At 64.1% G+C, this 57,671-nt stretch carries 51 protein-coding genes and 1 tRNA gene (2 of these 52 cut by a window edge); 14 read left to right on the plus strand and 38 right to left on the minus strand.

All coding sequences use genetic code 11. The annotated features are described in order from the left end of the window. Positions 1 to 33, plus strand: the final stretch of a protein-coding gene (locus BGP02_RS15370; RefSeq protein WP_254440954.1) for an aspartyl/asparaginyl beta-hydroxylase domain-containing protein. 816 nt of this gene lie to the left of the window's left edge; only the last 33 of its 849 coding nucleotides appear in the window; the start codon falls outside the window, past its left edge; the stop codon is at positions 31 to 33. Between the two features lie 60 nt (positions 34 to 93). Here BGP02_RS15370 and BGP02_RS15375 read toward each other — a convergent pair whose 3' ends face one another. The 8 genes from BGP02_RS15375 to cysS form a co-directional block, all read right to left on the minus strand. Continuing rightward, a complete protein-coding gene (locus BGP02_RS15375) occupies positions 94 to 1,326 on the minus strand; it encodes an MFS transporter (protein WP_150563017.1) in 1,233 nt (410 codons plus the stop codon). Between the two features lie 133 nt (positions 1,327 to 1,459). Further along, positions 1,460 to 1,801 (minus strand): FKBP-type peptidyl-prolyl cis-trans isomerase, encoded by a 342-nt coding sequence (locus BGP02_RS15380; protein ID WP_017234707.1) that lies wholly within the window; start codon positions 1,799 to 1,801, stop codon positions 1,460 to 1,462. 121 nt (positions 1,802 to 1,922) lie between these two features. Beyond that, positions 1,923 to 2,016: transfer RNA gene (locus BGP02_RS15385), tRNA-Ser, on the minus strand. A gap of 223 nt (positions 2,017 to 2,239) precedes the next feature. Next, entirely contained in the window at positions 2,240 to 3,490 is a 1,251-nt protein-coding gene (locus tag BGP02_RS15390) for an aspartate kinase (RefSeq protein ID WP_130025635.1), read from the minus strand. A gap of 197 nt (positions 3,491 to 3,687) precedes the next feature. Further along, positions 3,688 to 5,202: a tRNA lysidine(34) synthetase TilS gene (gene tilS / locus BGP02_RS15395; protein WP_286798811.1), complete on the minus strand. Its 1,515-nt coding sequence runs from the start codon at positions 5,200 to 5,202 to the stop codon at positions 3,688 to 3,690. A 49-nt stretch (positions 5,203 to 5,251) separates the two neighbouring features. Next, positions 5,252 to 6,220 carry an acetyl-CoA carboxylase carboxyltransferase subunit alpha gene (locus BGP02_RS15400; RefSeq protein WP_017234704.1) on the minus strand — a complete coding sequence of 323 codons (969 nt, stop codon included), beginning with the start codon at positions 6,218 to 6,220 and terminating at the stop codon, positions 5,252 to 5,254. A 155-nt stretch (positions 6,221 to 6,375) separates the two neighbouring features. Next, on the minus strand, positions 6,376 to 7,263 hold the full coding sequence (locus BGP02_RS15405; protein ID WP_286798839.1) for a DNA-3-methyladenine glycosylase family protein: 888 nt from the start codon (positions 7,261 to 7,263) through the stop codon (positions 6,376 to 6,378). 354 nt (positions 7,264 to 7,617) lie between these two features. Further along, positions 7,618 to 9,021, minus strand: coding sequence for a cysteine--tRNA ligase (gene cysS / locus BGP02_RS15410; RefSeq protein WP_017234702.1), 1,404 nt, complete (start codon positions 9,019 to 9,021; stop codon positions 7,618 to 7,620). A 270-nt stretch (positions 9,022 to 9,291) separates the two neighbouring features. Here cysS and BGP02_RS15415 point away from each other — a divergent pair, with 270 nt between their 5' ends. From BGP02_RS15415 to BGP02_RS15430, 4 genes are all read left to right on the plus strand, one after another. Next, a complete protein-coding gene (locus BGP02_RS15415; protein ID WP_261938756.1) occupies positions 9,292 to 9,996 on the plus strand; it encodes a tetratricopeptide repeat protein in 705 nt (234 codons plus the stop codon). A 71-nt stretch (positions 9,997 to 10,067) separates the two neighbouring features. Beyond that, on the plus strand, positions 10,068 to 10,646 hold the full coding sequence (locus BGP02_RS15420; protein ID WP_026132098.1) for a peptidylprolyl isomerase: 579 nt from the start codon (positions 10,068 to 10,070) through the stop codon (positions 10,644 to 10,646). A 44-nt stretch (positions 10,647 to 10,690) separates the two neighbouring features. Continuing rightward, the gene (locus BGP02_RS15425; RefSeq protein ID WP_017234700.1) at positions 10,691 to 11,185 is read left to right on the plus strand and encodes a peptidylprolyl isomerase; all 495 of its coding nucleotides are present in this window, start codon (positions 10,691 to 10,693) and stop codon (positions 11,183 to 11,185) included. 64 nt (positions 11,186 to 11,249) lie between these two features. Continuing rightward, positions 11,250 to 12,068: a UDP-2,3-diacylglucosamine diphosphatase gene (locus tag BGP02_RS15430; protein ID WP_017234699.1), complete on the plus strand. Its 819-nt coding sequence runs from the start codon at positions 11,250 to 11,252 to the stop codon at positions 12,066 to 12,068. An 83-nt stretch (positions 12,069 to 12,151) separates the two neighbouring features. Here the strand turns inward: BGP02_RS15430 and cysE are convergent, their stop codons facing one another. Continuing rightward, positions 12,152 to 12,931 (minus strand): serine O-acetyltransferase, encoded by a 780-nt coding sequence (gene cysE / locus BGP02_RS15435; RefSeq protein WP_017234698.1) that lies wholly within the window; start codon positions 12,929 to 12,931, stop codon positions 12,152 to 12,154. 147 nt (positions 12,932 to 13,078) lie between these two features. Beyond that, positions 13,079 to 13,897, minus strand: a complete 819-nt coding sequence (locus BGP02_RS15440; RefSeq protein ID WP_268567601.1) for an RNA methyltransferase — start codon at positions 13,895 to 13,897, stop codon at positions 13,079 to 13,081. A 432-nt stretch (positions 13,898 to 14,329) separates the two neighbouring features. Between BGP02_RS15440 and BGP02_RS15445 the strand changes: the two genes are divergently transcribed. Further along, positions 14,330 to 15,196, plus strand: coding sequence for an inositol monophosphatase family protein (locus tag BGP02_RS15445; protein WP_017234696.1), 867 nt, complete (start codon positions 14,330 to 14,332; stop codon positions 15,194 to 15,196). 131 nt (positions 15,197 to 15,327) lie between these two features. Here BGP02_RS15445 and gltX read toward each other — a convergent pair whose 3' ends face one another. Next, a complete protein-coding gene (gene gltX / locus BGP02_RS15450) occupies positions 15,328 to 16,722 on the minus strand; it encodes a glutamate--tRNA ligase (protein ID WP_286798840.1) in 1,395 nt (464 codons plus the stop codon). A gap of 220 nt (positions 16,723 to 16,942) precedes the next feature. Here gltX and BGP02_RS15455 point away from each other — a divergent pair, with 220 nt between their 5' ends. Together BGP02_RS15455 and BGP02_RS15460 are read left to right on the plus strand one after the other, a co-directional pair. Beyond that, positions 16,943 to 17,719, plus strand: a complete 777-nt coding sequence (locus BGP02_RS15455; protein ID WP_286798813.1) for a helix-turn-helix domain-containing protein — start codon at positions 16,943 to 16,945, stop codon at positions 17,717 to 17,719. A gap of 228 nt (positions 17,720 to 17,947) precedes the next feature. After that, a complete protein-coding gene (locus tag BGP02_RS15460; protein WP_261938758.1) occupies positions 17,948 to 19,612 on the plus strand; it encodes a phosphoethanolamine transferase in 1,665 nt (554 codons plus the stop codon). Positions 19,613 to 19,678: 66 nt separating this feature from the next. Here the strand turns inward: BGP02_RS15460 and BGP02_RS15465 are convergent, their stop codons facing one another. From BGP02_RS15465 to BGP02_RS15590, 26 genes are all read right to left on the minus strand, one after another. After that, a complete protein-coding gene (locus BGP02_RS15465) occupies positions 19,679 to 21,112 on the minus strand; it encodes an NAD-dependent succinate-semialdehyde dehydrogenase (protein WP_026132096.1) in 1,434 nt (477 codons plus the stop codon). 236 nt (positions 21,113 to 21,348) lie between these two features. Then, complete coding sequence (gene hisC, locus BGP02_RS15470; protein ID WP_286798815.1) at positions 21,349 to 22,419, minus strand: histidinol-phosphate transaminase; 1,071 nt, start codon at positions 22,417 to 22,419, stop codon at positions 21,349 to 21,351. Positions 22,420 to 22,433: 14 nt separating this feature from the next. Next, complete coding sequence (locus tag BGP02_RS15475; RefSeq protein WP_130025622.1) at positions 22,434 to 23,621, minus strand: O-succinylhomoserine sulfhydrylase; 1,188 nt, start codon at positions 23,619 to 23,621, stop codon at positions 22,434 to 22,436. Positions 23,622 to 23,846: 225 nt separating this feature from the next. Beyond that, the gene (gene purF / locus BGP02_RS15480; protein ID WP_017234689.1) at positions 23,847 to 25,367 is read right to left on the minus strand and encodes an amidophosphoribosyltransferase; all 1,521 of its coding nucleotides are present in this window, start codon (positions 25,365 to 25,367) and stop codon (positions 23,847 to 23,849) included. Positions 25,368 to 25,422: 55 nt separating this feature from the next. Next, positions 25,423 to 26,304, minus strand: a complete 882-nt coding sequence (locus BGP02_RS15485) for a CvpA family protein (RefSeq protein ID WP_261938759.1) — start codon at positions 26,302 to 26,304, stop codon at positions 25,423 to 25,425. Between the two features lies 1 nt (position 26,305). Continuing rightward, on the minus strand, positions 26,306 to 27,331 hold the full coding sequence (locus tag BGP02_RS15490) for an SPOR domain-containing protein (RefSeq protein WP_017234687.1): 1,026 nt from the start codon (positions 27,329 to 27,331) through the stop codon (positions 26,306 to 26,308). Positions 27,332 to 27,376: 45 nt separating this feature from the next. Then, entirely contained in the window at positions 27,377 to 28,675 is a 1,299-nt protein-coding gene (folC, locus tag BGP02_RS15495; protein WP_026132093.1) for a bifunctional tetrahydrofolate synthase/dihydrofolate synthase, read from the minus strand. A gap of 189 nt (positions 28,676 to 28,864) precedes the next feature. Next, positions 28,865 to 29,740, minus strand: coding sequence for an acetyl-CoA carboxylase, carboxyltransferase subunit beta (gene accD, locus BGP02_RS15500; protein ID WP_017234685.1), 876 nt, complete (start codon positions 29,738 to 29,740; stop codon positions 28,865 to 28,867). 129 nt (positions 29,741 to 29,869) lie between these two features. After that, the gene (gene trpA, locus BGP02_RS15505) at positions 29,870 to 30,694 is read right to left on the minus strand and encodes a tryptophan synthase subunit alpha (RefSeq protein ID WP_017234684.1); all 825 of its coding nucleotides are present in this window, start codon (positions 30,692 to 30,694) and stop codon (positions 29,870 to 29,872) included. After that, positions 30,648 to 31,520, minus strand: coding sequence for a DNA-methyltransferase (locus BGP02_RS15510; protein ID WP_051060234.1), 873 nt, complete (start codon positions 31,518 to 31,520; stop codon positions 30,648 to 30,650). Before BGP02_RS15510 ends, trpA begins: the two co-directional genes overlap by 47 nt. A gap of 171 nt (positions 31,521 to 31,691) precedes the next feature. Then, positions 31,692 to 32,894 carry a tryptophan synthase subunit beta gene (gene trpB, locus BGP02_RS15515; RefSeq protein WP_017234682.1) on the minus strand — a complete coding sequence of 401 codons (1,203 nt, stop codon included), beginning with the start codon at positions 32,892 to 32,894 and terminating at the stop codon, positions 31,692 to 31,694. Positions 32,895 to 32,951: 57 nt separating this feature from the next. Continuing rightward, positions 32,952 to 33,608, minus strand: coding sequence for a phosphoribosylanthranilate isomerase (locus BGP02_RS15520; RefSeq protein WP_039830481.1), 657 nt, complete (start codon positions 33,606 to 33,608; stop codon positions 32,952 to 32,954). Then, on the minus strand, positions 33,605 to 34,405 hold the full coding sequence (truA, locus tag BGP02_RS15525) for a tRNA pseudouridine(38-40) synthase TruA (RefSeq protein ID WP_017234680.1): 801 nt from the start codon (positions 34,403 to 34,405) through the stop codon (positions 33,605 to 33,607). Before truA ends, BGP02_RS15520 begins: the two co-directional genes overlap by 4 nt. Before the next feature lie 97 nt (positions 34,406 to 34,502). Continuing rightward, entirely contained in the window at positions 34,503 to 37,547 is a 3,045-nt protein-coding gene (locus tag BGP02_RS15530) for a motility hub landmark protein FimV (RefSeq protein WP_268567596.1), read from the minus strand. 125 nt (positions 37,548 to 37,672) lie between these two features. Further along, complete coding sequence (gene asd / locus BGP02_RS15535; RefSeq protein ID WP_083902239.1) at positions 37,673 to 38,803, minus strand: aspartate-semialdehyde dehydrogenase; 1,131 nt, start codon at positions 38,801 to 38,803, stop codon at positions 37,673 to 37,675. A gap of 60 nt (positions 38,804 to 38,863) precedes the next feature. Continuing rightward, positions 38,864 to 39,931: a 3-isopropylmalate dehydrogenase gene (gene leuB / locus BGP02_RS15540; protein WP_017233063.1), complete on the minus strand. Its 1,068-nt coding sequence runs from the start codon at positions 39,929 to 39,931 to the stop codon at positions 38,864 to 38,866. A 24-nt stretch (positions 39,932 to 39,955) separates the two neighbouring features. Then, entirely contained in the window at positions 39,956 to 40,606 is a 651-nt protein-coding gene (leuD, locus tag BGP02_RS15545) for a 3-isopropylmalate dehydratase small subunit (RefSeq protein ID WP_026131785.1), read from the minus strand. Positions 40,607 to 40,727: 121 nt separating this feature from the next. Further along, positions 40,728 to 40,856 carry an entericidin A/B family lipoprotein gene (locus tag BGP02_RS15550; RefSeq protein ID WP_017233060.1) on the minus strand — a complete coding sequence of 43 codons (129 nt, stop codon included), beginning with the start codon at positions 40,854 to 40,856 and terminating at the stop codon, positions 40,728 to 40,730. 55 nt (positions 40,857 to 40,911) lie between these two features. After that, positions 40,912 to 42,321, minus strand: coding sequence for a 3-isopropylmalate dehydratase large subunit (gene leuC, locus BGP02_RS15555; RefSeq protein ID WP_150563034.1), 1,410 nt, complete (start codon positions 42,319 to 42,321; stop codon positions 40,912 to 40,914). A 281-nt stretch (positions 42,322 to 42,602) separates the two neighbouring features. Next, positions 42,603 to 43,904, minus strand: a complete 1,302-nt coding sequence (gene gltA, locus BGP02_RS15560) for a citrate synthase (RefSeq protein WP_026131784.1) — start codon at positions 43,902 to 43,904, stop codon at positions 42,603 to 42,605. A gap of 29 nt (positions 43,905 to 43,933) precedes the next feature. Then, the gene (locus tag BGP02_RS15565; RefSeq protein ID WP_150563035.1) at positions 43,934 to 44,206 is read right to left on the minus strand and encodes an FAD assembly factor SdhE; all 273 of its coding nucleotides are present in this window, start codon (positions 44,204 to 44,206) and stop codon (positions 43,934 to 43,936) included. A gap of 10 nt (positions 44,207 to 44,216) precedes the next feature. Continuing rightward, positions 44,217 to 44,921 (minus strand): succinate dehydrogenase iron-sulfur subunit, encoded by a 705-nt coding sequence (locus BGP02_RS15570; RefSeq protein WP_026131782.1) that lies wholly within the window; start codon positions 44,919 to 44,921, stop codon positions 44,217 to 44,219. A gap of 12 nt (positions 44,922 to 44,933) precedes the next feature. Beyond that, positions 44,934 to 46,709 (minus strand): succinate dehydrogenase flavoprotein subunit, encoded by a 1,776-nt coding sequence (gene sdhA, locus BGP02_RS15575; RefSeq protein ID WP_017233055.1) that lies wholly within the window; start codon positions 46,707 to 46,709, stop codon positions 44,934 to 44,936. Positions 46,710 to 46,712: 3 nt separating this feature from the next. Continuing rightward, positions 46,713 to 47,078 carry a succinate dehydrogenase, hydrophobic membrane anchor protein gene (gene sdhD / locus BGP02_RS15580; RefSeq protein ID WP_017233054.1) on the minus strand — a complete coding sequence of 122 codons (366 nt, stop codon included), beginning with the start codon at positions 47,076 to 47,078 and terminating at the stop codon, positions 46,713 to 46,715. Position 47,079: 1 nt separating this feature from the next. Beyond that, entirely contained in the window at positions 47,080 to 47,493 is a 414-nt protein-coding gene (gene sdhC / locus BGP02_RS15585; RefSeq protein WP_026131781.1) for a succinate dehydrogenase, cytochrome b556 subunit, read from the minus strand. Positions 47,494 to 47,683: 190 nt separating this feature from the next. Next, positions 47,684 to 48,526, minus strand: a complete 843-nt coding sequence (locus BGP02_RS15590) for a UTRA domain-containing protein (RefSeq protein WP_017233052.1) — start codon at positions 48,524 to 48,526, stop codon at positions 47,684 to 47,686. Between the two features lie 340 nt (positions 48,527 to 48,866). On the opposite strand from BGP02_RS15590, the gene BGP02_RS15595 reads away from it, so the two are divergent. The 6 genes from BGP02_RS15595 (at position 48,867) to BGP02_RS15620 (ending at position 57,407) form a co-directional block, all read left to right on the plus strand. Beyond that, positions 48,867 to 49,850 carry a malate dehydrogenase gene (locus tag BGP02_RS15595; protein ID WP_026131780.1) on the plus strand — a complete coding sequence of 328 codons (984 nt, stop codon included), beginning with the start codon at positions 48,867 to 48,869 and terminating at the stop codon, positions 49,848 to 49,850. A gap of 572 nt (positions 49,851 to 50,422) precedes the next feature. Beyond that, positions 50,423 to 50,920, plus strand: a complete 498-nt coding sequence (locus BGP02_RS15600) for a hypothetical protein (protein ID WP_017233049.1) — start codon at positions 50,423 to 50,425, stop codon at positions 50,918 to 50,920. Positions 50,921 to 51,130: 210 nt separating this feature from the next. Further along, positions 51,131 to 53,839 (plus strand): aconitate hydratase AcnA, encoded by a 2,709-nt coding sequence (acnA, locus tag BGP02_RS15605; RefSeq protein ID WP_261938763.1) that lies wholly within the window; start codon positions 51,131 to 51,133, stop codon positions 53,837 to 53,839. Between the two features lie 206 nt (positions 53,840 to 54,045). After that, complete coding sequence (locus tag BGP02_RS15610) at positions 54,046 to 55,533, plus strand: DNA-3-methyladenine glycosylase 2 family protein (protein WP_286798841.1); 1,488 nt, start codon at positions 54,046 to 54,048, stop codon at positions 55,531 to 55,533. Then, positions 55,530 to 56,093, plus strand: coding sequence for a methylated-DNA--[protein]-cysteine S-methyltransferase (locus BGP02_RS15615; protein ID WP_017233046.1), 564 nt, complete (start codon positions 55,530 to 55,532; stop codon positions 56,091 to 56,093). Before BGP02_RS15610 ends, BGP02_RS15615 begins: the two co-directional genes overlap by 4 nt. Positions 56,094 to 56,228: 135 nt before the next feature. After that, on the plus strand, positions 56,229 to 57,407 hold the full coding sequence (locus tag BGP02_RS15620) for a DUF2863 family protein (protein WP_017233045.1): 1,179 nt from the start codon (positions 56,229 to 56,231) through the stop codon (positions 57,405 to 57,407). Positions 57,408 to 57,508: 101 nt separating this feature from the next. Here the strand turns inward: BGP02_RS15620 and trmB are convergent, their stop codons facing one another. Beyond that, positions 57,509 to 57,671, minus strand: the 3' end of a protein-coding gene (gene trmB, locus BGP02_RS15625) for a tRNA (guanine(46)-N(7))-methyltransferase TrmB (RefSeq protein ID WP_286798816.1). Its footprint extends 557 nt past the window's final position; only the last 163 of its 720 coding nucleotides appear in the window; its start codon lies beyond the right edge, outside the window — the gene reads right to left on this strand; the stop codon is at positions 57,509 to 57,511.

Raw genomic sequence — 57,671 nt, forward strand, 5'->3', positions numbered from 1 at the left:
AAGGCCGTGGCCGACGACCACGCACACGGCTGACGCGACGCATAAAAAAACGCCAGCGACGTTTTCGCTGGCGTTTCAGTGGGGTAGCCGGACCTACGAAGGCCGGCCGGGCTGCGCGAGCGCGTCCTGCGCGGGCGGTGGGACGAAGTTCGCCGCAAGCACCGCGACCAGCGCCGCCGCCATCATCGCGCCGATGCCGAGCGCGGCATCGCCGAAGTGGAGGTACGCCACCTTCATCGTCTCGATCACGGCCACGGCCACAACGATGGTGATCATGCTGAGCATGCCGGCCACCGTCGCACGATTGGGACTCTCGACAGCGAACAACGACTGCCGATACACCACCCCGTAACACAGGCCCATGCCGAACGCATGCAACGACGTGCCAACGAGAAGGGCCGGATAGCCCGGCGCTAGAATCGCCGTACCGATGAGCGACACCGCCGCGCCAATCAGCATCGCCGCCACGCCCGTCGCCAGCAATCGGCCATTCGACCAACGCCCGACCTGACGCGCGAGCAACACATTGCCGAGAATCAGCGCCGCGAAGACCGGCACTTGCAGCAACGCGTATTGCATCTGCGACAAACCGGCGCGCTCGATCAGGAACACCGGGCCGAGGGCGATCCATGTCAGCAGCGGCGTGATGGCAAGCCCCGTGAGCACGGCACCGCGCCAGAACCGCGCGCTCGAGAGCGGCAGCTTGTAGCCCGTCCAGAGCTGCTTCGCGTTCAGCGCCGTGCGGTCATGGCGCGACAGTTCCGGCATGGTGCGATACAGCCCCACGAACGAAAACACCGCCACGATGGCGATGAGCCAGAAGATGCTGCGCCATGGCCAGTACGACACCACGGCCGCACCCGCGAGCGGACCGAACAACGGCGAGAGCAGCGAAACGTTCGCCATGAGCGCCATGACACGCACCGCCGTCTTCTCGTCGAACGCTTCGTGCACGGTCGGATAGCCCACCGTCAGCACGAAGCAGCACCCCATGCCCTGGAGGAAGCGCAGCGCAATGAACTGCGGCATCGTCTGCACGTAGTGCGTGGCCAGACAGGCGACGATGAACATCACGAGACCGCCGAGCAGCACGCGACGGCGTCCGAAGCGATCGGCGAGCGGTCCGAGCAGCCATTGCAGGCTGGCGTTGCCGAGCATGGCCGCAGTGAGCGCCAGCGTGGTCATGTCCGCCGACGCCCCGAATTCGCGCGTGACCATCGGCATGCCGGGCATGATCATGTCATTCGAGATATAGACGGCAAACTCGAAGAGCACGAGCGAGAACGGAAACCAGAATCGGGAAACAGACAGGGTGGGGTGAGACACCTAAAGAAGGCTCCTTTGTACAGCCATCGCGCATGGCGAAGGCCCACGTAAAAAGACAACACCCCCGGTACCTGCGAGGCACCGGGGGTGTCGTTTGCATCGATGATGCCGCTTGGTGACGGCTTTCGATCGCTCAGACGTCCAGAAGTTCGACCTCGAAGACCAGCGTGGCGTTGGGCGGAATCACACCGCCGGCGCCGCGTGCGCCATAGCCCAGTTCGGGCGGAATGACCAGCTTGCGCTTGCCGCCGACCTTCATGCCGGCAACGCCTTCATCCCAGCCGCGAATGACCATGCCACCGCCGAGCACGAAGGCGAACGGGTCGTTGCGGTCCTTGCTGGAATCGAATTTCTTGCCATCGGTCAGCCAGCCCGTGTAGTGCACGGTGACGGTCTGACCCGGCGTGGCTTCGGCGCCATCGCCCACTTGCAGATCGTCGTATTGCAGGCCGGAATCGGTAGTGATGATCGACATCGTTGTCCTCGCTCGAAACAGAAAGAGTATCGACGCGCGAGGTATCGCCAACGCGCGAACTCGGGAAAGAAAAAACCCCCGGCTCTCCGCGAAGAGCCGGGGGTGTTCCGCCAAGGCGACTTGGCGGAGACGGAGGGATTCGAACCCTCGATCCAGGTTTTGGCCCAGATGCTCCCTTAGCAGGGGAGTGCCTTCGACCTCTCGGCCACGTCTCCCAAACTTGCCGTCACATCAGGGAGGTGATGTAACGAAGGCGTGATATTACCTACTGTTCGCGATGTCGTCAAACATTATGCGCATCGAAAACCAACAAAATTTGCGCATGTGTCATGCCTTCGACACGCTTGGGGAACATTCCCCGCACTGCCGCGCGAAAATCGCGCGTCGCGCCGCATGCCTCTTGCGCGCATGCGGCACACCGGGTGCCGTCAACGACGCTCAGGCCTGGTCGAGTTCGAACGCCTTGTGCAGCGCGCGCACGGCCAGTTCCATGTACTTCTCGTCGATCAGCACGGAGATCTTGATTTCGGACGTCGAGATCAACTGAATGTTGATGCCCTCTTCCGACAGCGTGCGGAACGCCTTGCTGGCGATACCGACGTGCGAGCGCATGCCCACGCCCACGATCGACACCTTCGAGACCTTCGGGTCGCCCACGACTTCGGCGGCACCGATGTGGCCCTGCACGTCCTTTTGCAGCAGCGTCATGGCGCGCTGGTAGTCGCCGCGCGGCACGGTGAACGTGAAGTCGGTCTTCCCCTCGATGCTCAGGTTCTGGATGATCATGTCGACATCGATGTTCGCGTCGGCGATCGGACCAAGGATCTGGTAGGCGATGCCCGGACGATCCGGCACGCCGCGCACAGTGATCTTGGCCTCGTCGCGCTGGAATGCGATACCCGAGATGATGGCCTTTTCCATTTGTTCGTCTTCCTCAAAAGTAATCAGCGTGCCCGAGCGCGCTTCTTCGTCGAGCGCGATCATCGGGTCGGTCAAGCTCGAGAGCACGCGCGTCTTGACCTGGTACTTGCCGGCAAATTCCACCGAACGGATCTGCAGCACCTTCGAGCCGAGACTGGCCATTTCCAGCATCTCTTCGAAGGTGACCTTGTCGAGGCGACGCGCGTCGTCGACCACGCGCGGGTCGGTCGTGTACACGCCATCGACGTCGGTGTAGATCAGGCACTCATCGGCCTTGAGCGCAGCGGCCACCGCCACCGCCGACGTGTCCGAGCCACCGCGACCCAGCGTGGTCACGTTGCCGTTCGGATCGATCCCCTGGAAACCCGTGATGACGACCACGCGGCCGGCATTGAGATCGGCCATCACGCGCGTGTCGTCGATCTCCGAAATACGAGCTTTGGTGAAGGCGCTGTCGGTCTTGATCGGTACTTGCCAGCCGGCATAGCTCACGGCATCGACGCCCGCTTCCTTGAGCGCCATCGCCAGCAGGGCAACGCTCACTTGCTCGCCCGTGGCGGCAATGGCGTCGAGTTCGCGCGGATCGGGATGGGCCGAAATCTCCTTGGCCAACCCCAGCAGACGATTGGTCTCGCCAGACATGGCCGACGGCACCACCACCATCTTGTAACCGGCCTTGTGCCACTTGGCCACGCGCTTGGCGACATTCTTGATGCGCTCCACCGAGCCCATCGACGTGCCGCCGTATTTGTGTACGATCAGAGCCATAACATTGCTAACACATTGATTTGAAACCGTTTATGAATCACGCACGGAGACCCGCCGAAGGGTATCGGTAGCGTTTCGATTCGCGGAACTTTTGATTATCGCACGAATGTATCGCGTCTGAGCCAGTCTGGCGCAGATTGCACTGCCCAGGACGCAGCGCGCCGCATTCGACAGCAGATTGTGCTGTTTTCGGTCGCTTACGCTTCGTCGCGCCACATCATCCGCCAGCGCGCACCGCGATACTCACCGGTTTGTGCCGCCCCGTCGATCCCCAGGCGCGGCACGAACACGATGTCGTTTCCCTGCCAGACGATCGGCACATGACGCAACCACGCCGCGACGCCGCGGCTTTGATACCAGTGCTTCAGCGAACGCGAATGACCGTGCGCGTGTTCGCGCCATCGCTCCCCACCCGCGCGCGCCCTCGCCACGAGCGGCCGCGCGCGTAGCACGCGCTCGTCGATGGATGCCTCGCCCCCCTCGTCCCCCTCGCCCTCGGCGACCGGCACGAACACAATGCTTCCCTGCCATTGCGGCAACGACCATTCGCGCTCGCCCGACCATCGCAATACGACATCGGAGGCCCCTTCGTCGTGGTGGGCCGCGTCGTACGCCGCGGTCCATTGCAAGGCGTCGCGATACAGACGCAAGACCGCGCCGCCATGCGGCAATTCGAGCGATGCGTCGTCGTGCGCGTCGCGAATCTGTCGCACCCATTCGTCCAGCCGCGCTTCGGGCGGCATCGCCAATCCGCGACGCGCCGCCCAATACCGCAGAAGGTTCGCCAGTCGTGGCGTGTCCAGCGCTTGCAATCGACTGCGCTGCAAACACTCGTTGCCAGACGCCTGGCTCACGCAGGCCATGTCGAAATCCGTCTGCGCGAGCTGATCAAGCAGCGATTGCGCTTGCGCGGCATGACGCGCAAACCGCGCCAATGTTTCCCGATACGCAGGCACGTGGGCCGCGATGGCGGGCATGACATCGTGACGCAGTGCGTTGCGCAAGTAGTGGCGATCGTCGTTCGACGGATCCTCGACCCACGACAGCGAGCGCGCCCTTGCATACGCCAGCAACGTCTCACGCGAGACGTCGAGCATCGGCCGCAGCAGCCGTGCACGACTCGGCTCGCCTGCCGCGACCGGCAACACCCCCTCCACGCCCATTGCCGCCACGCCGGGCAACCCCGCACCGCGCAGCATCTGCAACAGCACGGTCTCGGCCTGATCGTTCGCGTGGTGAGCGCTCAACAGCCAGCCCACACCATGTGCGTCGCAGCACGCCGCCAGCGCTTGATAGCGCGCCGCACGCGCCGCGCCCTCGATGCCCTGCCGGGCGTCGCGCTGCACACTCACCCGTTGCGCCTCGAACCCAAAACCGCGCAGACGCGCCTCGCGCTCGCACGCGGCGAGCCACGCGTCGGCGTGCGTGGACAGTCCGTGATGGATGTGGATGGCCAGCGGTGGTGCGATCGCCTCGCCCGCGTCTCGACGCGCCTGAACCCAATGCGCCAGCGCATCGAGCAGCACCATCGAGTCGAGTCCGCCGCTCAGCGCGACGGCCAGCGGCGGGGTGCCGTGGGAGGGAGGGGCTGACGCGAGGTGCGGCGTCGCGTGCGTCGCCAGGGCGAGGCGCAGCGCGACGTCCACATGGACAACTGCCGCGTCGCTTCGGGCAGAAGCGCACGCGGCAGCGGAAGCATCGTGATGAGGCATGGGATCAGGTGTCATCGCCACCACGGGCGACGACGCCCTGGCAGGCGCGTTACTTCGCGACCGCTTCCTTGTACTTGCCATAGCTCATCAGGCGCTCGAAGCGGCGCTCGAGCAGTTCCTTGTGGCTGTTGCCCTGGAACTGGCGCAGCGAATCGGCCAGCGCACGCTTGAGCATGCCGGCCATACCGAGCGGGTCGCGATGCGCGCCGCCCAGCGGTTCGTTGATGATCTTGTCGATCAGGCCCAGCGCCTTGAGGCGGTGCGCCGTCAGACCCAGCGCCTCGGCCGCCTCGGGCGCCTTGGCCGCGCTCTTCCACAGGATCGACGCGCAACCTTCCGGCGAAATCACCGAATACGTCGAGAACTGCAGCATCATGACCGTGTCGGCAACCGCCACGGCGAGTGCGCCGCCCGAGCCGCCCTCACCGATGATCGTGGTGATGATCGGCGTCTTGAGTTCGGCCATGACGAACAGGTTGTGACCGATGGCTTCGGACTGGCCGCGCTCTTCGGCGTCGATGCCCGGGTAGGCGCCCGGCGTGTCGACGAACGTGAAGATCGGCAGACCGAACTTCTCGGCGAGCTTCATCAGGCGCATGGCCTTGCGATAGCCCTCGGGACGCGGCATGCCGAAGTTGCGCAGCGCACGCTCCTTCGTGTCGCGCCCCTTCTGATGACCGATCACCATGCAGGCCTGGCCGTTGAAACGCGCCATGCCCCCCACGATGGCCAGATCGTCCGAGAACGAGCGATCGCCATGCAATTCATGGAAATCGGTAAAGATGTCGCGAACGTAGTCGAGCGTGTAGGGCCGCTGCGGATGACGCGAAATTTGCGAAACCTGCCACGGCGACAGGTTCGTATAGATGTCCTTGGTGAGCTGCTGGCTCTTCTTCGAGAGGCGCTCGATCTCTTCGGAAATGTCGACGGCTGAATCGTCTTGCACGAAGCGCAGCTCTTCAATCTTCGCTTCGAGTTCGGCGATGGGCTGTTCAAAATCCAAAAAGGTGTTCTTCATCAGGCTTCCCCCGGAAATGCGGCAGCGTATTGTACCGCCGGCAACGTCTACCCGGTCGAGATAGACAACTTTCATTGCCACTCAATCCATAATAGACGTCAATAATGACTGGATGCGATGGGATGGACGCGGATTATACGTCTTTGACTGAACTTTCAGTATTCGACGGGCACCGGTTCGAGGCTTCTCCACATATACCAGGTGGCGACGGAGCGCCACGGCTCCCAATTGGCGGCCACTTCACGCGCTTCGCTGCGTGTGACGGGCTCCCCGCTGAAATAATTGACGCTGATGGCGTTGATCAGCCCGACATCGTCGAGCGGCAGGACGTCGGGGCGCAACAGGTTGAACATCAGGAACATTTCGGCGGTCCAGCGACCGATGCCGCGAATGCCGGTCAACTCCGCAATGACCGCCTCGTCGTCCATGCTGGCCCAGGCGTCGACGTGTAGCGCGCCGGATTTGAAGTGCGTTGCCAGGTCGAGAATGTACTCGGCCTTGCGGCGCGACAGCCCGCAACCGGCGAGCGCATCGTGCCCTACCTTGATGAACTGCGCTGGCGTGAGCTTCGGACAGGTGGCCTGCACGCGATCCCACACGGCCTGCGCGGCCTTCACCGAAATCTGCTGACCGACGATCGAGCGCGCCAGCGTAACGAACGGCTCGCCGCGCCCGGTCAGATGGGCCGGACCAAATTGAGGGATCAACTTCTTGAGAATACGGTCGCGCTTCATGAGATCGGCGCAGGCCTGATCCCAGTAGAGCGGGCGCGTCGCCCCCGCCGCGACCGGTAGCGGCACCACGCCTGTCACGACCTGCTCGACGATGTCGTGGTCGATGCGCTCGATCTCGGGCGTCACGATGCGCGTCTCGCCATCGCGCTTGGCGATGACCCGGCGCGCGTCGTCGGGCGTCGACGGCACGGACTTCACCGGCGCCTTGCGCGCGACCTTCGTTCCTGCCTTCGTTCCTGCCTTCGGTGCGGCCTTTTTTGCGACCTTGTCGGTGACCGGCCTTGCAGCCTTTTCCGCGCTTTTTTGCACGCGCTTTTGTACGCGCTTTTCTACGCCCTTCTCTGCGACTTTTCTGGCGACCTTTTGCGCAACCTGCTTCGCGGTTTTTTGCGCCGGCGGCGGCGCGGCCTTGCGGGCGGCGCCGGCCTGCGTCGCCTTCGCCGTCGTGTTACCCGTCGCGGTCTTGCGACCCGACTTGACGTTCGTCGTCGCGCGCTTGCCGGCTACCTTGACCGGCGCACGGCGTTCGCCATCGTCGGTCGGCGCGACCGATCTGGTGGCCTTCACGGCCCCCTTCGCGCCCTTCGCTGCGGCAGTTTTGATCGCCACCTTAGCGGCCACGGAGTTACGAGTCACCATGAAATTTGCCTCGATGCGTCGCGCTCAGGCACGACGCCATTCGGTGGCGCCTCCGGGACGGTCTTCCAGCACGATCCCTTCGGCCAGCAGTTCGGCGCGAATACGATCGGCCTCGGCGAAATTGCGTTCGCGCTTGGCTTGTGCACGGGCTTCGATGCGCGCCTCGACCGACGTGCGCAAGGCGTCGTCGTCGCCGGCCGAGTCGCTCCCCGCCGCCCCTTGCAGGAACGATTGCGGATCGCGGCCAAGCAGGCCAAGCGTAGCGGCGAGCCCCTGCAACTGACGCACGAGCACCGGATCGCGCTGCTTGTTGATTTCTCCAGCGAGATCGAACAGCACGGCGATCGCCACGGCCGTATTGAAGTCGTCGTTCATCGCCGCGGCGAAACGCTGCGCGAACGGCTCGTTCCAGTCGAGTGGCGCGCCGTCGCCCGTCGCATCCTTAAGCGCTGTATACAGTCGCGTCAGACCGCCACGCGCGTCGTCGAGATGCGCATCGCTGTAATTGAGCGGGCTGCGGTATTGCGCGCGCAGAATGAAAAAGCGCACGACTTCCGCGTCGAACTTCGCGAGCACTTCGCGAATCGTGAAGAAGTTGCCAAGCGACTTGGACATCTTCTCGTTGTCCACACGCACGAAACCGTTGTGCATCCAGTAGTTCACGAACGTTTCGCCCGTCGCGCCCTCGCTCTGGGCGATTTCGTTCTCGTGGTGCGGGAACTGCAGATCCGCCCCGCCGCCGTGAAGGTCGAAGTGATTGCCGAGCAACTGGCAGCTCATCGCCGAGCACTCGATGTGCCAGCCCGGACGGCCCGCGCCCCACGGCGAGGCCCACTTCGACTCGTCGGGCTCGGTCTCCTTAGCGCGCTTCCACAGCACGAAATCGAGCGGATCCTGCTTCGCGGCATTGGCGGCAACCCGCTCGCCAGCGCGCAGATCTTCGATGGACTTGCCCGAGAGTTGTCCGTAGCTGGCGAACTTGCGCACAGCATAATTCACGTCGCCGTCGTCGGCCTGATAGGCGTAACCGTTGCGTTGCAGCGTGCCGATCATGTCGACCATCTGTGGAATGAAGTCGGTGGCACGCGGCTCGTGATCGGGACGCTGCACACCAAGCGCATCGGCATCTTCGTGCATGGCGGCAATGAAGCGCGTCGTCAATTCGCGCATCGTTTCACCGTTCTCGACAGCACGCTTGATGATCTTGTCGTCGATATCGGTAATGTTGCGCACGTAGGTCACGCGGTAGCCGAGCGTTCGCAGCCAACGTTGCACCATATCGAACACCACCATGACGCGCGCATGGCCGATGTGACAGTAGTCGTACACCGTCATCCCGCAAACATACATGCGGACTTCGCCGGGAACGAGAGATACGAACGGCTGTTTGTCTCGCGCGAGCGAGTTGTAGACACGCAGTGAATCCATAGATAAGCGCTTGACCGGGCGGCACCAGCGCCGGGCGCTGCGACGATGTCTCCGGCGCCATCACACACGACGTGACGGGGGCGACATCGCGAGGCGGGCTGCGCGCCGTGCGGTAGAAAAAACGAACCTGCGAACCGTATCCACCGCCATAACAATAAATGGCGCGGGCCGGGCGCAGGTGTTTTGTTAGAATGCGGCCGAGTATAGCATCTCTTGCGCACCTCTCAGGTATCCCAAGCACCCACTATGACGCAACGAAGCCGGTCACTTTTGTCTCCCGCAACGCGCCTGCTCCGCGCACACCGCCCGGTCGCTGCTGCCGCTCGCAGCGCCCGCGCGCTGGCGCTTGCCGGCGTTACCCTCGGCCTCGCGGGCACGTTGTTCTCGCTCCCCGCCGGGGCACAGGCCATCATCGATCCGCCGCCGCCCGCACCGCTGCAAACACCGCAGCAGGCCAGCGAGTCGGCCATCGACAAACTGGTCGCCGCAGGCAAGTTCAACGACGCGCTCGCGAAAGCCGACGAACACCTCAAGCAATATCCGCGCGACGCGCAGGTGCGCTTCACACGCGGGCGCGTGCTCATGGAAATGGGCCGCAACGCCGAAGCCATCGACGCCTTCACCGCGCTCACGCAAGACTTCCCGGAACTGCCCGAGCCGTTCAACAACCTCGCGGCGCTCTACGCGCAGGTCGGTGAGTACGACAAGGCACGCGCGGCCCTCGAGAGCGCGATTCGCAACAACCCGAGTTTCGCCGTGGCGTATGCGAATCTCGGCGACATCTACGCCAAGCTCGCGCAGCAGGCGTATCAGAAATCGCTCAAGCTCGCACCGACCGCGCGCGTGTCGAACCGCGAAAAAATCCTGTCCAACATGCTCGCCCCGCAGCGCGCCGCGCCCGTGAGCCAGACCCCGTCAGCGCCCAAGTCTGGCGACGACGCCGCGCTCAAGAGCGTCGGCAAGTCGGGCAACTAAACCCCGCCCCCGTCGTCCCAAGAATCGATCCCTCATTGCCTACGGAGACATGCATGAATTTTCCGAATCGCCTGCGTCGCGCGCTGCTCGGCGGCGCACTCGCTGCGGCCGCCCTGTCGGGGACGAGCCTGAGTGCGTTCGCGCAGGACGTCCAGCCGCAAGTGTTGTTCAAAACGTCGGCCGGCAACTTCGTCGTCGAACTCAACCCGAAGGCCGCGCCGAAAACGGTCGAGAACTTCCTTCAGTACGTCAACAGCGGTTTCTATAACGGCACGATCTTCCATCGCGTGATTGGCAACTTCATGATCCAGGGCGGCGGTTTCACGCCGGAGATGAATGAAAAGCCCACTCGCGCGCCGATCCCCATCGAATCGCAGAACGGCCTGAAGAACGTGACCGGCGCCATCGCGATGGCCCGGACGTCGAACCCGAACTCCGCGACCGCGCAATTCTTCATCAATGTGAAGGATAATGCGTCACTGGACTACCCCAACCCGGACGGCTACGGCTACGCGGTCTTCGGCAAGGTGGTATCCGGCATGGATACCGTCGAGAAAATCAAGGGCGTTGCCACGACCCGCAAGGGCATGTACCAAGACGTGCCGGCCACGCCCGTCGTGATCGAATCGGCCAGCGTCGTCAAGCGCTGACATTCTCCGGCCCAACGGGACCATTTCATCTGAAGGAAAGCATCATGGTTGAACTGCACACGAATCACGGCGTCATTCGCATCGAACTCGACGCCGACAAGGCGCCGAAGTCGGTCGAGAACTTCCTGAACTACGTCAAGAACGGCTTCTATGACAACACGGTGTTCCACCGCGTGATCAATGGCTTCATGATCCAGGGCGGCGGCTTCGAGCCGGGCATGAAGCAAAAGCCCACCGAGGCGCCGATCGAGAACGAAGCCAACAACGGCCTGAAGAATGTCAAGTACACGCTGGCCATGGCCCGCACGAACGATCCGCATTCGGCCACGGCGCAGTTCTTCATCAACGTCAGCGATAACGACTTTCTGAACCACAGCGCACCGACGCCGCAAGGCTGGGGCTACGCCGTGTTCGGCAAGGTCGTCGAAGGCCAGGACATCGTCGATCAGATCAAGGGCGTGAAGACCGGCTCGAAGGGCTTCCACCAGGACGTGCCGGTGGACGACGTCGTCATCGAGAAGGCCGTGATCGTCGCGTAAGCGCGTCCACCGCCAACGCAGCCTCTCGATGCCAGCATCGACTGCGCGGTGCTCGCCATGCCCTGTGACACCACGGGGCGACGGGCCCGCGCTTTTCATTTCCGATCTTCACCTCTCGCCGGCGCTGCCGCGCACGGTGCAAGTCTTCGAGGACTTCCTGCGCGGCCCCGCGCGTGAAGCGTCCGTCCTGTTCATTCTCGGCGACCTGTTCGAATACTGGATCGGCGACGACATGCTCGACGTCGCCACGCTGACCGACACCCGCACCGAAGCCTCCACGCGCCCCCCCGAACCCCTCGGCGCGTTCGCACGTCGCATGACGGCCGCCATGGCGGAACTGTCCGCGAGCGGCGTGCCGATTGCCGTGATGCGCGGCAATCGGGACTTCCTCCTCGGCAAGCGCTTCGCACGCGCGGCCGGTGCGATCCTGCTCGACGATCCGTGCGTGTTCTCGTTTCTCGGGCAGGCGCTGGTACTCAGTCACGGCGATCAGTTGTGCACCGACGACGTGGGCTATCAGCGCTTTCGACGCGTCGCCCATTCGCCGCTCGGCAAGGCGCTCTTCCTGACGCTGCCGCTGCGCTTGCGCATGGCCATCGCGAATCGCATCCGGCGGCGCAGTGCCGCCAAGGGTGCGCATCGCATGGCCTACGCCGATGCCAACGCGCAAGCCATCGCCGCCCTGCTCGACGCCGCCGGTGAGCGCACGCTTGTGCATGGGCATACGCATCGTCCGGCACGCCATGCCGACGGCCGCCGCGTGCGCTGGGTGTTGCCCGACTGGGAGTTCGATGTGGCGACGCCGCGTGGCGGCTATCTGCAATGGGACAGCCACGGCTTACGGGCGATCGATCTTGCGGACTCCGCCCCCGGCAACCGCTAAGGCGTTGCCCCCCAAAGCAAGGCGGCCCGTGCGGATGACGGGCCGTTTTCGCAAGCACAAGCGCGACCTCGCGCCATGGCGCGTTACATGTCCTGGATTTCCTTGCCCAGCTTGCGCAGCTCCGCGGTATCGATCTTGCTCGCGCCCAACGCTTCGAGATGCGCGCCAAGCTGGTTGAGCGCCGCCACCATCACATCGATCTTGTGCGCCTGATCGGTCGCGTTCTCGATCAGTCCGTGAATGGCAAGCGAGACGGGATCGTCGGCGTTCGGCGTAATGCCATAAGCGGAGAATTCCGGCTTGCGCTCGTGGTCGTTCGGCTTGGCTTGCGTGTCCTCGCGAGGCGCGTCGGGGCGAATGATGCGCGCGGGATTGCCCACCGCCGTGCCGCCGGCGGGCACCGCCTTCACCACCACCGCGTTCGAGCCGATCTTCGCGCCCTCGCCCACGGTGAAACCGCCGAGCACTTTGGCGCCCGCGCCCACGATCACGCCGGGTGCCAGCGTCGGGTGGCGCTTCGCGCCGCGCGCAAGCGACGTGCCGCCGAGAGTGACGCCCTGGTAAATCGTGCAGTCATCGCCAATGACAGCCGTCTCGCCAATCACCACGCCCATGCCGTGATCGATGAAGACGCGGCGGCCAAGCGTCGCCCCCGGGTGAATTTCGATGCCGGTGAGGAAGCGCGCATATTGCGACACGTAGCGGCCAAGCCATTTGAAGCCGGAGGTCCAGCATCCGTGGGCAACGCGATGCAGCATCACGGCATGCAGGCCCGGGTAGCACGTGAAAACTTCCCAGTTGCTGCGGGCAGCCGGGTCTTTCTGTCGAATGGCGGCGATATCTTCGCGAAGACGGGTGAACATGAGTCTGAATTCGATCCTGTGGTGGGTGTCCGGCCGTTCCGGCGCGGATCATCGCGGCGTTACCGGGGCCCGCGCCCTTCGTGAAGGTCGCGCACGGCGGGCACACTGGGTACGGTGGGTGCAAAAAGCGCGGCGAGCGGTGGCGGGTCACCGCCGGTGCTTGCGCTCCAGAATGTGCTTCGCGATGCCGCGCAGGATGTTCACCTCCTCACGCTCCAGATGGCTCTTTGCGAAAAGTCTGCGCAGGCGCGTCATGAGCTTCTTCGGATTCTCGGGGTCGAGAAAATCGAGTTCGACGAGCGCACGCTCCAGATGCACAAGCATGCCTTCGACGTCATCGCGTGTCGCCAGCGACGCATGCGCGGTGGCATCGAGTTCCGAGGGCAACACGGCCACCGTCGCGGCATGCGATCCTTCGCCGCGCTCGCGCGCCAGACAGCCCATGCGCACTTCGTAAGCGATGAGTTGCACCGCCTGCGAGAGATTGAGCGAGCTGTACACCGGGTTGGCGGGGATATGGACAAGCGCATTGCAGCGCTCGACATCGTCATTCGACAAACCCGTGCGCTCACTACCGAACACGAACGCCACCGCCTCGCCCTGCCCCGCGTGCTGCACTGCGATTGCGGCGCTCTCGCGCGGCTCGGCATTGGGCGGCCCGTATTCACGCGAACGCGCCGACAAGGCGACGGCCCAGCTCACGCCCTGCAAGGCCGAATCGAGATCGGGCACGACCCACGCATTTGCCAGCACGTCGTCGGCGCCGCTCGCGAGCGCCACGGCTTCCGGATCGCGCAGCACGTCGGCCCCCGCGCGCGGTGCGGCCAGGACCAACCGGCCAAACCCCATCGTCTTGATTGCACGGGCGGCCGACCCGACGTTGCCGGGATGGCTCGTCTCGTTGAGCACGAAACGCACTTGATCGAACAACGACGACGCGGGATGGGCAACAGCAGACTGTGACATGAGGCAGTGATGAGGAGTGGAAACAGAGGCATGCGAAAACACGACGCGCCGTCACCGGGATCGGAACCGGTCCACGCTTGTCGTTCGGCTCGGCCGGCCGTTCAACGGCAAACGTTGCTATTTTGCCCTGAATCGCGAACGCTGCGGGCGGTCATGATGGCCCCGATCGCCGGACCTCGCCGGTACTGCCATGAAACCGCCGAACCCCGAAAAAGGGTCAGAAGCGGGCGCGAAACCCGAAGACGTCTCAGCGCAAGCGCCGCGTTTTTGCTAAAATGCGCGTTTTCGTCCTTGCAAACGAGCCGCCACCCGGTGCGCGGCGCTTGCGGGGCATCGCTCTTGCTCAATTTGTTCGCTTTGTCTGCCATGCCTGACGGCCGGCCCAGAGGGGGTCGCGCGTACCGACGGCAATGGCCTTAACAGGAATCTGTCATGCAGCATCCCATGCTCAATATCGCGGTGAAGGCCGCGCGCCGCGCCGGCAACATCATCAGCCGCGCCTCTCTCGACATCGACACTGTCAAGGTCACCAAAAAGCAGCACAACGACTTCGTGACGGAAGTGGACAAAGCGGCTGAGCAAGCGATCATCGAAACCCTTCTGCAAGCCTATCCGGACCACGCCATCCTCGCCGAAGAATCGGGTGAGGAACATGGCAAGTCGGGTTCCGAATACCAGTGGATCATCGATCCGCTCGACGGCACCACCAACTTCATTCACGGCCTGCAATACTACTGCACGTCGGTCGCGCTCGCCCACAAGGGTATCGTCTCGCAAGCCGTGATCTACGATCCGACCCGCAACGAACTGTTTACCGCATCGCGTGGCCGTGGCGCCTTTCTCGACGGCAAGCGCATTCGCGTGTCGCGCCGCGATCGTCTGGCCGATGGCCTGATCGGCACCGGCTTCCCGTTCCGCGACCTGCAAGGCGTTGAGAACTATCTGAAGATGTTCGGCACGATGACCGAGCATTGCGCGGGCATCCGCCGTCCGGGCGCGGCGGCACTCGATCTGGCCAACGTCGCGGCCGGCCGCATGGACGGCTTCTTCGAGCAGGGACTGAACGCGTGGGACATGGCGGCCGGCAGCCTGCTGATTACCGAAGCCGGCGGTCTGGTCGGCAACTACACCGGCGAATCGGACTTCCTGTTCGAAGGCGAAGTCCTCGCGGGCAACCCGAAGATCTACGCGCAGATGGTCAAGCTGCTCGAAGGCTATTCGCGCGCCAAGCGTCCGGTGTCGCCGGCCAGGGCCAGCGCCGCCAGCGCGGTTGCCTCGGAAGGCAACCTGCCGTCGTAAGGCGTGCGCAGGGGCGCTGGATGTGATGGCGCCCCCCTCGCAAAAAACCCCGGCGATGCTCGCGCATCCCGGGGTTTTGTGTTTCCGGTGCCGCCGCTGGCGGCCCGGAAAGCGCTCACACGCTGTGTGCCTCAGGCGCCCAGACGCGCCAGCACCGTATCGCGGCCAAGCAGTTCGAGCACGGCGTCGATGGCCGGCGTGTGCGTCGTGCCAACCACGAGCAGACGCACCGGCATCGCGAGCTGCGGCATCTTCATGCCATGCTGGGCGAGCGTGGCCTTGAATGCCGGCGAGATGGCCGCCTTCGTCCACTCGGGCAACGCCGCCAGCGCCACGCCAAGATCCTTCACGGCCGCGCGCGCGGTATCCGTCATGTGCTGGGCCAGATCGTCGTCCGAAGGTGCCGGCTTGCGATAGAACATTTCGGCGCTCGCCGCGATGTCCTTGATCGTGTTCGCCCGGTCCTTGAACAGCCCGACCACACCTGCGAGCGACGGACCGCCTTCGATCGACACGCCCGCCTTCTGCAGGAACGGCTCGGTCAACCCGGCCAGGCGCTCGTTATCCGCCTGCTTGAGGTACTGGTTGTTCATCCACAGCAGCTTTTCGGGATTGTGCTGTGCCGGCGACTTGCCCAGATGATCGAGGTCGAACCACGTCACGAACTGCTCGCGCGAGAACACTTCGGCATCGCCGTGCGCCCAGCCCAGCCGTGCCAGATAGTTCACCACCGCCTCGGGCAGGAACCCTTCCTCGCGATACTGCACCACGCTCATGGCGCCGTTGCGCTTGGACATCTTTTCGCCCTGGTCGTTAAGCACCGTGGGCAGATGGGCGTAGATCGGCGGCTGCTTGCCGAGTGCTTCGAAGATGTTGATCTGACGCGGCGTGTTGTTCACATGGTCGTCGCCACGAATCACGTGCGTGATGTCCATGTCGATGTCATCGACAACCACACAGAAGTTGTAGGTCGGCGTGCCGTCCGGACGCGCGATCACAAGGTCGTCGAGCTCGTCATTCGAGATTTCGATGCGACCCTTGACGGCGTCTTCCCACACCACGCTGCCGGCGAGCGGGTTCTTGAAGCGCAACACCGGCTGCACACCGGCCGGCGGCTCGGGCAGCACCTTGCCCGGCTCCGGACGCCAGCGACCGTCGTAACGCGGCTTCTCACCGCGCTCGCGCTGCTGCTCGCGCAGCTCGTCGAGGGCTTCCATGCTCATGTAGCACGGATAGACGTGACCGGCGGCCTTCAGTTGCTCGAGCACTTCGCGATAGCGATCCATGCGCTGCATCTGGTAGAACGGACCTTCGTCGTAATCGAGGCCGAGCCATTCCATGCCTTCGAGAATGACCTGCACGGCTTCCGGGGTCGAACGCTCGAGATCGGTGTCTTCAATGCGCAACACGAACGCGCCGTGATTGTGACGCGCGAAGGCCCACGGATAAAGAGCGGAACGGATGTTGCCCAGATGGATGAAACCGGTCGGGCTAGGCGCAAAGCGGGTGCGGACAGTGGTCATGATTTGGCGTGGGTGCATCGCGTCGGCGACAAACAAAAACGCCCGCGGCGGAGGGTCTCGCGCAGGCGGGTCGCCAACATTCGGAAGCTGGCATTATATCAGCCACGTGCGCGCACTCACCGAGAACGTGAGGTCGCCCCCCCTTGTGCGCCTTACTTCGTCGATCGGTGATAACGTCGGATACTTCGCCATTCGATCACGGTCGTATTCTTCTTCTCCTGCCATGTCCATCCCGATCCTCGCGCTCCGCGAATACTGCCCGACCGATCGCACCGACACGCATGACTTTCATCAGGTCGTGATCGGACTGTCCGGGCGCATGTCGATGTCGCTGGACGGCAATGCAACGCAATACGGGCGTGTGGGCACGCGCAACGGCGTGGTGATTCCAGCCGGCGTGCGGCATGAGTACCGGGGCGACGGCCCCAACCGACAAGTCGTGCTGGATGTGCCGTCGCGTCTGGCGACGGCGACAGGCTCGCAGCGCGCGTTTGCGCACGAGGCTTTTTTCACGCTCGACGCGAACCTGCTGGCAATGGCCCGGCGCGTGAGCGCGCGCATGGACGGCGAGTGTCCCCTGAGCGCGAACGACCCTGTCGTGCGTGCTTGGCTGGGCGCCCTCACGGCGCGGCTGGCGTCGTCTCGCCCCGCACAGCGCTCCGTTCGGCTGGACCTGGCGTGCATCGACGCCCGACTGCGCACTGCGCTGGCAACGCCACCAGGTACGGGAACGCTGGCACGGGAAGCCGGCATGAGCGTGCGTCATTTTCACGATGCCTTTGTCGCGATCACCGGCGAGACGCCTCACCAGCATCTGATGCGCCTGCGGCTCGCACGTGCGGCCACATTGCTGAGCACCGGTGACGCAACGCTCGCCGACATCGCCCTGGAGGTCGGCTTCAACGACCAAAGCGCCCTGTCCCACGCGTTTCGCCAGCACTACGGCCAGCCCCCCGCCGCGTGGCGGCGCCAGCGCCTCGCCCGCGGCGCTTCAGGCTAAGTCGATCGCTCGGCTGCAGGCACATTGGTCGGAATGCGCCGAATAACGAATAGAATTCGCCCAAAAATATTCGCATCCACGACACCAATCTCCCAATTTCTGGTCGAATTGCGGCGCTGACCGGTGCCAGACGCCACGCCGCATGCCAACCGGAACTGGCCCGGCACCGGACAAGCGGCCATCGACAGGCACGCAACGACGTGCGCGACGCATTGGGAGACACGCACCTTGAAACCACTTCTCTACCGCCTGCTCATCGGACTGGGCGGCCTGGCCCTGTTCTGGGCGTTCGGCATGCTCAGCGCCAAAGAGTACGGCAAGAGCGCGGCGCTCATGGCAACCGCCCTACCCGGGCTTACGGGCTTGTGCCTGATGCTGCGCACGCGCCCGGCATGGCTGAGCGCGACAACGCTGGGCATCGTTGCCGTCTTCTTTCTCGACGCAGCCACCAAAGGGTTTCTGCGCGACTACTTCGGTCTGCGCCCGAACCATCTGCTGGTCCTGCAAGCGGTGTTCAACACGAACCCTTCGGAAGCCAGCGAGTTCTTCCGCCACCACTGGCGCGACCTCGCCGAGGCAAGCGGGGTCTTCGCCGTGCTGATGTCGGCGGTCGTCGTGCTCGAGCGCCGCCTGTCGCGGGCGGAGGCCGCGAACGCTCTACCGCCAATGCGGCGCCGCAGCCAAATCGCCGTGACCAGCCTGCTCCTGGGCTTTTTCGCGCTGCATCTGAATCCGACGATGGCCAAGGAAAACCCGCTGCTCTACTGGCCGATCCGCTATCTCGACTACCAGCGACAACTCGCGCATGCCGACACGCTTCAACGCGAACTCGACCGCAACATGGCCCAGCGCAACGACTGGCGCGTGCAGTATCGGGGGCCCGCGCGCAAGACCGTTGTGTGGGTGATCGGCGAGAGCCTGAACCGCAACAACATGTCGCTCTACGGCTATGCGCGCAACACCACGCCGATGCTCGACGCATTGCGGCGCGAACTCACCGTCTTCCGTGACGTGGTGTCGTCCGAGCCCGCGACCATGGCCTCCCTCATCAAGATGCTCACTCCCGCAAGCCTCGCCGATCCCGACGCCTGGACGCATCAGCCCGATCTCGTCATGCTCGCCAAGGAAGCGGGATATCGCACCTACTGGATCTCGAATCAGGCGCCCAACGACGGCTGGCTGGGACTCGTCGCCAATCGCGCCGACGAGCGGGTCTTCATCAACAAGGGCTTGGGGCGCGGCGAGAACAATTACGACGGCAACCTGTTGCCGGAGGTCGAAGCCGCACTCGCGAGCGACGCCCCCCGCAAGCTTATCGTCGTGCATCTGCTCGGCGCGCATCCGACCTACGATATGCGTTACCCGGAGGCCTTTGCACGCTTCGACAACACGGACGATGCCGTCGTGCGCCAACTCGCGACGCAAGGTCGGTCGCTCTGGGTGCGTCGCTTGCGCAACGAATATGACAACGCCATCGCCTACAACGATTACGTGGTCGCCAGTCTGATCCGCAAGACTATGGCGGCCACGGCGACGTCCGACGCCAGCCTGCTGTTCAGCTCAGACCACGCCCAGGAGGTTGGTCACACCCGCAATCACACCGGACAGTCTGTCGCCGATGCCTCCGGCTACGAGATCCCGATGCTCGTCTGGACGCGAGGCAGGATCGATGCGAAGCGGCGCGCAACGCTGGAATCCCGGCCCTATCAAACCGATCAGCTCGACCACACCATGCTCGGCCTGCTCGACATCGACACGACTTACTACAATGCGTCGCACGACGTGATGAGCGACGCGTTTGCCCCGGCAGCGCGCAGCATCAACGCACGCCCGTATCGAGCATCCATGGATATGGCGTCGGCCGACGGGGCAACAAAAAAGCCGATGCGATAGCTCGCATCGGCTTGCGACCCGACCGTTATCTGCTGACTTGTCGCAGATAACCCGGGCCAGCCCGCGTCAGGCCTCCAGCCGCGACACGAACTTCGGCTGCAGGTACGCTTCGAGCGCTTCCGGGCCGCCTTCCGAACCGTAGCCGCTGTCCTTCACACCGCCGAACGGCACTTCCGGCAGGGCCAGCCCCGAATGGTTGATCGTCAGCATACCGGTCTCGACGCGCGCCGACAGGCGATGCGCCGTGCCCTGCGACGTCGTGTACGCATATGCTGCCAGGCCGTACGGCAGACGGTTCGCCTCGGCAATGGCTTCCTCTTCCGTATCGAACGGATTGACGATCGCGACGGGGCCGAACGGCTCTTCGTGCATGATCTTCGCGCTCAACGGCACGTTGCACAGCACCGTCGGCGCGTAGAAGTGACCGCCTTCAGCCGCACGCTTACCGCCGGTTTTGAGCTGAGCGCCTTGGGCCACCGCATCGTCGACGATCGCGCTGATCGCCTCGAAACGCTTGCCATTGACCAGCGGCCCCATCGTCGTTTCCGGATCCAGCCCGTTACCCACGCGCACCGCTTCGGCGGCCTTCACGAAGGCGTCGACGAACTGATCGTACACGCCGCGCTGCACGAGGAAACGAGTCGGTGCGATACACACCTGACCGGCGTTGCGGAACTTGCCGGCAGCAAGATTGCGCACGGCGGCAGCGATATCGGCATCGTTGAAAATCAGCACCGGCGCATGCCCGCCGAGTTCCATCGTCACACGCTTCATGTGCAGACCGGCCATCGCCGCCAGTTGCTTGCCCACCGGCGTGGAACCCGTGAACGACACTTTGCGGATCGTCGGATGCGGGATCAAATACGACGAAATTTCGGCAGGCACGCCATACACCAGGTTCAGAACACCGTCGGGCAGTCCGGCGTCGGCGAAGGCGCGAATCAGCCCGGCCGGCGAGGCGGGCGTTTCTTCCGGTGCCTTGACGATCACCGAGCAACCGGCGGCCAGCGCAGCCGAGACCTTGCGCACCACCTGATTGACCGGGAAGTTCCACGGCGTGAATGCCGCCACCGGACCGACCGGCGTCGGGATCACCATCTGGTAGACATTCGGCACACGGGCCGGCACCAGACGGCCGTAGGCGCGCTTGCCCTCTTCCGCGAAGAATTCGATGATGTCGGCCGCCGAGAGCAGTTCGCCCTTGGCTTCGCCGATCGGCTTGCCCTGCTCCATCGTCATCTGACGTGCGATGTCGCCGACGCGCTCGCGCAGCAGACCGGCGGCCTTGCGCATGAGCTTGGCGCGCTCGAACGGTGCGATTTCGCGCCACTTGGCAAAGCCCGCTTCCGCCGCCGCGAGGGCGGCGTCGAGATCCGGCTGGGTCGCTCGCGCGACAGTTCCGATGGTTTCGCCAGTGGCCGGGTTTTCGATCGGCAGCGTGAGACCTTCCGCGCCTCCCTTCCACTGCCCGTTAATGAAAAGCTCTACGTTGTGCGACATGCTGAAGTCTCCGGTTGGCAACACGCCCAACAGCATAACGCAGGCGGCGGATTCCTGTTGCCCTGCCAGCGCGCTCAGGCCGGTGCGTTTCCCGGCGCCCCCGGAGACATCTCATCACATGAAACAAAAGGGCCGACAGTGCTGGCAACGTTCCACGTTGCCGCACTGCCGGCCCTCAGGGGGAATGATCGTCCCCCCGCGTCGTCTTGCGCGACGTCGAGACGTCCCAAGCCTCGTCAGCCCGCCAGAATTTCCTTCAACGCGTCCGTGAACGCAACGCACTCCGCTTCCGTGCCGACCGTGATGCGAAGGAACTGCGCCACGCGCGCCTGCTTGAAGTGGCGCACGATGATCGAGCGCTCCCGCAGCGCCGACGCCAGTTGGGCTGCGTCGTGCAACGGGTGACGCGCGAACACGAAGTTCGCCGTCGACGGCAGCACCTCGAAACCCAGCGCCGACAAGCGCGTCACGAGGGCCTCACGGCTTGCGATTACCGCCCGACGCGTTGCGTCGAAATATGCCTCGTCTTCAAGGGCGGCCACGCCGGCTGCCTGCGCGAGACGGTCGAGCGGGTACGAGTTGAAGCTGTTCTTGACGCGCTCGAGCGCTTCGATCAGATCCGGATGCCCGATGGCGAAGCCCAGACGCAGCCCCGCCAGCGAGCGCGACTTCGAGAGGGTCTGAACCACGAGCAGGTTCGGATACTTCGCGATCAATTTCGCTGCGCTCTCGCCGCCGAAGTCAATGTAGGCCTCGTCGATGATGACCACCGAATCCGGATTTCCCGCCAGCAAACGCTCGATCTCGCCACCGGCCAGCAGGCGACCTGTCGGCGCGTTCGGATTCGGGAAGATGATGCCACCGTTGGGCCTGAGGTAGTCGTCGACGCGAATCTCGAACGTGTCCGTCAGCGGCACGTTCTCGAACGCCACGCCGTACAGCCCGCAGTACACCGGGTAGAAGCTGTAGGTGATGTCCGGAAACAGAATCGGCTTGTCGTGCTTCAACAATCCCTGAAACACGTTCGACAGCACTTCGTCGGACCCATTGCCCACATGCACGTTGGCCACTTCCAGGCCGAACCGCGTGGCGATGGCCTGCTTGAAGCGGCGGGCGTCGGGGTCCGGGTACCGCTTGAGCGCGTCCGCATCGCCGCCGAGCGCCTCGCGAATCGCGGCGAGCACGCGCGGCGACGGACCGTACGGGTTCTCATTGGTATTGAGTTTGATGAGACGCTGCATCTGCGGCTGCTCACCGGGCACATAGGGCGTCAGATCGGCAACGCCCGCGCTCCAGAATCGACTCATGACGGCCACTCCGCTCAGCTCACGAAACCGCGAGCCAAATCGGCCCGAATGTCGGCCGGCGACTCCAGACCGACCGCCAGGCGGATCAGGCCTTCGGTGATGCCCGCCGCGGCGCGCGCTTGCGGCGTGATGCGACCGTGCGTCGTGCTCGCGGGATGCGTAATCGTCGTTCGCGTATCGCCGAGGTTGCCGGTGATCGAGCACACCCGCGTGTTGTCGATCACGCGCCAAGCGTTCTCACGCTGCTCGGCCGGGGTTGCCCCCTTGAGTTCGAACGCGACGATCGCGCCGCCTGCCTTCTGCTGGCGCTGCGCGAGTTCGTATTGCGGGTGTGACGGCAGTCCCGGGTAATACACACGGGCGACCTGCGGCTGCTGCTCCAGCCACTGCGCGATCGCCAGCGCGTTCTCCGATTGCTTCTCGACACGCAGCGACAGCGTCTCCAAGCCCTTGAGCAACACCCAGGCGTTGAACGCGGACAGCGTCGGACCGGCGCTGCGCACGTACGTAAACACCTTGCCCATGATGAATTCCTTCGTGCCGACAATCGCCCCGCCCAGCACGCGGCCCTGACCGTCGAGGAACTTTGTCGCGGAATGCACGACGACGTCTGCGCCGTACTCGATGGGCCGTTGCAACGCCGGCGTACAGAAGCAATTGTCGACGACGAACAAGGCACCCGCTTCCTTCGCAATCTGGCCGATGGCGGTAATGTCGGCAATATCGGTGAGCGGGTTGGACGGCGTCTCGAGGAAGAACATCTTCGTGTTCGGACGGATCGCGGCACGCCAGGCGTCGAGATCGGTCGGGTCGACGAACGTCGTCTCGACACCGAAGCGATTGAAGATCGTGGAGAAGACGTTGAGCGTGGAGCCGAAAATGCTTTGCGAACTGACGAGGTGGTCGCCGCCCGAGAGCGCCGACATCACGACCGAGACGATGGCACTCATGCCCGACGCGGTCGCCATGCACGCCTCACCGCCTTCGAGCGCGGCCAGACGGTCCTGAAACATCGACACGGTCGGATTGGTAAAGCGCGAGTAGGTGAAGCCCTCCTCCGAATGCGCGAAGCGTTCGGCGGCCTCGGCCGCGCTCTTGAATACAAAGCTCGAGGTCAGGTAAAGCGCCTCGGAATGCTCACCAAATTCGGAGCGCTGCGTGCCAGCGCGCACCGCCAGGGTATCGAAGTCGAAGGAGTCCATCGTGTGTCTCGTCATTAGGTTGGCCCGCCCGCCGGCCGAAAAAAGAAAAGCCCGTTTCGCTGTTCAGCAAAACGGGCTCGAAATCCATCTGTCTAGGCCTCGCTTTAGCTGTTTCGGGGGAGTTCCCCCACGTCCGCAAGCTGAATTCAAATCGACGTGAAAACGAGTGTAGCACGTTGCCGACGGGGAGGGAAAATCCCCGCCGCCCGCTGCGCCAGGGTCGGCTCAGAGGCCGAGCTGCGCCCCGCGCGGCTCGTTGTCGTCGCCGTCACCGGACTCCACCACCGGGGCCTTCGGCGCCTTGCGCTGCTGCTCCAGACGCGTCAGATACTCCGGCGTGACGTCACCGGTGATGTAGTTGCCGTCGAAGCACGAGGCGTCGAAGTCGGCCAGCGCCGGGTTGATGTCACGCACGGCCGCCTTCATGTCTTCGACGTCCTGATAGATCAGGGCGTCGGCGCCGATGATGCGCGCCACTTCCTGATCGCTGCGGTCATGTGCCACCAGCTCGCTACGCGTGGGCATGTCGATGCCGTACACGTTCGGGAACTTCACGGGCGGCGCGGCCGACGCGAAGATCACCTTGCGCGCGCCGGCGTCACGTGCCATCTGCACGATTTCCTGACTGGTCGTGCCGCGCACGATCGAATCGTCGACGATCAGCACGTTCTTGTCCTTGAACTCGACCCGCATGGCGTTGAGCTTCTGGCGCACCGACTTCTTGCGCATCGCCTGACCGGGCATGATGAAGGTACGGCCGACGTAGCGGTTCTTGAAGAAGCCTTCGCGATAATTCAGGCCCAGTCGCTTGGCGACCTGCATCGCGGCCGGACGACTGGAGTCCGGAATCGGCATGACGACGTCGATGTCCTGATAGTCGATCTCGCGCCGGATCTTCTCGGCGAGGTAGTCGCCCATGCGCAGGCGCGCATCGTAGACCGGCACGCCGTCGAGCACGGAATCCGGACGCGCCAGATACACGAGTTCGAAAATGCACGGATGCAACGAGGCGGCGACGGCGCACAACTGCGACGTCAGCTCACCGTCGTTGCTGATGAAGACCGCCTCGCCCGGCTTGACGTCGCGATCGAACACGAAGCCCATGCCCTCAAGCGCCACGGACTCCGACGCCACCATCCACTCCGTGCCGTTCGGGCCATCGAAGCGTCCGATGCAAAGGGGCCGAATGCCGTGCGGGTCGCGGAAGGCGAGCAGACCGAAACCGGAGATGATGGACACGATGGCGTACGAGCCGCGCAAACGACCATGCACCTTGCCCACCGCCTCGAACAGCGACCCGACGCTCAGGCCGCTGCGCGAGCTTTCCTGCAGCTCGTGCGCGAGCACGTTGAGCAGCACTTCGGAATCGGACGTGGTGTTGATGTGGCGGCGGTCGACACGGAACATCTCGTCCTTGAGCTGTTCCCAGTTCGTCAGGTTGCCGTTGTGGGCAAGCACGATGCCGTAGGGTGCATTCACGTAGAACGGCTGGGCTTGTGCGGCGCTCGACGAGCCGGCCGTCGGGTAGCGCACCTGGCCAATACCGACGTTGCCCGGCAAGTCGCGCATGTTGCGCGTGCGGAACACGTCGCGCACCATGCCGTTGCCCTTGTGCATGTAGAAGGACTGGCCATCCGTCGTCGCGATACCGGCGGCATCCTGGCCGCGGTGCTGCAGCAGCAGCAAACTATCGTAGATGAACTGGTTGACCGGGGATTTGGAAACTACACCGACGATGCCACACATGGCATGAATCCTTCAAAAAACATCGAAATCTGCAACTAACGGACCGTATTATCCGTCATTCGGAAACCTTGTGCAGGCCGGTCGACGGCGTGGCCGATCCGCCCGCCCCGCCTGCCCCGCCGCTGCGCATGCCCCACCCCTGCGATTGACCGAGCGCGCCTTGGCCGCTCAGGCCATCGCCCGTCAGCCCCGTGCCGAGGCTACCGCCGCTACCGCCGCGAAGGGCGCCACCGCCCATTGGGGCGGACGTCCCCGAGGTCTCCGCAGCGCCGGAAGTCCCCTCGGCGCGCTCACCGTCCGAATGGCGCGGCGAACCATGCCCGCCCTGCCCGCCCGTATCCGGCGTGCCACGATACGGCGCCAACTGCGGCAACGGAATCGGCGTTCCCAGCGGATTGACGCTCGGCACCGCCGCCTCGGGATTGTGCAGATAGTGCTGCACCGGTTCGGGCAGATACGGCATGAGCCGCGACAACCCCGCCTCGACCCACGGACGCACCAGCGACTGCTGCCACACCGGTTGTTGCGGCAATGACGTTAACTTGGCGGCGACCATCAACAACATCAAGAGCAACATGCCGCGCACGATGCCGAACATCATGCCCAATCCGCGATCGGCAGGACGCAACCCGATCAGATCGGTCATGCGCCCGACGAGCGCGCTGACGATACCGGCGCCAAAAACCACCGCGACCAGCACCAGCAGGAAGCCAAGGGCGCCTTGCGTCATCTCGCCGCCGGGCAGATCGGCGGGCAACCAATGCGCTAGCGCCGGGCCGAAGGCGCGCGCCACGAAGAACGCCACGACCCAGCCCACCAGATTGAACAACTCGCGCACCAGACCGCGCAACATGCCCAGCAGCATCGAGCCGAGCAGGATGGCAATGGCCCCGTAATCCACCACGGTCAGCAGACCGCCATGCACCGGATCGCTCAACTCAGCCTGCCTCGGCGACCTGCGCCGTCAGTCCGGCGTCGCGAATCTTCTTGCCCGCCGCTTCCGCACTCGCGCGATCGGCGAACGGTCCTGCGCGCAGCAGGTAAAGTTCACGGCCCCCCACCTTGCTCTTCACCATGTAGCTCGGCACATTCACGAGCTTGAGCTTGACGAGCCAGGCCTGCGCCCGGTCTTGCGTCGAAAATGCGCCAATGCGCACCTGGTACTTGCCGCTCGATGCCGCCGGCTTCTGCGCACTGTCGTGGCTATCCGCCGATTTGGCGGGTTTGGCCGTCGTGTTGTTCTGGGCGAACTGTGCAATGGGATCGGCGACGTTGTTGTTCGGCTGCGCCTTGGCTTGCGCCTTGGCCGTGTCGTGCGACTCCGGCTTCACGGCCGGCTTCACGTCCGCGTGCTGCTCGGGTTTCTTGACTTCCGGCTTGCTCTCCGGCTTCGCTTGCGCCACCGCCGGTTCCGGCACTGTGCTCGGCGCGGGGGTCATCGCGGCGGCAGGCGGCACGGCCGTCGGTGCCGGGGCGGGCGTCGAGACCGCCGGCTTGGCGGCGTTCGCGCCGGCCAGTGCATTGCTGTCGAGCGCGACTTCGCCCTTGTCGAGCGACGCGTCGGTCGGCGGCGTGGCTGCCTTCGGCTTCACGCGCACGGGCGGCGAGTTGGTGTCCTTTCCGGGAATCTGGATCGCGATGTCGTCAGCCGACGGTTTCGGCTCGGGGGCCAGCACCATCGGCAGAATGATGACGGCGGCGAGCACCAGCGCCAATGCCCCCACCAGACGGCGGCGCGCGCGTTGCTTCTCGGGCAGCAGCGGATCGAGTTGCTCGTGCTCGCTGTATTCGCCCGCTCCCGCCGCACGGGCGCCGGTTCGGCCGCTCCGGCGGCTACCGCGCTTGGGGGGAACGGCTTCGGCGTCTTTCTTGCGGAAGGAAAACAATCCCATAGGCCCTTGGCTCTGGTCGTAACTCGCGTCGTTGGACGGATGATGATCGCGCATCGGGGGCGAACCGCGCATGACATTTCTCGTAAGCAATTGTCACGGCCAACGTCCCGTCATGCCTTAATGGCGCTGTAATTTGCGGTGCGACATGACGCCGGACACCGTAAAGAACGATCCAAAAACCACAATTCTATCATTCTCCCCGCACTGCTCGAGCGCGGCGGCATAGGCTTTCTCGGGAGAGTCAAAGGTCTCGACCGAATGATCGGCATCCGGCGCGAACCCCACCGCCCGCAGACTCGCTTCCAGCTTCTGTGGACTCGCGGCACGTTCGGTCGGCAGCGCGCACAGGCGCCAGTGATCCACTTTGTCGACGAGATGCCGCAGCACCCCCTCGATATCCTTGTCGGCCATCGCCCCGAACACGGCGTATGTGTAAGGAAAGTAGCCCATGCCGTCGAGATTGTGGCCAAGCGCGGCAGCGGCGTGCGGGTTGTGCGCCACATCGAGCACCACGGCCGGACGCCCGGGGAGCACCTGGAACCGCCCCGGCAACTCGACCGACGAGAGCCCCAGCCGAATGTCCTGCGCCGACACCGGGAGCGTGTCGCGCATCGATTCGAGCGCGGCCAGCGCCGCCGACGCGTTGAGCAACTGGTTCGCGCCCCGCAAGGCTGGATACGCAAGCGACGGGCGGCGCATCTGGCGTCCGCCATAGCTCCACTGCTGCTTGTCGCCCTGATAGTTGAAATCGCGACCGAACAGCCACAGGTCCGCGCCAATGCGCTCCGCCTCGGCCAGCAACGAGGCCGGCGGCACGGGATCGCCACAGATCGCCGGCTTTCCCGTGCGGAAGATGCCCGCCTTCTCGATGGCAATCGCCTCGCGGGTGTCGCCGAGATACTGGGCGTGATCGATGTCGATGCTGGTCACGACGGCACAATCGGGGTCGATGATGTTCACCGCATCGAGACGCCCGCCCAGGCCGACTTCCAGAATCACGGCATCGAGCCCGGCGGTGGCGAACAAGTGCATGATCGCCAGCGTGGTGAACTCGAAATACGTGAGCGAGACCGGCGTTTCGAAGCTCGTGCGTGCGGCCTCGACCGCCTCGAAATGCTTCAGCAGCGTCGCGTCGTCGACGTTCTCGCCATTCAGGCGGGCGCGTTCGTTGAACGAGATCAGATGCGGCGACGTGTGACAGCCCACGCGATAACCCGCCGAGAGCAGAATGGCTTCGATGATCGCGCAGGTCGATCCCTTGCCGTTGGTACCGCCCACCGTGAAGACGGGGCACGGGAATTGCAGTCCGAGCGCCTCTTTCACGCGACCAATGCGCGTGAGGCCCATATCGATGCCCACAGGGTGAGCGGTTTCCAGATGGGCGAGCCAGGCGTCGAGAGTGGAGTAGGTCGGCATGGATGGTCGGGCAGAAAAACAAAAACGCGGACGTCACGTAACGTCCGCGCTTTCTATCCTGCTGAGTGATGCGTTCAAGCGCCGCATGAGCGGCACGGCGTGGCGTTGCGACATTCTACGCCGTTGCACCGCCCTTTGGGGCACCGCGGCAGTGCGCGCGACGCCATCGCGCCCGTGAATTTTCCGTGCTCAGGCGACGGCGTCCGCCGGCTGGCATTGCATCAGGGCGATCAGGCGAGCAATCTCCTCACGCATCTTGCGACGGTCGACGATCATGTCGATCGCGCCCTTCTGCAGCAGGAACTCCGAACGCTGGAAGCCTTCCGGCAGTTTTTCACGCACGGTCTGCTCGATCACACGCGGGCCGGCAAAGCCGATCAGCGCCTTGGGTTCGGCGATCACCACATCGCCGAGGAAGGCGAAGCTGGCCGACACACCGCCCATCGTCGGATCGGTCAGTACGGAAATGAACGGCAGCTTGGCATTGGCCAGCTTGGTGAGCATGGCCGTGGTCTTGGCCATCTGCATGAGCGAGAGCAGGCTTTCCTGCATGCGCGCACCGCCCGAAGCGGTCACGCAGACGAACGGCACCCCCTGCTCCAGCGCGTTCTGCGCGCCACGCACGAAGCGCTCGCCGACCACCGACCCCATCGAGCCGCCCATGAAGGCGAACTCGAAGCAGGCGACCACGACCGGCAGCGTATGGATCGCGCCGCCCATGACCACCATTGCGTCGGTCTCGCCGGTGTCGTCCATCGCTTCCTTGATGCGGTCCGGGTACTTGCGGCTGTCCTTGAACTTCAGCGCGTCGACCGGCACGATCTCCTGGCCCAGTTCGTAACGGCCTTCCGGATCGAGCAGCGCGTCGAGACGTGCACGGGCACCGATACGCATGTGGTGATCGCACTTCGGGCAAACGTGCAGATTCGCTTCCACGTCGTTGCGATACAGCACCGCCTCACACGACGGGCACTTGATCCACAGCCCTTCCGGGATGCTCTTGTTGCGCTGCGTCGGATCGGTTTGCTTGATCTTCGGGGGCAGCAGCTTATCGAGCCAGCTCATAGTTTCTCCTTGGCAAACGCCCGCATCAGGCGGGGCGGGCGTTTCTGGCGACCGTGCAACACGGCCGTGTCAATTCAGCGTTTCACCGGGCGGTTCGACGAATCGACCCCGCGAACAAACGCCGCAAATCTACGCCGATTTGGCGCCCTCGTCGAGCGCCTGGCGAATACCGCCGATGAATTCAGCGAGCGATTTTACCGCGTTATGGCCTTCCAGATCACGCGGCGTGTTTTCCAGGCGCTGAACGATGGCGCTGCCGATGACCACGGCGTCGGCTACGCTCGCGATGGCGCGCGCCGTCGCGGCGTCGCGAATACCGAAGCCCACCCCCACGGGCAGGGGTGCGACGGCCTTGATTTCAGGAATCTTCGCGGCCACGCTTTCCAGATCCAGGCTCGCCGCCCCCGTCACGCCCTTGAGCGAGACGTAATAGAGATAACCGCTGGCCTGACGCGCCACAGCGGCAATCCGCGCTTCGGTCGAGGTCGGTGCGAGCAGGAAGATCGGATCGATGCCATGCGCACGCACGGCCCCGGCGTAGGTCTCGGCTTCCTCCGGCGGATAGTCGACGACCAGCACGCCGTCGACACCGGCCTTGGCGGCCCGCTCGGCGAAGGTGTCGAGACCCATCGCCTCGATCGGATTGGCATAGCCCATGAGCACGACCGGCGTGCGGTCGTTGGTCTGACGGAACACCGCCACGTAGCCGAGCACCTCCGCCAGGCTCACGCCGCGGGCCAGCGCACGCTCGGAGGCGCGTTGAATCACCGGGCCGTCGGCCATCGGGTCGGAGAACGGCACGCCGAGTTCGATGACGTCGGCGCCGTTGTCGGCCAGCGCATGCATCAGCTTCACCGTCCAGCCCGGTTCGGGATCGCCGGCGGTGATGAACGGGATGAGGCCCTTTTTACCCTGCGCTTGCAAGGCTTGGAACGTCGCTTGAATGCGGGACATGATCGGAAAGTCTCTGAAGTCTTTGGTGGGCGAGCGCGTGGTAATGCGCGTTCAGCTCGAAGCCGACGAAACGCCGGCCGTGCAACGCACATGCCACGGCCGTCGTGCCGCTGCCCATGAACGGGTCGAGCACGAGACCGCCGGGCGGGCAACTGGCCAGCACCATGCGCTCGATGATATGCAGCGGTTTCTGCGTCGGATGATCGACGCGTTCGGGGTCTTGCCGGTGCAATCGCGAGATCGACCACAGATCCTTGGGGTTGTAACCCAGTTCCAGCCACTTGCTGCCCTCGAAGATACGGCGCGAGCGCGCCTTCTTCGTCGCGGCGTCGTACGGCACCCGCACCGCATCGAGGTCGAAGTAGTAATCCTTCGAGACCGCGAAAAAGCCGACGTTGTCGTGTACCGACGAGAACCGCCGGGTGCTGCCGCCCATGCTGGGCACGCGGCGATCCCAAATGATCTCGTTGATCATCAGCATGCGCCGCTTCAGGAACACGAACAGCTCGGGGGCGTACTGCCACGTACAGAACAGGTACAGCGAGCCGCGCGGCGCGAGCTTCGGTATCGCCGCTTCGAGCCAGCCATATGTCCAGTCGAGGAAATCCTCGCCGGAGCGCTTGTCGGAGTCGTTGCCGTAATCCTTGCCGAGCCCGTAAGGCGGGTCGGCCAGGATCAGATCGACGCTGCCGTCGTCCAGCTCGTGCAAGTGCTCCAGGAAGTCGGCATGACGCAAGGTGATGTCGCCCGGCGCCCAACGCGCACGCAGCTCGCCGGCCGCTTCCCTGGCCTCGAGACGCGCGGCGGCAGCTTCGGTGGCGTCCATGGGGCGCTCGGCCCCGAGGACGTCAAGTGGCGCCTTGCGATCAGTCAGATCGGTCATGCTGGTTCGGGTGTCCTTGATGGATCTTGGAATCTGAGGATTTTAGGATCTGCCATCGATGGCGTCTCGCGACGCCGCCGATCTCGCTTATGTCGCTTATGTCGCCTATGTCGCCTATGCCCCGCCCGACGCCGGCCTGGGCAGCGCCATCACGGTGTGCATGTCCTTGTCGCCGCGCCCCGAGAGATTGACCAGCACGATCTGATCGCTCGGCAGCGTCGGCGCCAGCTTGCACGCATAAGCCAGCGCGTGGCTCGACTCCAGCGCCGGAATGATGCCTTCGATCCGGCAGCAGTCATGAAACGCGCGCAGCGCCTCGGTATCGGTCACGCCCACGTACTCGGCACGCTTGATGTCATGCAGCCACGCGTGCTCCGGGCCCACCCCCGGGTAGTCCAGGCCTGCCGAGATCGAATGCGTTTCGGTGATTTGACCGTTGGCGTCCTGCAGCAGATAGGTGCGGTTGCCATGGAGCACGCCGGGCGTGCCACCGATGATCGACGCCGCATGACGGCCGGTCTCGATGCCGTCGCCCGCCGCTTCCACGCCCACCAGCTTGACGTCCGGCACATCGATATACGGGTAGAAAATACCCATGGCGTTCGAGCCGCCACCGACGCAGGCGAGCACATAATCCGGCTGACGGCCGGCCAGCTCGGGCATCTGCACCTTGCACTCCTCGCCGATCACACTCTGGAAATCGCGCACGAGCATCGGATACGGATGCGGCCCGGCCACGGTGCCGATGATGTAAAACGTGCTCTCGACGTTGGTCACCCAGTCGCGCATGGCTTCGTTGAGCGCGTCCTTGAGGGTCTTCGAGCCCGACTCCACCGGCACGACGGTCGCGCCCAACAGTTGCATGCGATAGACGTTGGCCGCCTGACGCTTGACGTCTTCCGAGCCCATGTAGACCACACACTCCATGCCGAAGCGCGCGGCAATGGTCGCCGTTGCCACGCCATGCTGACCGGCGCCGGTCTCCGCAATCACGCGGCGTTTGCCCATGCGACGCGCGAGCAGCGCCTGCCCGATCACGTTGTTCACCTTGTGCGCGCCGGTGTGATTCAGGTCTTCGCGCTTGAGGTACACCTGTGCGCCGCCCAGTTCCTGGCTCCAGCGCTTGGCGTGATAGATCGGCGACGGGCGCCCGACGTAGTGCTTCAGTTCGTAATGAAATTCTTCGAGGAAGGCCGGATCGTGCTGATACTTCGCATAGGCCTCGCGCAACTCGTCGAGCGCGTGAATCAGCGTCTCGGCCACAAAGACACCGCCGTACGGACCGAAATGGCCGCGGGCGTCAGGGAAATCGTACATGGTTGTCACTCTTCGCAGTACCGGCGCGCGGCTCAGGCGGGCGTTCCGGCGGGTTGCTCATTCGGCGTCGGCGGCACGCACTGCGTGCACGAACGCCGTCATGCGGGCGTGATCCTTCACGCCACGCGACGCCTCTACACCGCTCGACACGTCGACGGCGTAAGGCGTCACCCGGCCGATGGCTTCAGCAACGTTGTGTGCGTTCAAGCCACCACTCAAAACGGCCCGACGCGCGATGTCTTTTGGAATAAGTGACCAATCGAAAACCTTTCCCCCACCGCCGTAGCCTTCGACCAGGGCATCGAGCAAGATGCCTTGCGCAGCGGTGTATGCATTGGCGAATTGTAGCAAATCGCCACTGTCTTTCGTCTCCGGGCCGATACGCATGGCGCGCATGTAAGGACGATTGCCCGCCGCGGCGGCCAACACCGCGCATTGCGCCGGCGTTTCGTCGCCATGGAACTGCAGCGTGGTCAGCGGCACAGCCTCGACCGTCCGGGCAATCTCGTCGGCCGTCGCGTTCACGAACAGGCCGACCAGACTCACATACGGCGGCACCCGGCGGGCCAGCTCGGCCGCACGCGCCAGATCCACGTAGCGCGGGCTCGGCGGGTAAAAGACGAGACCGATGGCGTCGGCGCCCAGCGCCACCGCGTGATCGATGTCGGCCGGCTGCGACAGGCCGCAGATCTTGATTCGGGTACGGGATTTCATGAACTTGCCCACGGCATCGGGAACGGCCACGCCGCCCAGTTGGGCTCGGGGACCGCGAAACGCTCAGGATACCCCACCCGCGCCAGATACAGCCCGTCCGGCATGAACGTCGGTGCCGCCTGACGACGGTCGAGACTCGCGAGCACATCCGTCATCCAGCTCGCCGGCTGGCGGCCTCGGCCCACGGCGACCAGACAGCCCATGATATTTCGCACCATGTGATGCAGGAACGCGCTCGCCCGGAAGCGGAACACAAAGAAGTGCCCATGCTGCTCGATGTCGATGGCATACAGATGTTTCACCGGCGTCTTGGCCTGACACTCGGACGAGCGGAACGCCGAGAAGTCGTGCTCGCCGACCAGCACTCGACTCGCGGCGCGCATGGCGTCGATATCGAGCGGCGTGTGCAGCCAGCCGCATCGGCCCTCAAGCAACGGTGAGCGCACGGGATGCACGTACAGCACATAGAAATACGTGCGCTCGAAGGCGGTAAATCGGGCGTGGAAATCGTCCGGCATGGCCTGCGCCCATTGCACCGCAACCGTCTTGGGCAGAAACGCGTTGACGCCGCGCACCCACGAGAACATGGCGCGGTCCAGGTCGGTGTCGAAATGTGCCACCTGACCGATGCCGTGCACACCGGTATCGGTGCGGCCCGCGACGGTCGTGGGCAGCGCAACGCCGCCGAAGTCCCGCAACGCGGCTTCGAGCGTCTGTTGCACGGTGTTGCCATGCGGCTGCGATTGCCAGCCGGAGAACGCCGTGCCGTCGTAATGGATGCCCAGTGCGATTCGCATATGAAAAAGAAAAATGGGCGCTCAACCTACGAGCGCCCCAAACTACGGTCAATCTGTGGTGGCTTCGTCAGCCTGTCGTGGCGTCAACTTCTCGGCGTCACTTGCCAAGCTCGGCGAGCCGTGTGCGGGCGACGGACTGCTGCGCGGCGTCGCCACCGGCAATCACCTCTTCGAGCAGTTCGCGTGCGCCTTCGTCGTCACCGATGGTCTGATACGCAGTGGCCAGCTCCAGCTTCGTATGGAATTCATCCGGCACGCCCGGCTCGACGGACGCAGCGGCGACGGGTGACGCCGGCACGGCGGGCACCGGCGCAACCGTTTGCGGCACTTGCGGCGCCGCAGGTTCGGCCGCATACGGCGTTTCCGGGGCCGGTGCATGCAGCACCTCGTGCTCGATCAGGGCTTCCGTTCCGATGTCGGTTGCCAGCGTCGGCGCGCTCACGAACGCCGGGCTCGCCTGCGCGTCGTCGCCCTTCAGATCGAGGCTGAAGTCCGATAGATCGAACGACAACGGCTTGAGCGAGGGTGCCTCGTGCGCGGTGTCCGTATAGCTGCGCGACGCGACCGGCGAGTGGCTGGCCTGCTGCATCGCGGCGTCGAAGTCGGCATCGCTCAGTTCGCCGTCCGGCTCGTCAAACGCTTCCTCGTCCGCGCTCGCATGCGAGCGCAGCGGATCGTCCATCGGCGCCATCTTGAACTGCACCGAACCCATCCCCTTCGAGAGCGACGGCAAGGCATCGCTCGAAATCGTGCCCACATGCGCCGCCTGTCCCGGGATCGCCAGATCCAGATCGCCCAGCATGCCGGCTACGCTGCCGTCGAGCGAAGCGTCGGCGGGCTCGGCCGGCGCGGAAATGTTTGACTCAGGCGCAGGCACCGACGTAGCGGCAGCACCGCCGACAGCGGCGGCGGCACCCAGCGCTTCCAGCGCCGACAACGTGGCAGCCGCCGAGTCGCCATGGGCGGCGGGCGCCTCGTGGGCGTCCCCGGCAGCCTTGCCAGCTTCCTCGGCAAACGCAGCACCCCAATCGATTTCCGGCTCGCTGGCGGCTTCGGCCGGCGTTTCCTGCGCAGGGGCCGCCGCATCGCCCACGAGCGGCTCAGCCACCGCTTCAGACGACGCCACGGAGGCCGACGCCACCGGCAATACATCGTGACCTTCGCCGGTTTCGTCGACGGACTCGTCGTTCAAGGGCACTGGCTCAGCGTTCCACGCATCGGGTCCACCGGCGTCGTCCACCGCGGACTCGTGCTGAATCGCGTGAACGGCGGCAACGCCTTCGTCCGACGCCGACCAGGCATCGTCGGCCGCTGGCTGCCGCGCTTCGGCTTGCGCTTGATTGGCCGCGTACAGTGCCGCGGCGCCTGCGGCACCCGCAGCCGCCACCACACCCGCCGTGGCCATGCCGTCCGACGCCGACGCAGCACCCGGTGCACCGTCATGCGGCTCATCGTGGCCCTCGTGGCCCACGTGGTCTTCGGGCATATCACGCCCGTCGTCATACGGCCCGGGCTGCCCCACCGATGCCGCCGCGCGACGGCGACGCAACAGTGCCCACAGACCGAGCAGCACCACCAGCGCGCCAGCGCCCGGCAGCACATAAGGATTCTGGCTCACGACACGCCAATTCATCGCGCCATTCGGCGCCGACTTCGCTGGCGCAACCGCGGCGCTGGCTGCCGCCGTCGCGGCGACATCGCTTGCGGGTACTGCCACCGCAGCCGCCGCCTCCGATGCCGCCGTGCCCGCCGATGCGGCGGAGGCAGCCACCGCGGCCTCGGCCACGGCAGCCTCAGAAGCGACGCCCTTCGCAGCCGCACTGTCAGCGCGCGCAGCGGCGTCGGTTTCGTTCGTGCCATTGCCGTTGGCGGTATTCGGTGCCGTCTTGGCCGCTGCCGCCGCGGCCGTCGTCGTGCTGGCGGCCGGTTTCGCCGTCTTTTCCTGCGCAGTCGCCCCGGAAGCGGTGGCGGCCTGCTGCTCCAGGTTGGCGACGGCCTGATTCTTCATCGCCAACAACTTCTGGAGATCTGCAACGTTCTTCTGCAACTCGTTCACCCTGCCCTGAGCCTCGGCCTGCGCCTTGCCCTGGGCGATTTGTGCTTCTTCGCTGCCGCCGGTTCGACCGGCCGTGCCGCCCGCCCCCCCCTTACCGGGTCGCGACAGCTTCAATTCATCGCGTGTCGCGGGCGTGGCAGCTTCCGGTGCCTTGCCCGCTTCGATCGCGCCCTGTGCACTGCGGCCACCGGCCGGTGCTGCCTGCTGCGCCGTCGATTCGGCCAGCCGCGCGCGATACGCGTCGAACTGTTCCCGTGCAGCCGACACGAACTTGCGTGCTTGCGCGGGAGGAATACCTTGCACCTGTGCGTCGGACGGACGCGTGAGCGTCGCCCCCTGACGCAGCCGATTCGGATCGTCGCCGATGAACGCCGAGCGGTTTGCCTCGAACAGCGCGCTCATCATTTGCGCCAGCGTCACCCCGCCTTCGCCGCCCGTGAATTCACGGGCAATCGACGAAAGCGATTCGCCATGCCCCACCTTGCGCTCACCCCCAACGCCGACGGTAGACGCCTTGCCCGGCTGGGCAGATGTCGCGGACGCGGAGGTGGACAAGGGGGACGGGGGCGACGCCGCGGGCGGGGTCTGACTCGCCGCCGCTGCGGGCACGACGGCCTGGGCCTGGGCCGCGCTCGCTTCCGGGATGGCGGACAGCGTCACGGCATTGGACTGACGGCCGGTGCGCCACTCGAGCACCAGCAACAGGTCGAGGAACGACGTGCTGACCGGCTCGGCCGAATCGACATGCACGAGATACGTGCCGCTGTAACCGGGCGCGCGTCCGGCCGTCGGCGAGACCGACACGGAAAGCTTCTCGAGCGTGGGGTCGTAGCGCAGACCGGCCTGCTTGAAGGCGTCGCGCGGCGCGAGCTTCACCGACAATCCGTCGGCTTCCGCCTGCGACACGTTGCCCAGCACGATGACAGCACGCAATGGCTGGCCCGGCCCCGAGCGCACCTGCTGCGGGCCGAACTCCGCCGCACCGGCGTTGAGCAGCCCGAGGCTCCACAAGACGGCCGCTGCCGCGCTCAGGCGGAACGAATTACGGGACGAGTTTGCACGCTTGCCGATCGAGTATTTCCGCACTGTGTCTTGTCAGGCCTGTCAGTCGTTTGTCACTGGCCGCCCCGGCTACAAGGGGTGCCTCCCAAAGCGCGGACGGCGGCCTCGCGGGCCGCCGTTCTTCACGCCTTACCGATGCGCTGCGACGCTCAAGCGTCGAGCAGGATGCGCAGCATGCGGCGCAGCGGTTCCGCCGCGCCCCACAACAGTTGATCGCCGACCGTGAATGCCGACAGGTACTCCGGCCCCATCGACATCTTGCGCAGGCGACCGACCGGAATCGTCATCGTGCCGGTCACCGCCGCAGGCGTCAAATCGGTCATCGACGCTTCACGCGTGTTCGGCACCACCTTCACCCAGTCATTCGCCTGGCCGATGATGTCCGTCAGCTCGTCTAACGGCACATCTTTCGTCAACTTGATGGTCAGCGCCTGGCTGTGGCAACGCATCGCACCGATGCGCACGCACAGACCGTCCACCGGAATGGCGCGGGTGTTCGGGAAACCGTCGCCCAGCCCCAGGATCTTGTTGGTCTCGGCGCCGCCCTTCCACTCTTCCTTCGACTGACCGTTGCCCAGATCCTTGTCGATCCAGGGAATCAGGTTGCCGCCCAGCGGCACGCCGAATTGCTTGGTCTCGTCGGCCGTGAGCGCGTGCTGCTTCGCGAGCACCTTGCGGTCGATCTCGAGAATGGCCGAGTGCGGATCGTCCAGCAGCGCCTTGACTTCGGCGTTGATGCTACCGAACTGCGTGAGCAACTCGCGCATGTGCTGTGCGCCGCCGCCCGATGCCGCTTGATACGTCATCGACGTGAGCCAGTCGACCAGACCATGCTGAAACAGACCGCCCAGCCCCATCAGCATGCAGCTCACCGTGCAGTTGCCGCCGACGAAGTTCTTGGTGCCCTTGCTGAGCGAGTGCTTGATCACGTCGAGGTTGACCGGATCGAGAACGATGATCGCATCGTCCTTCATGCGCAGCGTCGAGGCCGCGTCGATCCAATAGCCGCTCCAGCCCGCCGCGCGCAGCTTCGGGAAGATCTCGGTCGTGTAATCACCGCCCTGGCAGGTAATGATGATGTCGCACTTTTTCAGCTCGTTGACATCATTGGCGTCTTTCAGCGAAGTCTCGTTCTTCGCCATCGACGGGGCTTTTCCGCCCGCGTTGCTGGTGCTGAAAAACACCGGCTCGATCAAGGCGAAGTCGTTCTCCTGTTGCATGCGCTGCATCAGAACCGAACCGACCATGCCCCGCCAACCTACCAGACCTACGGTTTTCATTTATCCACTCTCTTATCGTTGCAATTGCGCCGAGGGGCGTCTCTCGACGCCCCGTCAACGTTATAGCGCGGCAACCACTGCCGCGCCCATCTCGCGCGTACCGACCTTGGTCGCGCCTTCCTGCCAGATGTCGGGCGTGCGCAGACCTTGCGCCAGCACCTTCTTCACCGCATTCTCCACACGATCGGCCTGTTCCGCACGGCCCAGCGTGTAACGCAGCATCATGGCCGCCGACAGGATCGTGGCCAACGGATTGGCGACACCCTTGCCGGCGATATCGGGCGCCGAACCGTGCGACGGCTCGTACAGCCCCTTGTTATTCGCATCCAGCGACGCCGACGGCAGCATGCCGATCGACCCCGTGAGCATCGCGGCCTCATCCGACAGAATATCGCCGAACATGTTGCCGGTCACCACCACGTCGAAGTTCTTCGGCGCCTTGACCAGTTGCATCGCGGCGTTGTCGACGTACATGTGCGAGAGTTCGACCTCCGGATACTGCTTGGCGACCTCGATCATGGTGTCGCGCCACAGTTGCGACGTCTCGAGCACATTGGCCTTGTCCACCGAACACAAGCGCTTGTCGCGCTTGGCTGCGGCCTGAAATGCGACGTGCGCGATGCGCTCCACTTCCGGCACGCTATACCGCATGGTATCAAAACCTTCGCGCGCGCCTTCGAAAGCGCCATCGGGCGACTGGCGGAAGCCCTTCGGCTGGCCGAAGTAGATGTCGCCGTTCAGCTCACGAATGATCAGGATATCGAGCCCTGCCACGATTTCCGGCTTCAGGCTCGATGCATCGGCCAGTTCCTTGTACAGGATGGCCGGACGGAAGTTGGCGAACAGCTGCAGATGCTTGCGCAGCCCCAGAATCGCCTGCTCGGGACGCAGTGCGCGCTCGAGCGAATCGTATTTCCAGTCGCCCACGGCGCCGAACAGAATGGCATCCGCTTCCTTGGCGAGCTTGAGCGTGGCGTCCGGCAGCGGATGACCCGCCGCCTCATAGCCGGCGCCGCCCACGGGCGCTTCTTCCAGTTCAAACGTCTCGCCAAGTGCGTTCAGCACATTGACGGCTTCCGTCACGATTTCCGGACCAATGCCGTCACCCGGCAACACTGCAATTTTCATGCGATCTCCTTGTGTGCGCGGGCCTCAGCCCGGCAGGCGCGTTGCGAGCCACGGCTGCTTGGCGAGCCGCTCGGCCTCGTAGGCGCGAATCTTGTCGGCGTGACGCAGCGTCAGGCCAATGTCGTCGAAACCGTTCAACATGCAGTACTTGCGGAACGGCGCGATGTCGAACTCGTAAGCGCGACCGTCGGGCGTCATCACCGCTTGCTTGTCCAGATCGATGGTCACCTGAAAGCCGTTGAACGCGGCGGTCTCGTTGAACAGGTGATCGACCTGCATCTCCGACAACGCGATCGGCAACAGCCCGTTCTTGTAGCAGTTGTTGAAGAAGATGTCGGCGAAGCTCGGCGCGATGACCGCGCGGAAGCCGAATTGCTGCAACGCCCACGGGGCGTGCTCACGCGAGCTGCCGCAGCCGAAGTTCTTGCGTGCGAGCAGCACCGTGGCGCCCTGATAACGCGGCTGATTGAGCACGAAGTTCGGGTTGAGCGGACGCGCGCTGCAATCCTGGCCCGGCTGGCCGACATCGAGATAACGCCACTCGTCGAACAGGTTCGGACCAAAGCCCGTGCGCTTGATCGACTTCAGGAATTGCTTGGGGATGATCGCGTCGGTATCGACGTTTTCGCGATCCAGCGGCGCCACCAACCCCGTATGGACGGTAAATTTTTCCATCACGAACCACCTGATCAAAACAGTTCGGCTGCGGCCGCGCCCGGAGAGCCCTGGCCGTCAAAACCGGAAATTTCGTAGGTGCGCACGCGCGGCGATTGCCCGCGCGATACGCACCGTCGCATCACTTCTTCGCGGCGTTTTCGAGGGCCGAGCCAGCGGCTTGCGTATCCTTGCCGAGGCCCGCCATCGTGTTGCAGCCTGCCACGCCCAGCACCAGCATCGCACCGATCAGCATCCACAGTTTCTTCATGGTTTTTTCTCTGTCAAAGACGATGTCAAACGACGGTTATATCGATGCGAGCGCGTCAGACCAGACGACGCACGTCGACGAAATGGCCTTCGATGGCGGCGGCCGCGGCCATCGCCGGACTCACGAGGTGCGTACGCCCGCCCGCGCCCTGACGGCCTTCGAAGTTACGATTCGAGGTCGAGGCGCAACGCTCGCCCGGCTCCAGACGGTCGGCATTCATCGCCAGACACATCGAGCAGCCCGGCTCGCGCCATTCGAAGCCGGCGGCCTTGAAGACCTGATCCAGCCCTTCCTGCTCGGCCTGATGCTTCACCAGCCCCGACCCGGGCACGACCATCGCCAGCCGCACGTTCGGCGCCACACGGCGACCGAGCGTCTTCACAACGTATGCCGCCGCGCGGATATCTTCGATACGCGAGTTGGTGCACGAGCCAATGAACACCTTGTCGACGTTGACACTGGCCATCGGCGTGTTCGGCGTCAGCGCCATGTATTCGAGCGCGCGCTCCATGGCACTGCGCTTGACCGGGTCTTTTTCCTTCTCGGGATCCGGCACACGGTCTTCGATACTCACGACCATCTCCGGCGACGTGCCCCAGCTCACTTGCGGGCGCAACGTGTTCGCGTCGATCTCGACCACGTGGTCGAACGCGGCGCCCGGATCGGTGTGGAACGTACGCCAGTAGGCTTCGGCCTGCTGGAATTCCACGCCCGAGGGTGCGAACGGACGGCCCTTCACGTACTGGATCGTCGTGTCGTCCACCGCCACCAGACCGGCACGCGCACCGGCCTCGATGGCCATGTTGCACACGGTCATCCGGCCTTCCATCGTGAGCGAGCGGATCGCCGAGCCGGCGAATTCGATCGTGTAGCCCGTGCCGCCGGCCGTGCCGATCTTGCCGATGACGGCCAGCACGATGTCCTTGGCGGAACAACCGCGCGGCAGCGTGCCTTCGACCTTCACGAGCATGTTCTTGCTCTTCTTCATGAGGAGCGTCTGCGTGGCGAGCGTGTGCTCGACTTCAGACGTGCCGATGCCGAACGCCAGTGCACCGAACGCGCCGTGCGTGGACGTGTGCGAATCGCCGCAGACCACTGTCATGCCGGGCAGCGTGGCGCCCTGCTCCGGGCCGATCACGTGCACGATGCCCTGACGCAGGTCGTTCATCTTGAATTGGGTGATGCCGAAGCTGTCGCAGTTGTTGTCGAGCGTGTCGACCTGCAGACGCGAAATCGGATCGGCGATACCTTGCGTGCGGTCGGTGGTCGGCACATTGTGATCCGACACCGCGAGGTTGGCAGACAGTCGCCAGACCGGACGCTGCGCGAGTTTTAGCCCCTCAAACGCCTGCGGACTGGTCACCTCGTGCAACAGATGACGGTCGATGTAGAGCAACGTAGTGCCATCGTCCTCGGTATGCACGACATGTGCATCCCACAATTTGTCATACAGCGTCTTGGCCATGATAAAAACGCGGGGCTAAATATCGTTGTAGGAACAAACGTCGTTCCGTGAACTTTTGATTATGCCATAGCGCTTTCGCGCCGGCGGAATACGAAATCCCCGGGAAACCGGGCGGTAAACGCACGATCAACCGGGGATTTGTGCGAATCACGGCAGCTTGTGCCGTGGCTTCGAATATAGCGCAACGAGGGCTCGTTGCGGCGCCGCACCGCCTTGCCGTTTCGGCAAGGTTGCGGTGCCGGCACGGCAAGGAGGCGCCGTGCCGAACGCCTCCGACAGGCTTAGCGCTTGTCGATGGTCGCGACTTCGCGCGGCGTGTGGCCGATGAACAGCTGACGCGGACGACCAATCTTCTGGTCCGGCTCACCGATCATTTCGTTCCACTGCGCGATCCAGCCCACGGTACGGGCCAGTGCGAAGATGCAGGTGAACATCGACGTCGGGATGCCCAGCGCGCGCTGAACGATACCCGAATAGAAGTCGACGTTCGGGTACAGCTTGCGCGACACGAAGTATTCGTCTTCCAACGCGATCTTCTCGAGCTGCATGGCCAGCTTGAACAGCGGGTCGTCGTGCAGGCCCAGTTCGTTGAGCACTTCGTAGCACGTCTCGCGCATGAGCTTGGCGCGCGGGTCGTAGTTCTTGTACACGCGGTGACCGAAGCCCATGAGCTTCACGCCCGAGTTCTTGTCCTTCACCTGCTTGATGAATTCGGGGATCTTGTCCGGCGAACCGATCTGCTCGAGCATGTTCAGCGCGGCTTCGTTCGCACCGCCGTGCGCCGGGCCCCACAGACACGCGATACCGGCAGCGATACAGGCGAACGGGTTGGCACCCGACGAACCGGCCAGACGCACGGTCGACGTGGAGGCGTTCTGCTCGTGATCGGCGTGCAGGATCAGGATGCGGTCGAGGGCGCGCACCAGCACGTCGTTGACCTCGTACTCTTCGCACGGGTTCGCGAACATCATGCGCATGAAGTTCGCGCTGTACGACAAGTCGTTGCGCGGATACACGAACGGCTGGCCGATGCTGTACTTGTACGCCATCGCGACGAGCGTCGGCAGCTTGGCCATCAGGCGGATGGCCGAGACTTCGCGGTGCGTCGGATTGTTGATGTCCAGCGAGTCGTGATAGAACGCCGACAAGGCGCCGACCGAACCGGTCAGCACAGCCATCGGGTGCGCGTCACGACGGAAACCGCGGAAGAAGAAGTTCATCTGCTCGTGCACCATCGTGTGACGGGTCACGGTCTTGACGAATTCGTCCTTCTGCTGGGCGTTCGGCAGTTCGCCCTTGAGCAGCAGATAGGAGGTCTCGAGGAAGTCGCAGTGGGTGGCCAACTGCTCGATCGGGTAGCCGCGATACAGCAGCTCGCCCTTGTCGCCATCGATGTACGTGATGGCGGAATTGCACGACGCCGTCGACATGAAGCCCGGGTCATACGTAAACTTGCCGGTCTGGCCGTACAGCTTGCGGATATCGATTACATCCGGGCCCATCGTTCCCTGATAGATCGGCAGTTCGACGCTGGGCGAACCGTCAGAGAAAGATAGGGTGGCTTTAACATCAGACGGAGTCATATCGCTTCCTCAAAAAAATACTTAAACCCCTACACGGCACGCAAAAGCGCCAGCAGGCGCTGCACGTCCGGCCCGTCCAGATCCGCGTCGGGCTCTTTACGCGCTAGCAGCAGATCCATCAAATCGTTGTCGCTCAAATCGAGCAACCTGGTGAGGGCGCCCACATCCTCGTCGGTCATCGAGGCTTCGTACTTCGCGAAGAAGCGTTCGAGAATGAGGTCGTTTTCCAGCAAACCGCGGCGTGCCCGCCAACGCAGGCGGGCACGTTTGACCGGATCGGACTGGTGATTGGTATCCGGCATGATCGCTAGGTCAGACGGCGCGACGCACCATCAGCTCCTTGATCTTGCCGATGGCCTTCGTCGGGTTCAGACCCTTCGGGCACACATCCACGCAGTTCATGATCGTGTGGCAGCGGAACAGGCGGTACGGATCTTCCAGGTTGTCCAGACGCTCGCCGGTGGCCGTGTCGCGGCTATCCGCAATAAAGCGGTACGCCTGCAGAAGACCGGCCGGACCGACGAACTTGTCCGGATTCCACCAGAAGCTCGGGCACGACGTGGAGCACGACGCGCACAGAATGCATTCGTACAGACCATCGAGCTCATCGCGCTGTTCGGGCGACTGCAGACGCTCTTTCTCCGGTGCCGGCTCGGGGTTGATCAGGTACGGCTTGATCGAGTGGTACTGGTTGAAGAAGTGCGTCATGTCGACGATCAGATCGCGAATGACGGGCAGCCCCGGCAGCGGCTTCAGCACGATCTTGTTCGGCAGATCGTTCATGTTGGTCAGGCAGGCCAGACCGTTCTTGCCGTTGATGTTCATCGCATCCGAACCGCACACGCCTTCGCGGCACGAGCGGCGGAACGCGATGCCTTCATCGAGCTTCTTGAGCTTGACCAGGGCGTCGAGCAGCATGCGCTCATGACCGTCGAGTTCGACCTCGTAGGTCTGCATGTACGGTGCGGCATCCTTGTCCGGATCGTAGCGGTAGACTTCAAAAATACGTTTCATGATCTTGCGAATCCCTTAGAACGTCCGCGCCTTGGGCGGAACCGAGTCGACGGTCAGCGGCTTCAACTGCACCGGCTTGTAATCCAGACGGTTGCCTTCGCTGAAGAACAGCGAGTGGCGCATCCAGTTGGCGTCGTCGCGCTCCGGATAATCGCTGTGCGCGTGCGCGCCACGGCTTTCCTTGCGGGCTTCGGCTGCGATCATGGTGGCCTTGGCCACTTCGATCAGGTTGTCCACTTCCAGCGCTTCCATGCGCGCCGTGTTGAACACCTTCGACTTGTCCTTCAGGTGAACGTGCGACACGCGCTCGGCCACTTGCTTGATCTCGTCCACGCCTTCCTTGAGCAGGTCGGACGTACGGAACACGCCGGCGTGCTTCTGCATCGTCGCGCGGATGTCGTTGGCGATGTCCTGTGCGTACTCGCCCGTGCTGGAGGCTTCCAGACGGCCCAGACGCGCCATGGCGTTGTCGCCGGCATCGGCGGGCAGCGGCTTGTGCTCGCCGTGGTTCTTCACGAAGTCGACGATGTGGTTACCGGCCGCGCGGCCGAACACCACGAGGTCGAGCAGCGAGTTCGTGCCCAGACGGTTGGCACCGTGGACCGACACGCAGGAGCACTCGCCCACGGCGTAGAAGCCGTTGACCGGGGTCGATTCGCCGTTCTGCTGCACGACAACCTGGCCGTTGTAGTTCGTCGGAATGCCACCCATCTGGTAGTGGATGGTCGGCACGACGGGGATCGGTTCCTTGATCGCGTCGACGTTAGCGAACTTCAGGGCGATTTCGCGAATCGACGGCAGGCGCTTCATGATCGTCTCGGCACCGATGTGCGAGAGGTCGAGCAGCACGTAGTCGCCGTTCGGGCCGCAGCCACGGCCTTCCTTGATTTCCTGGTCCATCGAGCGCGACACGAAGTCACGCGGCGCCAGATCCTTCAGCGTCGGGGCATAGCGCTCCATGAAGCGCTCGCCGTTCGAGTTGCGCAGAATACCGCCCTCACCGCGCACGCCTTCGGTAATCAGCACGCCCGCACCGGCCACGCCAGTCGGGTGGAATTGCCAGAATTCCATGTCTTCGAGCGGAATGCCCGCACGCGCGGCCATGCCAAGACCGTCACCGGTGTTGATGAACGCGTTGGTCGAGGCGGCATACACACGGCCGGCACCGCCGGTCGCGAACAGCGTGCACTTGGCTTCGAGCAGGTAGACTTCGCCGGTTTCGAGTTCGAGCGCCGACACACCGAGCACGTCGCCGTCTTCGTTGCGAATCAGGTCGAGCGCCATCCACTCCACGAAGAAGTGCGTCTTGGCCGCCACGTTCTGTTGATACAGCGTGTGCAGCAGCGCGTGACCGGTACGGTCGGCGGCCGCGCAAGCGCGCTGGACCGGCTTCTCGCCGTAATTGGCCGTGTGACCGCCGAACGGGCGCTGGTAGATCGTGCCGTCCGCGTTACGGTCGAACGGCATGCCGAAGTGTTCCAGTTCGTAGACGGCGTTCGGCGCCTGACGGCACATGAACTCGATCGCATCCTGGTCGCCGAGCCAGTCGGAGCCCTTGATGGTGTCGTAGAAGTGGTAGTGCCAGTTGTCTTCGCTCATGTTGCCGAGCGAGGCGCCAATGCCGCCCTGAGCGGCCACGGTATGCGAACGGGTGGGGAACACCTTGGACAGCACGGCGACCGACAGACCGGCCTTGGCCAGTTGAAGCGACGCGCGCATGCCCGAACCACCTGCGCCCACGATGACAACGTCAAAGCGACGACGCGGCAGCGAATTTTTAATTGCAGCCATTCTTTACACTCTCCACAGAATCTGCGCGGCATAGCCAGCACACGCCAGCAGCCAGACGATCGTCAACGTGTACAGCGCCAGTCGCACACCGACCGGCTTGACGTAGTCCATCCAGATGTCGCGCACACCGACCCACGCGTGATAGAACACCGCGAGCAGCGTGACGAACGTCGCCAGCTTCATCCACTGATGCGAGAAGATGCTTGCCCAGCCTTCGTAGGAGAAATCCTTGGCGGTGAAGAACCACACCAGCAGGATCACGGTGTACACGGCCATGATGACCGCGGTCAGACGCTGCGCCATCCAGTCGCGCAGGCCGTAGTGGGCGCCGACGACCAGGCGCTTCGAACCGATATTGTTCTGTGCCATCTTAGAACGCTCCGAACAGCTTGAGGGCGACGGCCAGCGTCAGCACCAGCGACACGACCAGCACGACCACGGCCGAATTCTTGCCGCCTTCCTTGCTCACGGCGTCGTGATTGAAGTCCATGCGCAGATGGCGCACGCCGGCGCAGAAGTGCTGCAGGAAGCCCCACGACAGTGCCAGGATGACAAGTTTGACAAACCAGTTGGAGGCGATGCTTCGCAGAACGTCGAAGCTGAGTTCCGACGTGAGGCTCTGTTCGAACAAATAAAGCGCGAACGGCAACAGAAGGAACAAGATCACACCGCTAATACGGTGCAGAATGGACACGATCCCAGCCAGCGGGAGACGGTACGAGACAATCTGTCCAATACCGATATTCCTGTAGACTGGCCGCTCTTTTTTTACCACTTCAGCCATGCTAGACCCCATGTAGTTACATCAGCCCCAGATTTTAGCGCCGATTCTAGTGCGTTGCACCATACCGGTTCCAATGCTCCGGAAATTCCTGCCGGCAGCACGCACTCCGCCGCCTCTCATGCTCGACTTTCAGGCACTCACCGGCCACGACGCCGGCTCGCCCCTGGGAAGTCACCACCCTCTCAATGCGTCAACTCAATTCGTTCTGGTAATGATGTTCCGTCGTCACGTACCAGCCCCGGCGCACTTCCACCGGCTTGTCCCCATAAGTGTAGGAAACGCGCTCGACGCTCAACAGCGGGAACCCCTTCGGCACCTTGAGCAGATCGGCGGTCATGTCGTCCGCGGCCACGGCGCGAACTTTTTCCACGGCGCGAATCATGCGTGTGCCGAATTCATCTTCGAACAGGCCGTACATCGGCCCCTTGTATTCATTCAGCCTTTCCGCCGTCAAGCCGCGGAAAAGTGCGCCCGGCAACCAGATTTCGTCGAGCACCGTGGGACGGTCCGAGAAATCCATCATGCGGCGGATCAGAATGACGCCATCGCCTGCGCGCAAATCGAGCTGGCGCGCGATTTCCGCCGGTGCACGCATACGGCGGCACTCGATCAGGCGGCTGGGCGGGTGATGGGGTTCGCCCGAATCGGGCGCGAGTCGCAGAAACCGGAACTGCACCCGGTCCTCGTGATGGGTCGCGACGAACGTGCCGCGCCCCTGACGGCGCACAAGCAGGTTTTCTGCAGCCAGCTCGTCGATGGCTTTGCGCACCGTTCCCTGGCTCACCTTGAAACGGGCGGCCAGCTCGACTTCGCTGGGAATGATTTCGCCGGGCTTCCATTCGCCGGCTTGCAGACCCTGGGTAATGAGCCCCTTGATCTGCTGGTACAGCGGGCTGAAGGTCGGCGACGCCCCTGCCGAAGCCGCACTCTGCGGGGCCTGGGAGGCCGGTGCGGCGTCACGCGCGCTGTCCGGTCGCTGCGGAGCATCGACAGGCGTCGTGGGGTTGGATGTGTCGCGAACATTCGCATTCATGGCGGCGATTTGACCACAAATCAAGACCTTCGTCTATCGAATAACAGCAATAATCCTATGTCTTATATAAGACATAAGATACAGTTGACATTCGTTGTGGTGACTCCTACACTGGCGCGGGCTAACAGGGGCCTGCAGACGCAGCACAGCTATCTTATAAGAGAGTTCGTCGCTTCGCACTTATTCACGGCAGTCGACCCCGCAGCCCGCAAGCTTCCGTAGGTCAAGGAATTTTAGGGGCTTTGTGTGACGCGGCGCTGTCAGCCTGGCGAAAATGCCACCCGGACGGCGAGCTTACTCCGAGCTTCGCAGGAATTTGTACACGTCTGGAGAGATTCTCATGGCAAAACCCGCAATGCGTGTCGCCGTCACCGGCGCCGCTGGCCAAATCGGCTACTCCCTGCTGTTCCGCATCGCCAATGGCGACATGCTCGGCAAGGATCAGCCCGTCATCCTGCAACTGCTCGACCTCCCGCAAGCTCAAGCCGCCGTCAAGGGCGTTGTGATGGAGCTGGAAGATTGCGCATTCCCGCTGCTCGCCGGCGTGGTTGTGACCGACGACCCCAAGGTCGCCTTCAAGGATGCCGACGTCGCCCTGCTGGTGGGTGCCCGTCCGCGCTCGAAGGGCATGGAGCGCAAGGATCTGCTCGAAGCCAATGGCGCAATCTTCACGGTGCAGGGCAAGGCCCTGGATGAAGTCGCCAAGCGTGACGTCAAGGTGCTGGTCGTCGGCAACCCGGCCAACACCAACGCCTATATCGCCATGAAGTCGGCACCGAACCTGCCGAAGGAAAACTTCACCGCGATGCTGCGCCTGGACCACAATCGCGCCCTCTCGCAACTCGCCGCCAAGACCGGCAAGCCGGTCGCGAGCATCGAGAAGCTGGCCGTGTGGGGCAACCACTCGCCGACGATGTACGCCGACTACCGCTTCGCCACGATCGACGGCCAGAGCGTCAAGTCGATGATCAACGACGACGTGTGGAACAACGACGTGTTCCTGCCCACGGTCGGCAAGCGCGGCGCCGCCATCATCGAAGCCCGTGGCCTGTCGTCGGCCGCTTCGGCAGCCAACGCGGCCATCGACCACATCCATGACTGGGTGCTGGGCTCGAACGGCAAGTGGGTCACGATGGGTATCCCGTCGGACGGCTCGTACGGCATTCCGCAAGACGTGATCTACGGCGTGCCGGTGATCTGCGAAAACGGCAAGTACAAGCGCGTGGAAGGCCTTGAGATCGACGCCTATTCGCGCGAAAAGATGAACTTCACGCTCAACGAACTCGAAGAAGAGCGCGCTGGCGTGGCACATCTGCTGGGCTAATCCCCCAGGGACTCGACCCCGGACGCCGTCATAAGCGTCGTCGGGGGCCGAAACTGCGCCGGCGGCTTACCCCCACTGCCGGCGCAACTCCCGCGATCGACGGAACGGCTTTAACGTCCGCAGCCCAGTGACGACATTTTGCGCAACGGTCCGCGCCATCTATCGCGCTATGACCCCGGCACGACGTCACGCAACACCGAGCGATTTCTTGGCCAAGCCAATGCCACGCCTGACTGCCGCACCCCGCGCGCCACACCGGACGACCGGTGAGCGCGCAATGCCCGCAGCGAGCGCGCCGCATGATGCCCGGCGTTGGCTTCGCCAAGCTTCCCGCCCGACCCCCGTCATGTCCTCGCTCGACAACGGCTTTACGCGCGAGCGCCGTCCGGCCCCGCGCCCTCTCGAATTCCGCACTGCAACACCCCGTTCAACGACGCCGGTCCGTACCGCCGACGCCGATGGCGCGTGGCAGGAAGGAATTGAAAAAATTTGTATGGTGACGCCGACCAACGCAAACTTCGTACGATAATCTGCGTTTTTGTCGCACCTTACCTATTGTTTGGAGATTCACCATGAAGAAGCTTTGCCTGACCGTGTTGGTCGCCCTTTGCTCTGCCGCCATCGTGCCCGCCGCGTTTGCCACTGAACCGGCCAGCAAGACGACGGCCAAGAAGGCCGCACCGAAGAAGAAGCTCAAGCACGCGCCGGCCAAGAAGAAGGCGACCGTTGCCGCTGCGCCGGTGCAACCGGTGGACGGTTCGGAACTGTGGAGCTGCAAGGAAAACGAGAAGCTCTTTATCAAGGGCGACATGAAGCGCGACCAGGTGCTCACCATGTTCTGGGAAGGTCGCAACTACAAGCTGCCGCGTCAGCAGACGACGACCGGTGCAGACCGTTTCTACGACGCCGCCAGCGGTTTGGATCTGGTGGTGATTCCGGCCAAGGCCATGCTGTTCACGCACCGTGATGGCGGCAGCCGACTGGCCGACGAGTGTTTGACGCGCGAAATGGCGGAGCACGACAAGCTCGCCCCGACGCAATCGGTTCAACTGATCAATGTGACCAACTGAGCCACGCTCGGTTGACATCGATCGCTCGAGGCGCCGGCCGCTTTCCTGTTGCCGCCTCGGCATGACATGCAGTCCCCGGCGTACCGGTTACGCCGGTCGCTCGCCGTACCGGCATCGACACGGGCGCCCACGCCGGCGCCCCTGCGATGCCGGGTTTCATCGAATGGCATTACCACCGCTTCGTTTTTCTGTATCACTCAAGGAAAGATCATGGCCCACAACCTCCACAAAACGCTTAAAGAGTTCAAGCTCGGCGGCGACAAGAAAGGCAAGTTCTACTCGCTGCCCCAACTGGGTAAAGCCCTGGGTGTGAACGTCGAACGCCTGCCGGTGTCGATCCGCATCGTGCTCGAGTCGGTGCTGCGCAATTGCGACGGCAAGAAGGTCACCGAGGCGCACGTCCAGCAACTGGCCAACTGGAAGCCGAATGCCGAGCGCGTCGACGAAATCCCGTTCGTCGTGGCACGCGTTGTGCTGCAGGATTTCACGGGTGTACCGCTGCTGGCCGACCTGGCCGCGATGCGTAACGTTGCCGAGCGCCAGGGCAAGAACCCGAAGCGCATCGAGCCGCTCGTGCCCGTGGATCTGGTGGTTGACCACTCGGTCACGATCGATCACTTCCGCGAGAAGAAGGCGCTCGACCTGAACATGAAGCTGGAATTCCAGCGCAACAACGAACGCTATCAGTTCATGAAGTGGGGGATGCAGGCGTTCGACACATTCGGCGTCGTGCAACCGGGCTATGGCATCGTGCACCAGGTGAACCTGGAGTACCTCGCCCGTGGCGTGCACAAGAAGGACCACGTGTTCTACCCGGACACCCTGGTCGGTACCGACAGCCACACGACCATGATCAACGGTATCGGCGTGGTGGGCTGGGGCGTGGGCGGCATCGAAGCCGAAGCCGGCATGCTGGGTCAACCGGTGTACTTCCTCACGCCTGACGTTGTCGGTGTGGAGCTGACGGGCCGTCTGCGCGAAGGCGTGACCGCCACCGATCTGGTGCTGACGATCACGGAAATGCTGCGCCGCGAGAAGGTCGTCGGCAAGTTCGTCGAATTCTTCGGCGAAGGCACGACGAGCCTGGCGCTGCCGGACCGCGCCACCATCGCCAATATGGCACCGGAATATGGCGCCACGATGGGCTTCTTCCCGGTCGACGAAAAGACGATCGACTACTTCAAGGGCACGGGTCGCACGAAGTCGGAAATCGACGCCTTCGAATCGTACTTCAAGGCCCAGAAGCTGTTCGGCGTTCCGAAGAAGAACGACATCGACTACACGAAGACGCTGTCGCTGGATCTGGGCACGGTGGCACCGTCGCTGGCCGGTCCGAAGCGTCCGCAGGACCGCATCGAAATCGGCAACGTGAAGTCGACGTTCAAGGACCTGTTCACGAAGCCGGTCGCCGAGAACGGTTTCAACAAGACCGAAGCGCAGTTCGATACAACTTACAAGACCGCTGGCGGCATCGACGTGAACAACGGCGACGTGCTGATCGCGGCGATCACGTCATGCACGAACACGTCGAACCCGAGCGTGCTGCTCGCGGCCGGCCTGCTGGCCAAGAAGGCGGTGGAAGCCGGCCTGAAGGTCGCACCGCACATCAAGACGTCGCTCGCCCCGGGAAGCCGCGTGGTGACCGAGTACCTCGAAGCGGCCGGCCTGCTGCCGTACCTCGAGAAGTTGGGTTTTGGCGTGACGGCCTACGGCTGCACGACCTGTATCGGTAACGCTGGCGATCTGACGGCCGAGCTGAACGACGTGATCGTGAAGAACGACATGGTTGCCGCCGCCGTACTGTCGGGCAACCGTAACTTCGAAGCGCGCATTCACCCGAACATCCGCGCCAACTTCCTGGCGTCGCCGCCGCTGGTCGTGGCCTACGCCATCGCCGGCAACGTCACGCGCGACCTGATGACCGAGCCGGTCGGCAAGGGCCGTGGCGGAAAGGAGATCTTCCTGGGCGACATTTGGCCGACCAGCGAAGAAGTCCAGAAGCTGATGAAGTTCGCGATGAACGCGAAGACCTTCAAGGCGAACTACGACACGGTGAAGGATCCGAGCCCGCTGTGGGCCAAGGTCAAGGGTTCGAAGGGCCAGGTCTACGATTGGCCGGGTTCGACGTACATCGCCGAGCCGCCGTTCTTCGAAGGCTTCACGATGGAGCCGAACGCCGACATCAAGCCGATCCATGGCGCGCGCGCGCTGGGCGTGTTCGGCGACTCGGTCACGACCGACCACATCAGCCCGGCCGGCTCCATCAAGGAAAGCTCGCCGGCAGGCAAGTGGCTGCTCGAAAACGGCGTGCTCAAGGCCGATTTCAACAGCTATGGCTCGCGTCGCGGTAACCATGAAGTGATGATGCGCGGCACGTTCGCCAACGTCCGTATCAAGAACCTGATGATCCCGGTGCAGGCCGACGGCTCGCGCGTGGAAGGCGGCCTGACGATTCACCAGCCGAGCGGCGAACAGTTGTCGATCTACGACGCTGCGATGAAGTATGTCGGCGAGAACACCCCGACGGTGGTGTTCGGTGGCGAAGAGTACGGTACGGGTTCGTCGCGTGACTGGGCGGCCAAGGGCACGCAACTGCTGGGCGTGAAGGCGGTCATCGCGCGCTCGTTCGAGCGTATCCACCGCTCGAACCTGGTCGGCATGGGCGTGCTGCCTCTGCAGTTCAAGGGGTCGGACAGCGCCCAGTCGCTGGGCATCACGGGCGAAGAAACGTACGACATCGAAGGTCTGTCGGCCGATATCAAGCCGCAACAGGACGTCACGCTGGTGATCCACCGCAAGAACGGCGACACGCAAAAGGTGCAAGTCCTGCTGCGTATCGACACGCCGATCGAAGTGGATTACTACAAGCACGGCGGCATTCTGCCGTTCGTGCTGCGTCAGTTGTTGGCCGCTGCCTGATCAGCCACGCTGTCATGACCCACGCTGCCGGGTGACGATTCGTTGCCCGGCAGACTGCAAAACCCGGCCTTGTGCCGGGTTTTGTCTTGTTGGGAGAATGTGTCGCTGCCATGTCCGAAAATGACTAGCGCCTCATGCGCCTCGCGCGTAGAGTGGCGGGCATAGTCTCTGCCCTCTTGCCGCCGGACCCACGCCGCCCCATGTCCATGAACCTCGACCCCGAAGTCTGTTACAAGGCCGTCAGCGCCCGCGATCGGCGCTTCGACGGCTGGTTCTTCGTCGGCGTGTCGTCGACTGGCATCTACTGCCGGCCGGTGTGCAACGTGCGCACACCCCGCTTTGAAAATTGCTCGTTCCATGGCAGCGCCGCCGCCGCAGAGAAGGCTGGCTTTCGTCCGTGCCTGAAATGCCGTCCCGAACTCGCACCTGGCCTCGCCCGTTTCGACGCCACCCGCGAACTCGCCGACGCCGCAGCCGCCATGATCGACGAAGGCTTCCTCAATCACGCCAGCCTCCCCGCCCTCGCGGCCAGAATCGGCATCACGGAACGCCATCTGCGCCGCATCTTTGCGGACGAATTCGGCGTCTCCCCAGTCGAATACGCGCAGACGCAACGACTTCTGCTGGCCAAGCGTCTGCTCACCGATACGGCCATGCCCGTGACCGACGTCGCCCTCGCCGCCGGCTTCGGCAGCGTTCGGCGCTTCAACGGACTCTTCAAGACCCGCTACGGCTTCGCCCCCGGCCGGCTCCGCCTGAACGCCCGCCACGATGCCCTGCCCGACAGCGATCTTGTGTTCCAGCTAGCGTATCGCCCCCCCTTCGCCTGGCACGCCCTGCTCGACTTTCTCGGCGACCGCGCAATCGAAGGGGTCGAGCGGCGAGATGACGACGTCTACACCCGCACGCTGAGCCTTGAACAGCCCGACGGGCAGACGATCACAGGCTGGTGTCGTGTCACCCCGCTGCCGGATCGCCACGCGCTTCAGGTGACATTGCCGCCCACGCTGGCCGGCAGCGTGCCGCAGGTGCTGGCCAAGCTTCGACATTTGTTCGATCTCGGCGCGCGTCCAGACGTGATCGACGCGCACCTCGGCCCACTCGCCGCGGCGACGCCCGGCCTGCGCGTCCCGGGCGCGGTCGATGGTTTCGAGATCGCCGTGCGCGCCATCGTCGGCCAGCAGATCACCGTCAAAGGTGCTCGACGCTTGCTCGGCCGGCTCGCACAACGCTTCGGCACGCCACTCCCCGCCCCCGCGCACGGTCTGACACACACGTTTCCAAGTGCCGCGCAGCTCCTCGCCGTCGCCCCCGACGCCCTCGGCGAGGCCGGTATCATTCGAAGTCGCATCGCCGCCATTCACGGGGTCGCGCAAGCGATGGTCAACGGCCGCCTGCGGCTGGATCCCCTGGTACCGCTGGACGCCACGCGCGACGGTCTGCTCGCGATCAAGGGCATTGGCCCCTGGACGGCGCAGTACATCGCAATGCGCGCGCTCGGCTCGCCCGATGCGATGCCCGTCGACGATCTGGTGCTGCGTCAGGCGCTTGGCGCGGCCGACGGGCGCGCCGTCGCCGCGCGGGCGGCACAATGGGCGCCATGGCGAGCGTATGCCGCGCTGCACGTCTGGCGCGCGGCAGCACAGGGACCGGCGGGCCAGCCGGTCGAGACTTTGCAGGAGGTGTGCGCATGACCCACTACGAAACGTATTACGACAGCCCGCTGGGCGACATGCTGCTCGTCGCCAACGGCGACGCCCTCACCGGCGTGTATTTCTCGCATCAGAAGTATTTTCCGCCAGCGGGCGACACGCGCCGCGATGGCGCCGACGTCGCGGTCCTGCGTGACGCGAAGCGCCAGCTCGACGAGTATTTTCACGAAGGACGACGCACCTTCGATCTGGCGCTGGCGGCGCAGGGCACGCCGTTTCAGCAAGGCGTCTGGGCCGAACTGCAACGCATTCCGTTTGGCGAGACACGCAGCTACGGCGACCTCGCGCACGCGTTGGGCGACCTCAACAAATCGCGCGCGGTCGGTGCCGCGAACGGCCGAAATCCGATTGCGATCATCGTGCCCTGCCACCGCGTGATCGGCGCAGACGGCACCCTCACCGGCTACGCCAGCGGCGTCGAGCGCAAGCTCGCCTTGCTCTCGCTGGAAGGGGCCGCGCTCGCCCCGGTAACAGGTGCCACGCTGGCGGCCACGCGTCGAACCCGACTCTCGGCGCCCGCCAATCTCGCGTTCGATTTCTGACGGCCCCGGGGCGGCAAGGCCGCGCCATGTCGTCATTTTCAGGGCCGGCACGATGCAATCGGTGCGCACGTCCCATCAATCGCGTTCACGCATGCCGTACAATCGTGAGTCCATGTATTTCTGCTTTGCACGACTATGCGCTCACGCACCGCCAAACGACTGACCCCCGACGCTGAAAAGCTGGTCGGCCACGCGCTCGCGCTCGCTGCCTCCGGCAGCCGTATCGAAGACCGCTTCTGGGAAGCCCAGCTCGACACGTTGCTCACGCGCGTGCTGCGCACCGGTAACCAACCGGCCATCGACGCCGCCCTTGACCATCTCCAGGCCAACCACAGCGAGGCCTATGGCGCGCTCGCCGATCTGATCGAGTCGCAAAGCGAATCCGCCGAACCGGAAGCCGAAGGTCAGGTGTGGGACGGTCTGCTCGTCGCCATCCCTATCCTCGCCTGGACCCGTTACGCGATTCCCTCGGGGCCGGTGAAAGCCGATGCGCTCATGCCCGTTCGCGCGCACCTGCACGCTCACGTGCTGGCCGAACCGGCGCGCGTGACCATTTCGCCGTATCTCTACAGCATCGACCAACTGCCGCGCACGCACTGCGAGTCGTGGAAGGTCACGCAGCAATTGGTACGCGCGGCGGTCGAGAACACCGAAGTCAAACAACCCGGCAGCGACCTGCCGGAAACGGCCCCGATTCTCGCCGACCCGCGCTTCCTGCTGGCGGCCGTCAGCGTACCCAAGGGCGCGCCGATGTTCCGTTGGCAGGAAGAAGGGGCGCGCCACGCCGAACGCGGTCAATGCCAGGAGGCATGGTCGACGCAGGGCGGCCCTAACCTCAATGCGCTGCTGCCTGGCTGCGAAATCGAGTGCCTGCTGCCCGACGCCTATTACGCGAGCTGCCGCGAAGCCGACGAGCGCATCCGGCCCCACACGATCCGCACGGCGCTGCGCTATCTCGAAGACGTGCTCACCCTCACGCCGGCCGAGCTGCGCGCCGTGGTGGCGGGCTTCGGCGAGCAGAACATTGACGAGTACCGCATCGGCTTCACGCAGCGGGGCAGCAACGACGTCATCTATGGGGTCGTGTGGCCGCTGTACGGTCGCGAGAATGGCGAGATCGAAGGCGGCGCGCTCGAGGAAGTCGCCGATCTGCTCAAGGCCTGCGGTGTGACCGAGATTCGCAAGCACCCTGGGCGCTTCGATCCTGAGTATTGCGACGATTGCGGCGTGCCACTGTATCCGGATCCGGTGGGCGAAATCGTGCATGCGGAAATGCCGGAGGACGCCGAACCGAGCCGTCCGCATTTCCACTGATCGGCCGCGCGTCGAAGCGACGCGCGACGACAGCAAGACAATGGCCGTGCGTGATCAGCGCACGGCCATTTTATTTGGGCGACGCGTTCGGCGTGCTCCGCCTAATCACCCGGTGCCGATGGCAATGGCGATGGCAACGACGACGGCAACGTCACGACACATCGATGCAGCCCATGTCCCGATGCAAGATACTTGCGCTCGAACGGCGTCATCGGGATGACGCCCCCCTCAGGCGCCCAGACCTCGACGACCGGCCGCACACCG

The sequence above is a fragment of the Pandoraea sp. 64-18 genome (assembly GCF_001899225.1).
GTDB lineage: Bacteria > Pseudomonadota > Gammaproteobacteria > Burkholderiales > Burkholderiaceae > Pandoraea > Pandoraea cepalis.

Excerpts from the sequence above, each read along its gene's own strand:
- sdhC (WP_026131781.1), bottom strand. The coding sequence starts at position 47,493 with ATGGCTGAAGTGGTAAAAAAAGAGCGGCCAGTCTACAGGAATATCGGT.
- BGP02_RS15465 (WP_026132096.1), bottom strand. The coding sequence starts at position 21,112 with ATGTCGCACAACGTAGAGCTTTTCATTAACGGGCAGTGGAAGGGAGGC.
- sdhD (WP_017233054.1), bottom strand. The coding sequence starts at position 47,078 with ATGGCACAGAACAATATCGGTTCGAAGCGCCTGGTCGTCGGCGCCCAC.
- gltA (WP_026131784.1), bottom strand. The coding sequence starts at position 43,904 with ATGACTCCGTCTGATGTTAAAGCCACCCTATCTTTCTCTGACGGTTCG.
- asd (WP_083902239.1), bottom strand. The coding sequence starts at position 38,803 with ATGAAAACCGTAGGTCTGGTAGGTTGGCGGGGCATGGTCGGTTCGGTT.
- BGP02_RS15615 (WP_017233046.1), top strand. The coding sequence starts at position 55,530 with ATGACCCACTACGAAACGTATTACGACAGCCCGCTGGGCGACATGCTG.
- BGP02_RS15520 (WP_039830481.1), bottom strand. The coding sequence starts at position 33,608 with ATGAAATCCCGTACCCGAATCAAGATCTGCGGCCTGTCGCAGCCGGCC.
- BGP02_RS15400 (WP_017234704.1), bottom strand. The coding sequence starts at position 6,220 with ATGAAGAACACCTTTTTGGATTTTGAACAGCCCATCGCCGAACTCGAA.
- BGP02_RS15510 (WP_051060234.1), bottom strand. The coding sequence starts at position 31,520 with ATGGACGCCACCGAAGCTGCCGCCGCGCGTCTCGAGGCCAGGGAAGCG.
- sdhA (WP_017233055.1), bottom strand. The coding sequence starts at position 46,709 with ATGGCTGCAATTAAAAATTCGCTGCCGCGTCGTCGCTTTGACGTTGTC.
- trpA (WP_017234684.1), bottom strand. The coding sequence starts at position 30,694 with ATGTCCCGCATTCAAGCGACGTTCCAAGCCTTGCAAGCGCAGGGTAAA.
- BGP02_RS15550 (WP_017233060.1), bottom strand. The coding sequence starts at position 40,856 with ATGAAGAAACTGTGGATGCTGATCGGTGCGATGCTGGTGCTGGGCGTG.
- leuC (WP_150563034.1), bottom strand. The coding sequence starts at position 42,321 with ATGGCCAAGACGCTGTATGACAAATTGTGGGATGCACATGTCGTGCAT.
- acnA (WP_261938763.1), top strand. The coding sequence starts at position 51,131 with ATGGCCCACAACCTCCACAAAACGCTTAAAGAGTTCAAGCTCGGCGGC.
- leuB (WP_017233063.1), bottom strand. The coding sequence starts at position 39,931 with ATGAAAATTGCAGTGTTGCCGGGTGACGGCATTGGTCCGGAAATCGTG.
- BGP02_RS15595 (WP_026131780.1), top strand. The coding sequence starts at position 48,867 with ATGGCAAAACCCGCAATGCGTGTCGCCGTCACCGGCGCCGCTGGCCAA.
- BGP02_RS15475 (WP_130025622.1), bottom strand. The coding sequence starts at position 23,621 with ATGGACTCCTTCGACTTCGATACCCTGGCGGTGCGCGCTGGCACGCAG.
- hisC (WP_286798815.1), bottom strand. The coding sequence starts at position 22,419 with ATGAGTCGATTCTGGAGCGCGGGCGTTGCCGATCTGACGCCCTATGTG.
- BGP02_RS15490 (WP_017234687.1), bottom strand. The coding sequence starts at position 27,331 with ATGCGCGGTTCGCCCCCGATGCGCGATCATCATCCGTCCAACGACGCG.
- trpB (WP_017234682.1), bottom strand. The coding sequence starts at position 32,894 with ATGTACGATTTCCCTGACGCCCGCGGCCATTTCGGTCCGTACGGCGGT.
- accD (WP_017234685.1), bottom strand. The coding sequence starts at position 29,740 with ATGAGCTGGCTCGATAAGCTGCTGCCCCCGAAGATCAAGCAAACCGAT.
- BGP02_RS15455 (WP_286798813.1), top strand. The coding sequence starts at position 16,943 with ATGTCCATCCCGATCCTCGCGCTCCGCGAATACTGCCCGACCGATCGC.
- BGP02_RS15440 (WP_268567601.1), bottom strand. The coding sequence starts at position 13,897 with ATGTCACAGTCTGCTGTTGCCCATCCCGCGTCGTCGTTGTTCGATCAA.
- folC (WP_026132093.1), bottom strand. The coding sequence starts at position 28,675 with ATGCCGACCTACTCCACTCTCGACGCCTGGCTCGCCCATCTGGAAACC.
- BGP02_RS15445 (WP_017234696.1), top strand. The coding sequence starts at position 14,330 with ATGCAGCATCCCATGCTCAATATCGCGGTGAAGGCCGCGCGCCGCGCC.
- BGP02_RS15425 (WP_017234700.1), top strand. The coding sequence starts at position 10,691 with ATGGTTGAACTGCACACGAATCACGGCGTCATTCGCATCGAACTCGAC.
- BGP02_RS15390 (WP_130025635.1), bottom strand. The coding sequence starts at position 3,490 with ATGGCTCTGATCGTACACAAATACGGCGGCACGTCGATGGGCTCGGTG.
- BGP02_RS15610 (WP_286798841.1), top strand. The coding sequence starts at position 54,046 with ATGAACCTCGACCCCGAAGTCTGTTACAAGGCCGTCAGCGCCCGCGAT.
- cysS (WP_017234702.1), bottom strand. The coding sequence starts at position 9,021 with ATGGATTCACTGCGTGTCTACAACTCGCTCGCGCGAGACAAACAGCCG.
- truA (WP_017234680.1), bottom strand. The coding sequence starts at position 34,405 with ATGCGAATCGCACTGGGCATCCATTACGACGGCACGGCGTTCTCCGGC.
- BGP02_RS15620 (WP_017233045.1), top strand. The coding sequence starts at position 56,229 with ATGCGCTCACGCACCGCCAAACGACTGACCCCCGACGCTGAAAAGCTG.
- BGP02_RS15380 (WP_017234707.1), bottom strand. The coding sequence starts at position 1,801 with ATGTCGATCATCACTACCGATTCCGGCCTGCAATACGACGATCTGCAA.
- BGP02_RS15565 (WP_150563035.1), bottom strand. The coding sequence starts at position 44,206 with ATGCCGGATACCAATCACCAGTCCGATCCGGTCAAACGTGCCCGCCTG.
- cysE (WP_017234698.1), bottom strand. The coding sequence starts at position 12,931 with ATGTTCACCCGTCTTCGCGAAGATATCGCCGCCATTCGACAGAAAGAC.
- BGP02_RS15600 (WP_017233049.1), top strand. The coding sequence starts at position 50,423 with ATGAAGAAGCTTTGCCTGACCGTGTTGGTCGCCCTTTGCTCTGCCGCC.
- tilS (WP_286798811.1), bottom strand. The coding sequence starts at position 5,202 with ATGCCTCATCACGATGCTTCCGCTGCCGCGTGCGCTTCTGCCCGAAGC.
- BGP02_RS15590 (WP_017233052.1), bottom strand. The coding sequence starts at position 48,526 with ATGAATGCGAATGTTCGCGACACATCCAACCCCACGACGCCTGTCGAT.
- purF (WP_017234689.1), bottom strand. The coding sequence starts at position 25,367 with ATGTGTGGCATCGTCGGTGTAGTTTCCAAATCCCCGGTCAACCAGTTC.
- leuD (WP_026131785.1), bottom strand. The coding sequence starts at position 40,606 with ATGGAAAAATTTACCGTCCATACGGGGTTGGTGGCGCCGCTGGATCGC.